Raw genomic sequence first — 57,671 nt, forward strand, 5'->3', positions numbered from 1 at the left:
GGCGGCGGCGACTGATCCGAGCCAGAGGACGGGTCCGGTCTGTCGGCAGTAGAGCCAGCACATGCCCGAGACCCAAACCCGGCCGTCGCAGCGATTTCGCGTACCGATCGCGACCTGGCTCACGGCGAGGGCCGGCTGTGCGGTTCTGGGCTCTTCGATGTGATGTCCAGTTCGGCCCAGACGCGTTTGCCGGTGATGAGGCGCTCGGCTCCCCAGCGGGAGGTGAGGGCTGCGACCAGGAGGAGTCCCCGCCCGTGCACTTCGCCTTCGCCCGCCGTCGCCGGGGATGACGGGGGAAGCTCCCGTGACGTGTCGGTGACCGTGAGGCGCACCGTGGAGTCCCCCACGCGGCTGAGGGAGACGCCGACCTGTGCTGTCTCGGTGTGGGCCACCGAATTGGTGACGAGCTCCGTCGCGACGAGGGCCAAGTCATCGATTCCGTGGCCGAGTCCCCAGGCGTTGAGGCATGAGGCGATGTCGGCGCGGGCGAGTCGTGGGGCTTGGAGTGTCGAGGGGTACGTCCGGCGGTGGCGCTCGGGGTCCACGGGGGAAGTAGGCATCACGAGCATCGCTTCCGCCTCGTCCCTGCACGGGTGTGCCGTATGGCGTCAGGGGTGCTGAAGAGCTCGACGTACAGCTTGAACGTCTCCGGCGTCCGCCACGCATCGGTGGTGCCGTGCCGGCGGACGAAGTCGCTGCCGGGGCTGTTCGGTGAAGGGCGGGGGGTACTGCTCTGGCTCGTTGTCATGTCGGCCTCGGCGGATGTCGAAGGGGAGTTCCGTCCGCGAGTCGCGCGGAGGCGGGACCAACTGTCGGGCAGGGGGATCCCCGGCGGTCCAATTCAGCAAATACCAAGAGTGGCGCGGGATTTGGGAATGCTGTGCAGCCGAAACCCGCGTACAGGCAGAATGCACGTATGGGCGGGTGAGTGCAAGCTTGGGGCATAAATAGTCAAGATTGGTATTTGTGTTCGTATGAGGCGGGTACCCGAGTGCCGAGGGAGCGTACCCGTGAGTCGGACCTCGATACCCAACTAGGCTGATAGCACTCCCGCATTCCGGGCCGCCGCACCCGGGAGGAGGCGTGCTTCACCCGGCCCACCGAAGGCTCCACTCGACTGCGAGAGAAGAGGTTTGAGATGCCGACGATCCCCTTGGTTCCCACCGTCCGTAGGCGACGGCTGGGCGACATGGTCCGGGCCTTCCGTACTGAGGCCGGCATGAGCGCGGAAGCAGCGGCCAGGGCCATGGGGTGGGACCCGGGCAAGCTGTCGCGCATCGAGCACGCCAAGGCCCAGCTCCAGCCCAAGGACGTGCCTCTGCTGCTGGCTCGCTACGGCGTCACCGACCTGGCCACTGTCAACGCCCTGGTCGCGCTGGCGAAAGATGCGGGGAAAACCGGTTGGTGGCAGACGTACAGCGGGGTTGTCGCACCGTCGTACGTGGACCTCATCGCGCTGGAAAGCGACGCGGAGGCAATCCGCGAGTGGTCGCCGCTCCTGGTGCCCGGGTTGCTCCAGACGGCGGCGTACGCGCGGGAGACCATTGCGGCGCATGCGCTCACACGCACGCCGGAGGAGGTTCACGCCCTCGCCGAGGTTCGGATTGCGCGGCAGTCGGTCCTGACCACCCGGCCCGGGGCTTCGCCCCTGCGGTACACGGCGATCATCAGCGAGGCTGTACTTCATCAGAGGTTCGCGTCTCGCCCCGAGACGATGCGAGACCAGACTCGGCGGCTGATCGAGCAGACGGATGTGCCCGGCATCACCATTCAGGTCATGCCGCTCAATGCCACCCCGCATCCCGGCGGTGCAGGTGGATTCAGCCTCTTCGAGTTTGCTCACCCCATGCCTGACGTCGTGCAGGTGGAGAACTTGAAGGGCACCACATACGCCGAAGGCACTGAAGACATGAGGCTGTTCGATGACGGCTTTGGCCGGATTATTGGAGCGGCCCTGTCAACAGATGACTCTTTGGCGCTGCTTAAGAAAATGGAGAAGAGGAACCGTTCATGAGTCAAGTAAGGCCAGCGCTCCGCGCAGCAGACCTTCCCGGTGCATCGTGGCGTAAGGCCAGTTTCAGCGCGGGCGAGGGAAATTGTGTCGAGGTGGCGGACTGTACAGAATTTGCCTCCCGGGGGATTGCCATCCGAGACTCAAAGGATTCCGAGGGGCCGGTTCTGCTGTTCCAGCGCGCGACGTTTTCGGCGTTCGTCAGTGGGATTGATGTCGTCGATCAATGATTGACGCACCCCGAGCTCAGGCATGAATTCATGAGGCAGAGCCCCTGTCGCCAGAGTGTGGCAGGGGCTCTGCTTTCAGCGTCTCCCTCATGATGTCCTCGATCGGGACGCCGGGAGAGGGGTTCGCCATGCGCTCGTCGATGATCCGGTTGATCTCGCGCTCTTCCCATCCCTGGTACTCGCACGGCGCGAGCTTGTCGAGGTCGAGACTGATCTCGAACGGCAGAGACAGCTTGAGCGTGTGGCGGAGGATTCCCGCCGGTGCGTACGCGCCGGTCGGCTCGTCGAGCTCGTAGACATGGACGACCGGTGCGCCGTCCTCATCCTCGATGCACCAGTAGTGCGGGATGCCGGCCTCGGCGTACTTGCGGAGCTTGACGGTCCGGTCGCGGTGCGCGGACTCCGGCGAGACCACCTCGATGACGAGCCGTACGTCTTCCGGGGCGAACCAGGTGCAGTCCGGGTCGTACGGGGCCGTGGTCACCACGAGGTCCGGCTCGGGGCGGTTGCGGGAGTCGAGGCGGATGGTCATTTCCCGACCGACCTTGAATCCCTCCGGGGCCTGCGCCCGGAGAGCGATCGTGAGGTCGGTGACCATCTCTCCGTGCCACGACTGCTGGGGCGACCACCGGAATACGAGGGCTCCGTGGATCAGCTCGGTGTGACGCGGCGCTTCCGGGAGGCGGTCCAGGTCCTCCGCGAACCAGCCTTCCGCGCGCGGCGGGCGCATCCAGTCGGGCAGTGCGGTCATGGCTTCACGGTAGCGGCCCGCGGGTCGGGACGAAGAGCTTTCGCATCCGGACATGGGCACCTCCTCGGGCCAGTCGTGCGGCACGGATGGTGCGGGGGAGGGGCGTCCACCCTCGCCGAAGAGGAGGCCGTCGCGGCATCCGTGCCCGCCGGTCAAGCCGCGCCCGCGCCCTTGTCCGTCAGGTCGGCGATCACCTCGGCGTGGCATCTCTCCGGGACGCACCAGCAGCCCAGCCGGTGGCCGCGCAGGGCGGGCAGCAGGGCGAGGAGGTCGGGGCGGGAGAGGAGATGGGTGCGGTACTTCTCCAGGATCTCCTCGCGGGTGCCGTCGGGGCCGGGGCGGTACGGGCTCGCCAGCGGGGAGCCGTCGAGGTGCCAGCCGCCCCGGTGCATGGGGCGGCCCACGTAGACGACATCCGCGTACGCCGGGTCGTCGCGGTGGCCCTTCAGGTTGACGACCGTCGTCCTCTCCATGGTGTGGATCCTCCAGGCTCCCGCCCGGAGCCGCCAGCCGGGGGCCTCCGGTTTCGGCGGTGTGGCGTCCTTTGCGGCGGTGTAGCGGCCATGTGGCGTATGTGGCACGCGCGTTACGGCGCTGCCCGCTCCCTTGTGGGATCTCTATGGATCGGACAATCTTTCGCTCAGTAGACAAGTCATGGACATGGCGGCTCCCGCTGCCATTAATTGTCATGCACTTGACATATCTGCCTCAGGAGGCCCCCATGCCACGTACCTCCCGCCGAAGAGTGACCACGATCGGCGCGAGCGCCGCCGCCGCGCTCGCGCTCGGTATGGTCTCCGTCCTGCCGGCCACCGCCACCGCGGCGGACCGGACCGCGGAAGGCGTCATCGAGAACGCGGGCGAGCCCGGCACCGTCGAGGGCAGTTACATCGTCACGCTCCATGAGTCCGCCCCCGACGCCCGTTCCCGGGCGGGCAAGGCCCTCGCCGCCGAGTACGGCGTGAAAATCCGCCGTACCTACACCGCCGCCCTCAACGGTTACTCCGTCCGGGCCTCCGAGGCGCAGGCGAAGAAGTTCGCCGCCGACCCCGCCGTCGCCTCCGTCGTCCAGAACCGCGTCTTCACGACCACGGCCACCCAGGCCAACCCGCCGTCCTGGGGCCTGGACCGGATCGATCAGCGCGCCCTCCCGGCAGACAACAGCTACACCTACCCCGACTCCGCCGGCGAGGGGGTGACCGCGTACATCATCGACACCGGTGTACGGATCTCCCACGGCGACTTCGGCGGCCGGGCGTTCAACGGCTATGACGCCGTCGACAACGACAACGTCGCCCAGGACGGCAACGGCCACGGCACCCATGTCGCGGGCACGGTCGCCGGTTCGGCGTACGGCGTGGCCAAGAAGGCCAGGATCGTCGGCGTACGCGTACTGAACGACGCCGGTTCCGGCACCACCGAGCAGGTCGTCGCGGGCATCGACTGGGTGACGCAGAACGCCGTCAAGCCCGCCGTCGCCAATCTGAGCCTGGGCGGCGGAGCGGACACCGTCCTCGACACCGCCGTACGCAACTCCATAGCCTCCGGCGTCACCTACGCCATCGCCGCGGGTAACTCCAACGCGAACGCCTCCAACTACTCCCCGGCCCGAGTCGGCGAGGCCATCACGGTCGGCTCGACGACCAGCACCGACGCCCGCTCCAGCTTCTCCAACTTCGGCGCGGTCCTCGACGTCTTCGCACCGGGGTCCTCCATCACCTCGGCCTGGAACACCAACGACTCGGCGACCAACACCATCTCCGGCACCTCCATGGCCGCCCCGCATGTCGCGGGCGCCGCGGCCCTGCATCTCGCGGCCAACCAGGGCGACTCCCCGGCGCAGGTCGCCACCGCGCTGACCTCGGCGGCCACGAACGGTGTGGTGACCTCGCCCGGCACGGGCTCGCCCAACCGTCTGCTGTACGTCGGCGGCGGCACCACCAACCCGCCGGGCAAGCGGTTCGAGAACACCGCGGACTACGCCATCGCCGACAACACCACCGTCGAATCCCCGATCACCGTCAGCGGCGTCGGCGGGAACGCGCCCGCCGCGCTGAGCGTGCCGGTCGACATCAAGCACACCTACATCGGTGATCTGCGCGTCGACCTCGTGGCCCCCGACGGGACCGTGTACAACCTCAAGGCGTACGGGGCGGGCGGCAGCGCGGACAACATCAACACCACCTACACGGTGAACGCGTCGTCCGAGGCCGCGGACGGGGTCTGGAAGCTGCGCGTCGGCGACAACGCGGCGCAGGACACCGGCCGGATCGACTCCTGGGCTCTCCAGTTCTGAGCGTCCGGGACAACAGCCGCCGGTCCGACGCGCTGAAGGCTTCGTGCTGAAGGCTTCGTGCTGAAGGTTCCGCGCTGAAGGCTCCGCGTCGGCGGTGAGCGAAGAATCCGGGGGAGGAGGGGCGGTCGCCACCATGGCGACCGCCCCTTCCGGCTGGCCGCCCTCCGCGAAGGGGCCGATGGGGCCCGGCAGATCAGGCCCGGCCATCGGTTTATACGATTCCTCCCTGTGCCGCCCCGGCGCGGCTCCCCGCGCCGGCCCCCGACGCCCTTCCGTACTCCTAGGAGCAACCCACCCGTGGACCCATCGCAGCCGGGCGGACAGCAGCCCCCCGACCAGCCCCAGCAGCAGGGCGGGCCGCAGCCGCAGCCGCACCCGGCGCCGGCGGCACCGCCGCCGTACCCGGGGCCGCATCCGCACCCGGCGGCACCGCATCCGGCGGCACCGCATCAGCATCCGCATCCGGCGTACCAGCCCCATCACCAGTTCCCGGGATACCCCGTACCGCCGCCGCCCCCTCCGGCCCCCTCGGTGAACGGGCTCGCCATCGCCTCCCTGGTGACCGGCATCGTCTGCTGTCTGCCGCCGCTCGGACTGGTTTTCGGAACGATCGCGATCAGGCAGATCAGAAAGAAGGGCCAGCGCGGCCTGGGCATGGCGTTCACGGGGACGATCCTCTCCGCCGTCAGCACCGTGCTGGTCGTCATCATGTTCGCCACCGGCGCGGCGGGCTCGCTCTGGGACGGCTTCGAGAAGGGCATGGACGAGGCGTCCCGTAACCGCAGCGCCATGGATCTGCGCAAGGGCGACTGCCTCGACCTCCCCGGCGGCGGCGGTTTGGAGGACGCGGAGGTCCTGACCGTGCAGACGGTGGACTGCGCCGAGCGGCACGACGCCGAGATCACGGGCATCTTCCAGATCACCGGTTTCGAGGAGTACCCCGGCGAGAGCCGGGTCGAGGCCCTGGCCGAAGAGCGCTGCGAGAAGATCAACCGGAAGTACGCCCTCGACCCCTGGGACATTCCGGCGGAGGCGGAGCTGTACTACTACGTGCCCCTGCGGGAGAGCTGGGCGTTCGGCGACCGGGAGGTCGTCTGCACCCTCGCCGTCTCGGACAAGGATGGGCTCACCGGGTCTCTCCGCACGGACGTCGCGGCGCTCGACCGGCACCAGACGGCCTATCTGACCGCTGAGTCCCAGGCCGACTCGGCCTCCAACGACGTACCCGTCGAGGAGTACTCCGACGACAGGGCCGCCTACCGGGCCTGGGCACGGGAGGCGTCCGCCGTGTTCGCGGCGCAGGCGCGTGCCCTGCGGGACCACGACTGGCCGGCGAAGGCCGAGAAGACGATGGCCAAGCGGGCGAAGGAGTTCGACGCGGTCGCTCTCGACTGGGACAAGGCGGCGGACGCCAAGGGCGAGGACGCCTTCTGGACTCATGTCGCAGCCGCCGACGGCCCGCTGGAGAACGACGGCACGGAGGTCGAGGTGCGCAAGGCGCTGGGGCTGCGGTCGACGCCTCCGCCGGAGGGTGACAGCCAGGTCTGACCTGCCGGTACGGAGGGGAAGAGGCCGGCGCCCCGCGGCCGGGTCTGACCCGCCGCCCGTACGGAACGGAAACGGAAGAGGCCGGTGCCCGGGGCCACCGACAGCCCACAGAGCACCGGCCTCGCTCCGGTCGCGTCCCGGTCCCCGCCAGGAACGCGTTCGCGTCCGAGCCTCCGCCAGGAACGCGGTCGCGTCCCGGCCTCAGCCCGGAACGCGCGATCCGCCGCCGTACGCACCCGAACCGCGTACGGCGGCGGAGACGGTCAGCGCCGCTTCAGCCCGCGATCGACGGCCTTCACCAGCTCGCCGTCCTCGGTGTCCCCGTCCAGGGACCAGAACATCGCGCCGCCCAGCTTCCGGTCACGGATGTACGACGTCTTGGCGTTCAGCACCTTCGCGTCGTCGTACGTCCACAGGGTGTTGCCGTCGAACAGCCATGCCTGGCCGTACTTCCGGTGCACCGTGTACTTCCCCGAATCGGCCAGCTTCTTCAGGACCTTGTAGTCCTCGAAGCCCGGCTGGTGGATCGCCGGCGCGGGCTTCTGGGCCGGCTGTCCCATGCCGTCGCCGCCGCCGGTGACCCCGGTCCAGCCCTGGCCGTAGAGCGGCATGCCGACCACCAGCTTGTGCGCGGGAGCGCCGCGCTTGAGCCAGTCGCTCACCGTCTGGTGGACGCTGAAGTCGTTCCTCGCGTAGAGGGCGGACTGCTGGGCGGTGGTCTTCTCGCCCGAGACATGGAAGTCGTACCCCTGGAGGTTGACCCAGTCGAAGTCCCGCATGATCTTCGGGATCTCGAAGCCCGCGTCGATCTTGGCGGGGGCCGTGGGCACGAAGGCGGAGAGGTCGTAGCGCTTGGCCTTCTCGCCCGTTCTGCGCGCCTCGCTCCTGGAGTGCGCGTCGAGCTGGGTCCGGAACTCCTTCACCAGCGCGGTGAAGTTCTGCTTGTCCTCCGGGCGGTACGGGGTGTCGTCCTCGCCCGCCGAGCCCGGCCACTCCCAGTCGATGTCGACGCCGTCGAAGAGTCCGGCCGCCGCGCCCTCGCCGCCGCGCGCGCCGTCCACGGGCAGATTGCCCTTGATGTAGATGTCGATGCAGGAGGAGACCAGCGACTTGCGCTTGGCCGGGGTGAGCACCGCGTCGGAGAAGTGGGTGGACCAGGTCCAGCCGCCCAGCGAGATCAGCACCCGGAGGTCCGGGTTCTTGGCCTTGAGCTCGCGCAGCTGGTTGAAGTTGCCCGCGAGCCGCTGGTCGGCCGTGTCGCCGACGCCGTCCACCGAGCCCGCCGCGTCCACCGGGCGCACATAGTCGGCCCAGGGGTCCGCCTGGCCGACCGGGCCGGTGATGAAGCACTTGCCCTCGGGGCTCACATTGGCGAAGGCGTAGTTGATATGGGTCAGCTTGGCGGCCTGGCCGCTGGTGTCGAGATTCTTGACGTGGTAATCCCGGCCGTAGATGCCCCACTGGTTGAAGTAACCGATGCGCTTGTACGAGCGCTTGCGGTCGCCGTCACCGTCGTCGTCATCGTCCTGGGCCGATGTGACCGACGTGTCGGTCCTCGGTGCGGAGAGGGCGGCCAGGGCGGCGGAATCGGCCGAGGCGGACGGTGCGATCGTCGCGAGAAGGGAGAGCGAGCTGACCGCGACGGCCGTACGTACAAGGGTTCTTCGACGCATGGGACTCATTCCTGTGCGTGCTCCGGGCTCCGGCCAACGCGGACCGCGGGGCATTTCCGTGAACGGGCGTCGTGCAGTCAGGACCGTATTGGTCTGGACCATTGAGGTCAATGGTCTGACGGCGAATGGTCCGCCGTACCCGCTGTAAATACGACTGAGGCCAGGGAAGCGTCGCAGGTGGCGGCCTATGGAGGCCCCAACTCATCACATCGGGTGAAACTTTGGCCCATGGTTGCGGCCAACAACCCACGGTTGCGAGTCTGTTGCTGTCTGTCAAGGTGATGGGAGTGGTCAGTGGCATTCGGTGAGCAGCCCGCCTATCTGCGCATTGCGAGCGATCTCCGCCGGCAGATCGCCAATGGCTCGCTGCCGCCGCACGCCCGGCTTCCCTCGCAGGCCCGCATCAGCGAGGAGTACGGAGTCTCCGACACGGTCGCCCTGGAGGCGCGCAGGGTTCTGATGGCGGAGGGGCTGGTGGAGGGCCGCTCCGGCTCCGGGACATATGTACGAGAGCGTCCGGTTCCGCGCCGTATCTCCCGCTCCGGCTACCGCCCCGCGGCCGGCGCCTCTCCTTTCCGTCAGGAGCAGACGGCCGGTGGTGCGCGCGGCACCTGGGAGTCCAGCAGCGAACAGGCGGAGGCGGGCCCGGACGTCGCCGCCCGGCTCGGCGTCGAGACCGGCGCGCGGGTGATGCGCACGCGCTATGTCTTCCGCGAGGGCGGGGAGGCGATGATGCTCTCCACCTCCTGGGAGCCGCTCGCGGTCACCGGCCGCACCCCGGTGATGCTGCCGGAGGAGGGGCCGCTCGGCGGCTGCGGCGTCGTGGAGCGGATGGCCGCCATCGATGTCATCGTGGACAACGTCTCGGAGGAGGTCGGCGCGCGCCCGGGTTTCGCCGACGAGTTGCTGGCGCTGGGCGGAGTGCCCGGGCATACGGTGCTGGTGGTGGCGCGTACGTACTACGCGTCGGGCCGCGCGGTCGAGACGGCGGACATCGTCGTTCCGGCGGACCGTTTCCGGATCGCGTACCACCTGCCGGTGAAGTGACGGCTGAGGCGGGAGTGCCTTCGCCGGTCCGGGGTGGCCTCAGAGGGGGGCGCGTTCGAACGAGTGCGCCCCTTGTTTCCTGTCTCTTTGTATAAATCCGTATCCGGTGAGTGAGGGTCAGGCGTAGGCTCCGGCATATGCGCAGTGAGGTTTCCGGGTCATCTCCCCGGGTCATCGCCGACGGTTCGAGGATCACCGAGGGAGGGGCGCGATGAACGACAGCAGTCCTGTGCTCCCCTGGCTCGTCATACGCCAGGACGACAACGGCAACTGCTATCGCGTCGGACGGTACGCGACCGAGGGCGAGGCGCAGCAGATAGCCGACACCCTCGATGTCAGGGGGCACAAGCAGCTCTACTGGGTGGAGCGCATCGGAGGGACGACGGTCTACTGACCCGCACCGGGGTGGGGTGCGGGACCGCCCGTCGCGCCATGCGCAGTACGCTCCGGCGCATGACAGATCGTGTCGTGGTCGCCGGAGCCGTATACAGCGGGGGAAGACTGCTGGCCGCGCGCCGCAGCGCCCCCGAGGAACTCGCGGGCCGCTGGGAGCTGCCCGGCGGCAAGCTGGAACCGGGGGAGCGGCCCGAGCAGGCCCTCGTCCGTGAGCTGCGCGAGGAGCTGGGCGTCGAGACGGAACCGGTGGCGCGCATTCCCGGTGAATGGCCGCTGGGGCCCGGTTATGTGCTCCAGGTGTGGACGGCCCGGCTGCTCTCCGGCGATCCCCGGCCGCTGGAGGACCATGACGAGCTGCGCTGGCTGGGGCCCGATGAGACCGACGCCGTCGACTGGCTCGACCAGGACCGCCCGGCCGTGGCGGAGGCCGCCCGGCTGCTGCGGGACGGCGGCTGGGACGCCCGGGGCTGAGCGGCGGACCGGAGTGCGGGACTGGGCCCGGGGTCCGGGGCCCGGAGCGCAGGGTCAGACCGGCGGCGCGGGGATGGGTGCGCGCGCCCGTCCGGAGGGCGCGTAAGGCCGCTCCGTACGCCGTTCGCGTCAACGATGCGCCTCTGACCGACCGAGCGGGATACCTCGACCTGAATATCGGGTATGTCCTGATTAGCCCTCCGAAATGGGACGTGGTCTGCTGCTGGGTTCGGGAAGTGAGCGGCGTGATCGACACTGATGGCGTGTGCGCCGAATGGAGCTTCCCCGCCGAGCCCGGCGCCGTGCGCACCGCTCGCCACGCCGTCCGCGACACCCTGCGCACCTGGGGCCTGGACCCGCTGATCGGCGACATCACGGTGCTGCTGGTCAGCGAGCTGGTCACCAACTCGCTCCGCTATGCGTCGGGCCCCATCGGGGTCCGGCTGATCCGGCACAAAGCCGGCGAGAGCATCCCCCTGCTCCTGGTGGAAGTCTCCGATCCGCTTCCGGATCCGCCCACCGAGCGGGTCGCCGCCCCCGATGACGAGGGCGGACGGGGGCTCCAGCTCGTCGCCGGGACCGCGCGGCGCTGGGGGACCCGCCGGGGCAGCACGGGGAAGACCGTGTGGTTCGAGCTGGCTCTTACGGGTTAAGAGTGTGAAGAGATAACGATCACCGCAGTGACGGCGCAAAATGAACGAGACCGTGCTGTGATCGTGAACGCCGTGTGCGTCAGAGCCGTAGTGCTGAATACTGCGGTCATGGCCGGTCCGGTGCGGTGAGCTGGAGGGGACGGTCGCGTGAGCGAGATATCCGGGACGACGAACGGTGTCGTGTGGCAGAGCAGTCCGCCTGGCTCGATCTATGACTACATCAGGGTCGCCGCGTTCTCGATAGGCCCCGATGGGCTGGTCGACCAGTGGAGCCGGCGTGCCGCCGAGCTCTTCGGCGTCACCGCCGATGAGGTCAGGGGCAAGGACCCGGTCGAGGTCTTTCTGGCGGGTGAGCTGCGGCCCCGGGGCCGGCGTCAGGTGGCGGAGATCCTCGACGGCAAGGAGTGGACCGGTCTGGTCCCCTTCCGGCTGCCGGGGACGCGGACCACGCACGGTGTCGCCGAGGTCTATGTGATGCCGAGCGAGACCGGGACCGGCGAACGGGCCGCGCTCTGTATCGTCGTCGATGTCCGCGCACTACGGCGGATTGAGACCGATCTTGCCGCTTCGCAGGCGATATTCGGCCAATCCCCCTTCGGGTTTCTGCTCTTCGGCACCGATCTGCGGGTGCAGCGCGCCAACCAGCGGTTCGCCACCGTCTTCGGCGGCACCGTCGAGGAACACCGCGGGCGCACCGTCCACGACTATCTCTCCCGGGCCGAGGCCGACCGGATGGACGCCTCGCTCCGCCGGGTCCTCGCGACCGGGGAGGCCGCGATCGACCTCCAGCTGATCGGGACCACCCCGGACAGCAAGGACCGCAGACACTGGTCCATCAACCTCTACCGGGTCCACAGCGGGACCGGCCGGCCCATCGGAGTGGCCGGTGTGGGCACCGATGTGACCCGCCGCCATGTCGCCGCCCGCGAGGCCGCCAGCGCCCGCCGGAACCTCGCGCTCCTCAACGAGGCCAGCGCCCGCATAGGCAATTCCCTCGATCTGGAGACCACTGCCAGGGAGCTCCTCGACGTCGCGGTCCCCGGCTTCTGCGACCTCGCCTCCGTCGACCTCTACCAGGCCCTGCTGACCGGTGACGAGGCCCCGCCCGGCCGCTGGGACGGCGCCCACGCCGGCGGTTACGGCGGAGGCAGCGCCGAACTGCGCCGGGTCGCCTTCGCCAGCGCCGTGTCCGACGCCCCGCTGATCACCACCCCGGGCTGCGGCTCCAAGGGCGACACCCCCACCGCGGTCGGCGAACTCCACCGCTTCCCCGTCAGCTCCCCCTGCGCCAACGCCCTGCGCACCGCCCGGGTGCAGTCCATCCCCGGCCAGGACGGCAGCCTGGTGCAGTCCACGCTCGCCGTGCCGATGGTGGCGCACGACACCGTCGTGGGCCTGGTCCAGTTCTCCCGTACCAAGGGCAGCGAGCCGTTCGGGGAGCGGGACCGGGCGCTCGCCGTCGAGCTCGCCGCCCGCGCCGCCGTCTGCATGGACAATGCCCGGCTCTACCGCAGAGAGCACGAACGCGCCCTCATCCTCCAGCGCAGTCTGCTCCCGCCGGGCGACCCGGAGGCCGCGGGCCTCGACATCGCCTGCCGCTATCTGCCGGGCAATACGGCCACCGAGGTCGGCGGGGACTGGTTCGACGTCATCGAACTGCCCGGCCACCGCACCGCCCTGGTCGTCGGCGATGTGATGGGCCGCGGGCTGCGCGCCGCCGTCGCCATGGGCGAACTGCGCACCGCCGTGCGCACCCTGGCGCTGCTCGACATGGAACCGGCCGAGGTGCTCTCCGCGCTCGACGAGGTGGCCCGTGGCCTGGGCAGCCCCAGCGGAGCGCAGCAGGCGTCGCGGGCGGCCCATAAGTCCCGGGAGGCCGATCTCTCGGAGGTGTACCTCGCGACCTGTGTGTACGCGGTCTACGATCCGGTCACCCGCCGCTGCACCTTCGCCAACGCCGGTCATCTGCCGCCGGTGCTGGTCGAGCCGGGGCAGGAGGCGCTGCTGCTCGATGTGCCGCCCGGCATGCCGCTCGGGGTGGGGGGCGAGCCCTTCGAGGAGGTCGAGGTCGAACTCCCCGAGGGGGCGCTGCTCGCGCTCTACACCGATGGCCTGGTGGAGTCCCGGGACCATCCGCTGGACGAGGGGCTGCGGGCGTTCCGTACGGCGCTCACCGAGCCCTCGCGCATCCGACGCTCCGAGCCCTCGCGTACCGCGCTCCCCGGCCCTTCCCGGTCGGTGCCGGGCCACCGCTCCCCGGCGACGGCGACAGCGCCACATCAGCATCAGCACCCGCAACCCCAGCCACATCAGCATCAGCATCAGCATCAGCATCAGCATCAGCATCAGCATCAGCACCCGCACCCGCATCCGGAACGGTCGCTGGAGGACGTCTGCGACCATGTGCTGAGCACGCTGGACACCCGTCACCGCGAGGACGACATCGCCCTGCTGATGGCCCGGGTGCAGGGTCTGCCCCTGGAAGCGGTCGGGGACTGGGTGCTGCCGCGCGAGCCGCGCTCGGTGGGCCGGGCCCGTGAACTGGCCCGCGCGCTGCTGGTCTCCTGGGATCTGGAGGCCCTGGTCGACACGGTCGAGCTGCTGGTCAGCGAGCTGGTGACCAACGCGCTGCGCTACGGCGAGGGCGAGATCCGGCTGCGGCTGCTGCGGGATCGCACCCTGGTCTGCGAAGTCTGGGACGCCGGACTGGTCCAGCCGCGCCGCCGCCGGGCGCGCGACACCGACGAGGGCGGCCGAGGGCTCCAGCTCGTCGGACTGCTCAGCGCGGCCTGGGGCTCGCGGCGGACCCCGCGCGGAAAGACGGTCTGGTTCGAACTGGCCCTGCCCGACGGGGGGCCGGGCGCCGAGCCCACGGTGGAGCAGCTGCTGAGCATGTTCTGAGCCGGTACGGCGGTACGGCGACGGGCCGGGCGCCGCGGTCGGGGTGCCGGGCGCCACGGTCAGGCCGCCGGGCGCCGCGGTCAGGGCGCGGGGCGCCGCGGTCGGGCCGTGGGAGGCCATGGTCAGGGCGCGGCCTTCAGCGCGGCCAGCCGGGCCTCCACCTCCGCCGAGTCGCCCAGGCCGTCCAGCCGCTCGAACTGCGCGTCCAGCGATGACGCGGCCAGCTCCTGTCTGCCCTGCGCCCTCGCCTCCTCCCGGCGCACCTTGTCCTCGAAGCGGTGCAGCTCGCTCGTGGGATCGAGGACGTCGACGCTCTTCACCGCGTCCATCATCCGGTTCTGCGCCTGCGCGGTACGGGAGCGGGCCACCAGCTCGTCCCGCTTGGACTGCAACTGGGCGAGCTTCTCCTTCATCTGGTCGAGCCCGGTTCTGAGCCGGTCCACGACATCGGTCTGGGAGGCGATCGCCGGCTCCGCCGTCTTCGCCTCCCGCTCGGACTGGAGCTGCCGCTGGAGCGCGACCTTCGCCAGATTGTCGAAGGTGTCCGCCTCGGCGCCCTGCCCGGCCGCTCGCAGCTCGTCCGCCTTTCCGCTGGCCGCCAGCGCCTTGGCGCCCCACTCCGCCGCCGCCTCCACATCCTCCTGGTGGTCCTGCTCCAGCAGCCGGAGATGGCCGATGACGCGCGCCACCGCCTGCTCCGCGTCGGCGATGTTGTTGACGTAGTCCCTGATCAGCTGGTCGATCATCTTCTGTGGATCCTCGGCCTGGTCGAGCAGGGCGTTGACATTGGCCTTCGCCAGCTGGGTGACCCGGCCGAGGACGGTCTGCTTGGTCATGGCGCTTCTCCTTGCGAACCGGATGCGAACCGGATGAGAACCGGATGAGGGGTGTCGCCGGGTGGGACGCGCCGTCGCGTGCACCCGGACCCGTGTCAGAACCGGCCACCTCCCATCCGGCCACGGGTGCCCCCGCCGCCGAAACTGCCCGGGCCGCCGCCGAAACCGCCGCCCCCGAAGCCGCCACGAGCTCCATACCCCCCGCCCCGTCCCCCGCCGAGGACTCCGCCGAGCAGGATTCCGCCGAGGACCGCGCCGCCGAGCCCGCCGCCCATGCCCGGCCCGCCGCCCGGACCGGACCGGCCGCCGAACCCGCGTACGTCGTCCTCGGCCAGGCTCTGCGCCCGCCGCGCCAGCGCGTCGGCCTGCTGCGCCTCGGCGATCGCGCCCGGCAGATCACCCGGGGCCCGGTCCCGCTGGTGCCAGGTCTCCCCACCGCCCCTGGGACCCGCCGCCTCCGGACCCGCCGCCTCCGGACCCGCTGCCTCCGGACCCGCTGCCTCCGGGCCGGCGCCGTCCGGAGCCGCGCCCGCCGGACCCCCGCCCGCCAGCTCCGCCGATCTCCGCAGCCTGCGCTCCGCCTCCGCCAGCCGGGTCCTCGCCTCGCTGCCGACCGCGCCGCGGTGGGTGGTGATGTAGTCGGCCGCCGCGCCGATCGCGGAGCGGGCGCCGAGGGTCGCCTGATCGAGCAGCTCCCTGGCCCGCCGGGCCCCCTGCTCGCTCTCCCGCGCCCCGGCCAGCGCCTGATCGAGCGCCGCGTCGGCCTCCTCGACCCGCCGCAGCGCGTCGATCGGGTCGTACGGGCCCGCCGCCATCTCCCCGCGCACCTCGGCGGCGACCGCACGGGCGCGGGCGATCCGCCCCTGGAGCGCCGCGGTCGGCACACCCGCCGCCGTGCCCTCCAGCACCCCGCCCGCCTCGGCCAGATCGCCGTCGGTCTCGGTGAGCGCGCCCGGCAGCCGGTCCACCGCCTCCGCGAGCTCCCGGGCACGCCGGTCCACGGCCGCCATCAGCCGCTCCGCCTGGTCGAGAGCGCCCTCCGCCGCCCGCACCCCCACGGCCGCAGCCCCGCTGTCGGACCGCGCCACCGCCGCGTTCGCCCGCTCCAGAGCGGTACGCGCGAAGGCGAGCCGCTCCCCGGCCTGTGCGGGGTTGTCCGCGACGGGCGCGGCGGCGGAGGGGGCGTACCGCTCGCGCAGCGTCGACAGCGTCGCCTCGGCGGCGCTCAACCGGGCGTCGAGACCGGTGAAGGCGCTCCGGGCGGCAGCCAGCGCCCCCGGCGCGTTCCGTTCCAGATCGCGCAGCCGGTCGAACGCCGCCGACTCCGCGTCGAGCCGCCGGCCGGCCTCGGCGCAGCGGGAGAGGATCTCGTCCAGCATCCGCCGCCGGGCGCCGTCGTCCTCCGGATGCGCGTCGTCGAGCTGCTGGCGCAGCCGGAAGGCCGCTGTCAGCTGGGTCTTCGCGTAACCGACCGCGTCCTGGAAGGGTCTGGCCGCGTCCTCGCCGAACTGGGCGGTGGCAAAGCCGAGCTCCTCCTGACTGGTGCGCAGGGCGTCATCGGCGTCGACCAGCGCCTGCCCGGCCTGTGCGTCGAGTTCGGCGAGCGGGACCGGGGGAGCGGGGCCGCTGCTCCAGCCCGCCCGGCCGCCCTGCGGAGTGGTACGGGCCGCGGTGCGCCTTCTGCGCCGGGCGTAGGCGTACGCGGCGACGGCGGCGGCCCCGCCGGCGACCAGGACCGGCACCACCAGGTCGCCCGCGCCCGTGCCGGATCCGGCGCCGGACCGGCCGGGGTCGGGATCGCCCGGGGTGATGGCGGGGGTGGGCACGGGCCGCCCGCTCAGGACGGCGCGGTAGCCGTCCGCCGCGCCGATGGCGGCGCCCGCCCAGTCGTTGCGCCGCAGCGCCGGTTCGACGGCGGTGCTCGCCACGTCCGCGAGCTGGGCGTTGGTCAGCGGGGAGGAGGCGTCGACCCAGTACGCGTACTGGCGGGCATGGGTGGCGATCGCCAGCAGGACATCGCTCTGGCCGAGGCCGTTCCGCCGTGCGGTGGCGTCGGTCCAGTCCTGGGCGGAGCGGCCGGAGAACTCGCGTACCCAGACGACGAAGAGCTGGATCCGCTCGTCGTCGTAGAGCCGGTCGAGCGCCTGCTCCACCTCCGGCCGGCGATCGCCGACCGCGTCCACCCGATCGGTGATCTGGCCGTCGCGGGAGAGCGTGACGGGGTCCTCGGCGGGCGGGCCCCCGCGCACCGGGCCGGTGCTCGCCGCCGGGGCCGCCCGCCCGCCGTCCGTGCCGGTGTCGGCGGGGAGGACGGTGGCGGCGAGTGCGGCCGGAGCGGCGGGCACGGTCAGCCACCACGCCGCCACCAGCGCCACAGGCAGTACCCGGGTGGCCATTCGCGTCACATTGGGAGGCTATGTCCGCACCGATGGCCGCGCGACCCGGCACCCTGCGACCCGGCACCCTGCGGCGCGGCGGGCGCCAGTCGAGCGGCCCCGGCCCCCGGGTCACGGCCCCCGGCCACGTACACCTGCGGCCCCGGGCTCCCGCGTCAGGCCGCCGGGCGCGGGAGGACGAAGAGGTCCTGCGCGTTGTTGGTGTCGCCCGGCACCAGATTGGCGGCCTCCGACTGGAACACGACGTACTGGCCGCTGACGCTGATCTCCGGCTGGTTGGAGAGCTTGTCGCCCTGGACTCCGCTGCCGTTGACGCTGGCCCGCACGGTGGTCCCGGCCTGTCGGTCCCGGACGAAGACGTCCTCGACGGCGTTGGTGTCGTACGGCACCAGGGTCTCGGCATCGGAGCTGAAGGCCACATAGCGGCCGTCGCCGCTAATGCTCGGGGCGTACGAGCTCAGCAGTCCCTGGCCGCCGCCGCTGCTCAGGCTGACCCGTTCGGTGGCGCCGCTCTGCCGGTCGCGGACGAAGACGTCCAAGGCGTTGTTGGTGTCGCCGGCGACCAGATTGGCCGCGGAGGACTCAAAGGCGACATAGCGGCCGTCCGCGCTGATCGACGAGTCGTAGGAGGTCTTGTCGCCCTGGCCGCCGCCGCTGGAGACGCTGACGCGTTCGGTGGTTCCGGTCTGCCGGTCGCGGACGAAGACGTCGGAGGACCGGTTGGTGTCACCGGCCACCAGATCGGTCGCGCCGGAGGTGAAGCTGACATGCCACCCATCGGCGCTGACCCGGGGGGCCCAGGCGCTGGAGTCGCCCTGGCCGCCGGCGGCGGTGAGGTTCACCCGCTCGACAGTGCCCGTCTGGCGGTCGCGCAGAAAGACGTCGGTCGAGGCGTTGGTGTCGCCCGGCACCAGATTGTCGGCGTTGGAGAGGAAGACGACATGGCGGCCGTTTGGGCTGATCGACGGCCACTCCGACATCCCGTTGCCCGGCTGACCGGTGGCGGACCGGCTGATCAGCTCGTTGGCTCCGGTGTGGCGGTCGCGTAGGTAGACGTCCTGCCCGGCGTTGGTGTCGGCGGCCACCAGTGCGGCGTCGGAGAGGAAGACGACATAGCGGCCGTCCTGGGTGATGCCGGGGCCGCCGCCGTAGTAGGAGCGGCTGCGGCGGGCGGGGGCCGCGGTGAGGCCGAGGGGTTCGGTGGTGCCCGCCGCGAGGTCCCGTACGGCGATGTCCGCACCGGATTCGAAGACCAGATAGCGGCCGGTGGCGCTGACGCTGCTGACATCCACGTACCGCCAGAAGCCCGCCGTCTGCGCGCCGGTGGAGGTGACGTTCGCCCGGACGACTCCGCCCGGCTCGGCGGCCGGGTCGTTGCCCGCCCCCGGGACGCGCTGGTGGAAGGCGGTCCCGGACTGTCCGGAGCACTCCGCGAGCCGGACCGCCGCGCCCGGGGCGTGGGAGCCGGCCGCGACCTCCAGACATCTCGCCGGAGAGGCGGACAGCGGCTGGAGCCAGACATGGGTGGTCCGGTCGACGATCCGGAAGCTGACCGAGGGCGCTCCGCCGCAGACGCCCTGCCGGGCCGGCGTGCCCACGGCGGAGCTCGGCGCCTCCAGGCACCAGCCGCTGTTCGCATTGACCAGATTGACCGTGCCGCCGCCCGCCGGGGAGTCCTGGAGCCGCCAGGCGGCGCCCGCCTGCCCGGTGCAGTCCTCCTGCACCACCGCGGCGCCGGAGACCACGGAGGAGCTCTCCGCCTCCACACAGCGTCCGCTGTGCCGCGCGATGATGTTGATCTCCCCGGCCCGGACCTCCCCGGCCGCCGCCGAAGCGTCCGGGGTCAGCTGCGGAACCAGGGGAACCGCCAGGGAGACGAGCGCGGTCAGGGCCGCCACGGCGCCGCCCCGGCGGCGTATGCGGGTCAGTGGCATGAGAATTCCCCCCACGGGACGGACAGCCGTACCGGACGGGCCAGCCTTGCGCCGGGCGCTGACACCGGGCTGACGGGTACGGGACCCGGGCACGCGGCCGGATCAGCCGCATGAGGGGAGCGCGGCGGCCCGCACGGTTGTGACGGGCCGCCCGGGAGTCCGGCCCGGTGTCAGGCCCTTCTCCGCCCGATCCTGCTCCCCAGCCAGACCAGCGGATCGTACTTACGGTCCACCGCCCGCTCCTTCAGCGGGATCAGCGCATTGTCCGTGATCTTGATCCCCTCCGGGCACACCTCCGTACAGCATTTGGTGATGTTGCAGTAGCCGAGCCCGTGCTCGTCCTGCGCGGTCTTCTTACGGTCGAGACCCGACTCGGCGGCGGCGTCCAGAGGGTGCATGTCCAGCTCCGCCACCCGCATCAGGAAGCGCGGCCCGGCGAACGCCGTCTTGTTCTCCTCGTGGTCGCGCACCACATGACAGGTGTCCTGGCAGAGGAAGCACTCGATGCACTTGCGGAACTCCTGGGAGCGGTCCACGTCCATCTGCTGCATGCGGTAGTCGCCCGCCGCCACCCCGGGCGGCGGGACGAAGGAGGGCACCTCCCGGGCCTTGGCGTAGTTGAAGGACACATCCGTCACCAGATCGCGCACCACGGGAAACGCCCGCAGCGGGGTCACCGTGATCGTCTCCTCGCGGGAGAAGACCGACATCCGCGTCATGCACATCAGCCGGGGCCTGCCGTTGATCTCCGCGCTGCACGACCCGCACTTGCCCGCCTTGCAGTTCCAGCGCACGGCGAGATCGGAGGTCTGGGTGGCCTGGAGGCGGTGGATGATGTCGAGGACGACCTCGCCCTCGTTGACCTCCACGGTGAAATCCTCAAGATCTCCGCCGGTCTGGTCGCCGCGCCACACCCGGAAGGCGGCCTGATACGAACTCACTCGTAGAGCTCCTCTTCGGCGAGGTACTTGACCAGCTCTTCCTTCTCGAAGAGAGCCAGCAGGTCATGACGGATGGGGTCGGTGACGACACGCTCCAGCGCGATCTGGGCGCGTACCGGATCGGTCTCCTGCGGATCGGCGGACGGGTTCGCCAGCCGGCAGAGCAGATTGACCGGCCGCCAGGTGCGCTCCATCGCGGGGAAGTCCTCACGGGTGTGCCCGCCGCGGCTCTCGGTGCGCTCCAGCGCCGCCCGTGCGACGCACTCGCTGACCAGCAGCATGTTCCGCAGATCGAGCGAGAGGTGCCAGCCGGGGTTGAACTGCCGGTGGCCCTCGACCCCGGCACGCCGGGCCCGGGCGCGCAGCTCGCCCAGTTTCTTCAGCGCCCGCGCCATCTCGCCCTCCCGGCGGATGATGCCGACCAGGTCGTTCATGGTCTGCTGGAGCTCCTGGTGCAGGGTGTACGGATTCTCCGGCGCGGCGCCGTCCGCCGCGGTGTCCGCGCTGAAGGGGCGCAGCGCCTCGGCGGCGGCTGCCGCGACCCGGTCGTCGTCCACGATGGGCCGGTCGGTGAGGCCCGCGGCGTACTCGGCCGCGTGCAGACCGGCGCGGCGTCCGAAGACCAGCAGATCGGAGAGGGAGTTGCCGCCGAGCCGGTTGGAGCCGTGCATGCCGCCCGCGACCTCGCCCGCCGCGAAGAGCCCGGGGACGCCGGTCGCGGCGGCGGTGTCGGAGTCGACCGAGATCCCGCCCATGACGTAGTGGCAGGTGGGGCCGACCTCCATGGCCTCGGCCGTGATGTCGACGTCCGCCAGCTCCTTGAACTGGTGGTACATCGACGGCAGCCGGCGGCGGATGACCTCGGCGGGCATCCGGGTCGACACATCGAGGAAGACCCCGCCGTGGGGGGAGCCGCGGCCCGCCTTCACCTCGGAGTTGATGGCGCGGGCCACCTCGTCGCGGGGGAGCAGCTCGGGGGGACGCCGGTTGTGGTCCGGGTCCTCGTACCAGCGGTCGCCCTCCTCCTCGGTCTGCGCGTACTTCTCCTTGAACACCTCGGGGATGTAGTCGAACATGAACCGCTTGCCCTCGGAGTTGCGCAGCACTCCGCCGTCGCCGCGTACCGACTCGGTGACGAGGATGCCCTTCACCGACGGCGGCCAGACCATCCCGGTGGGGTGGAACTGGACGAACTCCATGTTGCGCAGCGGCGCTCCCGCGAGCAGGGCCAGGGCGTGGCCGTCGCCGGTGTACTCCCAGGAGTTGGACGTCACCTTGAAGGACTTGCCGATGCCGCCGGTGGCCAGGACGACCGAGGGGGCCTCCAGGACGAAGAAGCGGCCGGACTCCCGCTCGTAGCAGAAGGCCCCCGAGACCCGTTCGCCGCCGGCGTCGGCGTCGGCGTCGTTGTCGGACCCGTGGTCCTTGAGGACGCGGGTCACGGTGCATTCCTGGAAGACCTTCAGCCGCGCCTCGTAGTCGCCGTACTCCTCCTTGTCCTGCTGCTGGAGCGAGACGATCTTCTGCTGGAGGGTGCGGATCAGCTCCAGGCCGGTCCGGTCGCCGACATGCGCGAGCCTCGGGTACTCATGGCCGCCGAAGTTGCGCTGGGAGATCTTTCCGTCCGCGGTGCGGTCGAAGAGCGCTCCCCAGGTCTCCAGTTCCCAGACGCGGTCGGGGGCCTCCTGGGCGTGCAGTTCGGCCATCCGCCACTGGTTGAGGAACTTGCCGCCGCGCATGGTGTCGCGGAAGTGGACCTGCCAGTTGTCGCCGGAGTTCACATTGCCCATGGAGGCGGCGATGCCGCCCTCGGCCATCACCGTATGGGCCTTGCCGAAGAGGGATTTGCAGATCACCGCCGTACGGGCGCCCTGCTCGCGGGCCGCGATCGCGGCCCGCAGTCCCGCTCCGCCCGCGCCCACCACGACGACGTCCCACTGCTGCCGTTCGAGCTGCGTCATCAGAAGAACCTCGGATCGTCGAAGGCGCCGGACGCGACGAGATAGACGTAGAAGTCGGCGAGCGCGACGCTGATCAAGGACGACCAGGCGAGCAGCATATGGCGTTCGTTGAGCTTGCCGACCCAGCCCCAGAGCCGGTAGCGCACCGGGTGCCGGGAGAAGTGCTTGAGCCGGCCGCCGATGATGTGCCGGCAGGAGTGGCAGGAGAGGGTGTAGGCCCAGATCAGCACGATGTTCACCAGGAAGACGACCGTGCCGAGGCCCATATGGCCCCACGCGTACTGCTCGTCGCGGAAGGCGAGCACGGTGTCGTAGGTGAGGATTCCGGCGACCGGGATCGCCGCGTAGAAGAAGTACCGGTGGATGTTCTGGAGGATCAGCGGGAAGCGGGTCTCACCGGTGTACTTCTTGTGCGGTTCGGCGACCGCGCACGCCGGGGGCGAGGCCCAGAAGCCCCGGTAGTAGGCCTTGCGGTAGTAGTAGCAGGTCAGCCGGAAGCCCAGGGGGAAGATCAGGATCAGCAGCGCGGGGGAGAGCCCCCACCAGCTGCCGAAGACCTCCCAGTTGGGGCCGCCCTTCATCGGCGCGCAGTTCTCCGCGAGACAGGGCGAGTAGAACGGCGAGACATACGGTGCGGCGTAGTAGTCCGCGTTGGCGAACGCCCGCCATGTCGAGTAGACGATGAAGGCGAGCAGTCCGCCCGCGGTCAGTGCCGGAGCCAGCCACCAGCGGTCCGTCCGCAGATGGCGGGGGCCGATGGCGGCGCGGGCCGCGCCGTGCACGCCGGTATGGATTTGTGGTGGTTCGGTACCAGTGGCCAACGAGAGTCTCCTAGGGCCTGCCCTCAGGGGGAGGCCGTATCAGGGAGCGCGCCGGTCCCGGACGCCCAGACCCTCGTCGTCCGAGTCCGTCCAGAGCGCGTTGTCGTAGGGAACGTCGGGGATGGTGACCAGTTCGCGGTTCTCCGCCGGTTTCCGTTCGGCCCGGCTGCCACGGGGCTGGTCACCGGCGCCACGCAGCTGATCGACAGTCCTCTCCAGCTGTCCGACACGCTGGACCAGCTCGTCGAGGCGGTGCTGGATGGTGGCCAGATCGTCCTGCTGGGACATGTGTGCCCTCACTTCCGCAGGGTGCGGGTGGCGTCGCTCATGCGCCTGCGAGTGTTGCGCGTCACATCCGCCTTGGGAAGAGGAAGCGCCGGATTCTCATCGGCTCACATCGCTTGTGCCGGGCTCGCACCTGGTGGTTTCTGTCTTGCTACACCTATTTTGGCGATTTTTGACAGAGAATGTACGGCTCCTTTTTGCGCCGTACGGGTGGCTTTGCGAGGTGGAAGCGTCGTGTCTGCGTTGACGGCGGCCATCCGTCCACTTCAGTGACCTGGAATCAGTGTGATCATCCCAAATTCCGTGAAACAGGATGAATGAGGTAAAGCTCATGTCCCAGGTCGACGAGCCGAGCGGGAGGGCCAGCTCCCCGACATCCCGGGCCGCTGACGACACCCTGGCCTCCCGGGACACCCGGATCTCTCCCTCCCGGGGGATCCGGGCCCACCCGGAGCACGGCGGTGCCCACACCCACCCGGAGCCCCGCACCCACCCGGAGCAGGGCGGCGCCCCGATCCCCCCGGAGCGCGGCCGGGCCCCGGTCCCCCCGGAGCGCCGCCCTGCCCGCTCCCCGCGGGCCCTGCGCTCCGTGGCGCTGATCGCCGGAGGAGTGCTGGCGCTGCCCACCCTGTCGGGCTGCGCCTCCGACGACGCCGGCGGCCCGGCCGCGCCCCAGGACATCGCCGAGGCCAAGCGGGACGAGGTCCGCGACGGAGGCAGCCTGCGCTGGGCGATCGACGCGGTGCCGACCACCCTCAACACCTTCCAGGCCGACGCCGACGCCGCCACCAGCCGGGTCGCCGGGGCCGTGCTGCCCGCCCTCTTCACCCTCGACGAACGGGGCAGACCCCAGCGCAACCCCGACTACGTCGAGTCGGCGGAGATCGTCGAGCGGGAGCCCAAACAGGTCGTGCTCTACAAGCTCAACCAGAAGGCGGTCTGGAGCGACGGCCGGGAGATCGGCGCGCCCGACTTCGCCGCCCAGTGGCGCGCTCTCAGCGGCCGGGACAGCGCCTACTGGACCGCGCGCAACGCCGGATACGACCGGATCGAGGAGATCCAGAAGGGCGCGAACGACCTGGAGGTCAAGGTCACCTTCAAGAAGCCCTACGCCGACTGGCAGTCCCTCTTCACCCCGCTCTACCCCAAGAGCGTCACCGGAACCCCCAACGCCTTCAACGACGGCGCGCGCACCCGGCTCAAGGCCACCGCCGGCCCCTTCCAGCTGGAGAAGCTCGACCGCAAGGCGGGCGCCGTGACCCTGGTGCGCAACCCCCGCTGGTGGGGCGAGCAGGCCAAACTGAACAGCCTGGTGCTCACCGCCGTGCCCCGGGAGAAGCGGGCCGCCGCCCTCGCCGGGGGGCGGGTCGACCTCGCCGAGATCGACCGGAACACCGCCGACCGCATCGCCCTCGCGGTGAAGAACAAGGGAGCCGCCGCCCCGCCGCCCGCGCGGGGCCCCGACGGCGCCCGGCTCCGGTACCGGCCCTCCCACGGCCCCGCCGCGGCCCTCACCCCGTCCTCGGTGCTGCGCTCCTGGGCGCTGGCCAACGGCTCCGACGAGGAGGAGGCCGAGGAGGCGCAGGCGTCCCGCGCGCGCACCGTCAAGGCGATCGACGTCTACGGCGACGAGCAGAGCGGGCTGCGCACCCTGGTGGTCCGCAGATCCCTGGAGCCCGCCTTCACCCAGCTCGCGCTGAACGGCGAGTCCGGTCCCCTCTCCGACGACCGGGTCCGCCGGGCCGTGGCCCGCGCCCTCGACCGCGAGGAGCTCGCCGCGACCGTGCTGGGTCCGCTCGGGCTTCCCGCGGAGCCGCCCGGCAGCCATCTGGCGCTCGCGGGCCAGCGTACGTACACGGACAACAGCGGAGCGCTCGGCGAGCAGAACACCCAGGAGGCGCAGGCGCTGCTCGCGGACGCGGGATGGGTGCCCGGCGGGGCGCTCAAGAAGTCCGAGCCGGCCAAGGCGGGCGGTGAGGCCAAGCAGGGCGCCGAAGCCGATGAGTCCGACGAGTCCGCTGACGAGTCCACCGACGACAAGTCCGGCTCCGACTCCAAGAACCCCGCGGGGAAGACCTCCCGCAAGGCGGCGGGGGAGTCCCCGGACCATCCGTCCGAGGACGGGCTCTACATCGTCGGCGACGAGCCCGCCGGCGAACCCGGCTCCGGCGGCGCCCATGTCCTCGCCCCCGCCCCGGTGACCTTCCAGGAGCTGGCCTTCCAGCCCCGGATCCAGCCCCGGCTCCCGGCCGCGGGCAGCCGCGCCGATACCGGTGCCCAGGAGGCCCGCCGCGACGCCCGGGGCGGTGCCGCGGGGGCCTACGCGCCGGCCGGCACCGCGGCCCCCGTCGCCGCGGGCGGACAGCTCGGCAAGAACGGCGAGGCCCTCTCCCTCCGCTTCGTCCTGACCTCCGGCCCCGGCTCGGAGTCGCTGCGCGCCGTCGGCGGGAAGATCGCGCGGATGCTGGACCGGATCGGTATCCGGACCCAGACCGTCAAGGTCCCGGACGAGAGCTACTTCAAGGACCACGTCGCCTCGGGCCAGTACGATCTGGCGCTCTACTCCTGGCCCGCCACCGCCTACCCCGCGACCGACGCCCGCCCCGTCTACGCCAAGCCCCAGCCCGCCAGCGACGGCTCCCTGCTGGTGGAGCAGAACTACACCCGGGTCGGCACCGACTACATCGACCAGCTCTTCGACCAGGCGGTCGCCGAGCTCGACGAGGACGAGGCCCGCGATCTGGTGCGCCGGGCCGACGCCCGGATCTGGGCGGCGGCCGGGTCCATCCCGCTCTACCAGCGCCCCGAGCTGGTCGCGGCCAGACCCCTGGTCCGCAACGCGGGAGCCTTCGGCTTCGCCACCCCCCGCTACCAGGACATCGGCTTCGTCAAGCCGGCGGCGAAGCAGGGTAAGGGGGCAAGGGAGCCAAGGGAGACTAAGGGAGGCAAGGGAGCCAAGGCCGCCGGGCCCGCTCAGGCCGCCCACCTTCCCGAGAAGGACCGTCCCGCCCGCGCACAGGCCGCCGGATCATGACGCGTACAGGCCACCGGATCGCGGCCCGTACAGGCCACCGGATCACGGCCCGTACAGGCCACCGGATCACGGTCCGGACAGGCCGCCGGATCACGGCGTAGTTACGCAACCAGGTTTCACAAACCCGGCTGCGCAAGCTCAGAACCAGCTCAACTCTCTTGCCCGCCGGCGCCCCCGGCGGGCAAGATCGTGTCCACCTGTTGACCAATGTTCAGCCGCTTCGGCCGCGCCCCCACCCCACTCTCCCCACCGCGTGGATCTCCCCCTCCGGCGGCCGGGAGGCCCCTCGCGCGACGGCCCCGTACCATGGGAAGAGCCGCGGCGCGTCCGCCCCGGCAGGGCGTACGAGCAGCACGCCGCGTCCGACGCCGCATCCCACGATCGAGAGAAGCGCCAGCCAGCATGCCCACGCGCCACGATATTCGTAACGTCGCCATCGTCGCCCACGTCGACCACGGCAAGACCACCCTGGTCGACGCCATGCTGAAGCAGGCCGGAGCCTTCGCAGCGCACCAGCAGGTCGATGACCGGGTCATGGACTCGAACGACCTGGAGCGTGAGAAGGGCATCACGATCCTCGCCAAGAACACGGCGGTGAAGTACCACCCCAAGGCGGGCGGGTCGCCCATCACCATCAACATCATCGACACCCCCGGCCACGCCGACTTCGGTGGCGAGGTCGAGCGCGGTCTGTCGATGGTCGACGCGGTCGTCCTTCTCGTGGACGCCTCCGAGGGCCCGCTCCCGCAGACCCGCTTCGTGCTGCGCAAGGCCCTCCAGGCCCGGATGCCGGTCATCCTGTGCATCAACAAGACGGACCGTCCCGACTCCCGTATCGACGAGGTCGTCAACGAGACCTACGACCTCTTCCTGGACCTCGACGCCGACGAGGACCAGATCGAGTTCCCGATCGTCTACGCCTGCGCCCGTGACGGCGTCGCCTCGCTGACCAAGCCGGCCGACGGCACGGTCCCGACCGACAGCGACAGCCTGGAGCCGTTCTTCTCCACCATCCTGGAGACGGTCCCGGCCCCCGAGTTCGACGAGTCCGCGCCGCTCCAGGCCCATGTCACCAACCTGGACGCCGACAACTTCCTCGGCCGTATCGCGCTGCTCCGCGTCGAGCAGGGCGAGCTGCGCAAGGGCCAGAACGTCGCCTGGATCAAGCGGGACGGCTCCATCGCCAATGTCCGCATCTCCGAGCTGATGATGACCGAGGCGCTCACCCGCAAGCCCGCCGAGGTGGCCGGCCCCGGCGACATCTGCGCCGTCGCGGGCATCCCCGACATCATGATCGGCGAGACCCTGGCCGACCCGGAGAACCCGATCGCGCTGCCGCTGATCACGGTGGACGAGCCCGCGATCTCCATGACCGTCGGCACCAACACCTCGCCTCTGGTCGGCCGGGGCGGCACCGGCAAGGGCGCCGACAACAAGGCGGCCGTCAAGGACCGCAAGGTCACCGCCCGCCAGGTCAAGGACCGTCTGGAGCGCGAGCTGGTCGGCAACGTCTCGCTCCGCGTCCTGGAGACCGAGCGTCCGGACGCCTGGGAGGTGCAGGGCCGCGGTGAGCTGGCGCTGGCCATCCTGGTCGAGCAGATGCGCCGTGAGGGCTTCGAGCTGACCATCGGCAAGCCCCAGGTGGTCACCAAGCTGGTCGACGGCAAGGTCCACGAGCCGGTCGAGCGCCTCACGGTGGACGTCCCCGAGGAGCACATGGGCGCGGTCACCCAGCTCATGGGCACCCGCAAGGGCCGGATGGACAACATGTCCAACCACGGCTCCGGCTGGGTCCGCATGGAGTTCGTCGTCCCGTCGCGCGGCCTCATCGGCTTCCGTACGGAGTTCCTGACCAACACCCGCGGCACCGGTATCGCCCACTCCATCCACGAGGGCCACGAGGCGTGGTTCGGCGAGCTCAAGACCCGTAACAACGGTTCGCTGGTCGCCGACCGCTCCGGCGCCGTCACCGCCTTCGCGATGACCAACCTCCAGGAGCGCGGCGTGCTCTTCACGGAGCCGGGCACCGAGGTCTACGAGGGCATGATCGTCGGTGAGAACTCCCGCTCCGACGACATGGACGTCAACATCACCAAGGAGAAGAAGCTCACCAACATGCGCTCCTCCTCGGCCGACTCCTTCGAGGCGATCGTCCCGCCGCGGAAGCTCTCCCTGGAGCAGTCGCTGGAGTTCTGCCGCGACGACGAGTGCGTCGAGGTGACCCCCGAGGCGGTCCGCATCCGCAAGGTGAACCTGGACGGGCGCGAGCGCGCCCGCGCCGCCTCCCGCGCCAAGCACGGCTGACATAGCGCCACGCGCGCCCCCGGCGCGCTCCGGCGGACCGGGAAACCTCCGCCACCCGCCTTTGGCTGAAAACGGCCCGGGCGGCCCCTGAGACAGGGGCCGCCCGGGCCGTTTGCGTACCCCCGCCGGGTGGGAAACTGATGGATTGGACCACGGCCCCCCGGCCGTCCGTCAACCGGTTTTCCTACCCTCTCTGTCCGACTATCGGGCGTAGCTCACCGGAAACCTGTATTAACAGTCCGTTTCGGGGGTGTCTGTCTGCGATCCCTTTGTCCGAATTTTGGTCATGAGGGCCGTACTGATGTTGCCAAAACGAGATGCTTTAAGTGTGGTTTACAGCCCGAACTTACCCAATAGTTGGCTTCACTGAGCTCGGGTCAACGGGTCATGCGCTGTGGGGAGCGCCGACTCACGAGCACACGGGGTACAGCTCTTCGCCGTCAGGGGTGTCGGTGGGTGTCTTGTGCCCAGCCTTGCAGTGAACACGTGGACTCATGAGGAGGAACCCATGCGCGGTGCCACGAGCGCCAGTGGGGTCGGGTCGTCGCAGATGGCTTGTACGGCCGGTTTCCAGCGCATTCCATCCGGCCGGGCCGCCGACGTCGGCCGCCGATCCTGAGCCCCGGTCAACCGCTCGGCTCGCGCTCCTGAGGGTGGGATCAATCCCTATTGACGCGCTTTCCAGCCATTTTGCCCGTGGGTGACTGACCCGCTGGCGGAACGGCAGTACGGCCACACCCGTTCCCGGGTCCCGTGGCCGACAGGGGGATCGTCATACGGCGGCATCGGCGGCACGAGTGCATCCACTCGGCCGTCACCACTGCCGTGCGCAGGAACGCGGGTCACCCGACACCCGTGAATGGACACATCATGACCAGTCCAATCGAGACCGAGGCCACCGACGCCTCTGTCGCCTTGGACAAAGAGACCGCGACCAAGAACGACGCCGCGGAAGGCACATCGCACACCGGCCGCTCGCCCGGCCAGCTGATGTGGGCGCGCTTCAAGCGCGACCGCGTCGGCATGATCTCCGCCGGCATCGTGATCTTCTACTTCGCGGTCTCCGCGCTGGCTCCGGTGATCTCGAAGCTGTACGGCAAGGACCCGTACACGCTCTACCCGAGCGAGCCGGGCCACGAGTACATCCTCGACGACTTCGCCATGCCGGTCGGCACCTTCGGCGGCGTCTCCGGCGAGTTCTGGTTCGGCGTCGAGCCGAACCTGGGCCGCGATGTGTTCACCATGCTGCTCTACGGCATGCGCACCTCGCTCTACATGGCGCTGGTCATCACCACGCTGATGGTGATCACGGGTGTGCTCATCGGCATGGTCGGCGGCTACTTCGGCGGCAGGGCCGACTACTGGCTCGGCCGGATCACCGACTTCTTCCTCGCCTTCCCGAGCCAGCTGTTCTTCATCGCCTTCATGCCCGTCGTGACCGCGCTCTTCGTCTCCCCCCGGGATGAGACCCCCACCTACCTGCGCGCCGTCGCGATCATCCTGGTGATGTGGTTCCTCGGCTGGATGGGCATGGCCCGTCTGGTGCGCAGCTCCGTGCTCTCCCTGCGCGAGCGGGAGTTCGTGGAGGCGGCCAAGGTGTCGGGCGCCTCGCGCTGGCGGATCGTCCGCAAGGAGATCCTGCCGAACATCGTCACGCCGATCCTGGTGCAGGGCACCTATATGCTGCCCGGCTCGATCCTGACCATCGCCTTCCTCTCCTATGTCGGCGTCGGCTTCGTGGAGCCGACCCCGGACTGGGGCCGGATGTTCGCGATCGGCAGTGACATCTACGAGCAGAACCCGGCGTTCATGTTCTTCCCGGGCGTCGCCATGGTGGTGTTCGTGCTCGCCTTCAACCTTCTCGGCGACTCCGTCCGGGACGCGTTCGACCCCAAGACCGGACGGTGACGTCCATGGGCGGGGGTGGCTGCCGCCCTCGCGCCGGGCAACCGGACGGTCAGGCAGCTCTTGATGGATATCAACTGACAGGTAGGTGCACGAGCATCATGAAGCCCCTTCGCTCACGCACGGTGCGGGCCATAGTCGTCGCTGCCGCGGCCGGCTCCCTGGCGCTCACCGGTTGCTCCAGCAACGACGGCGAGACCAAGAACGAGTCCAAGACGAAGAAGGACGCGGCGGCTCAGTCCAAGCCGGTCGTCTACGGCGACGCCGCCGCTTCGAAGGGCCCCGCGGCACAGGTTCAGGGCGCCAAGGACGGCGGAACCATCAATGTGTTCATGCAGTCCGACCTCACGCACATGGACCCGGGGCAGATCTACGTCAGTGACGCGGGTCAGTTCGCCAACCTGATCCACCGCGGTCTGACCAACTTCCAGGAGGACGACAAGGGCAACCTGACCGTCGTCGGCGACATCGCCACCGACGCCGGCCAGGCCTCCGAGGGCAACAAGGTCTGGACGTACAAGCTCAAGGACGGCATCAAGGACGAGAACGGCAACGAGATCACGTCGGCCGACGTCCGGCACACCATCGAGCGCATGTACTCGAAGGTGATCTTCGACGGCCCGATGTACGTCCAGCGCTGGCTCTCCGGCGACGACTACCGCAAGGCGCTGCCGGACGGCCCCTACAAGGGCAAGAGCCTGCCGGACAGCGTCCTGGAGACCCCGGACAAGAGCACGGTCGTCTTCAAGTTCAAGGAGCCGCAGCCCGACCTGCCGCAGGCCCTTGCCATGGCCGGCTACTCCATCGTGCCCAAGAAGGCGGACACGAAGGAGAAGTACGACAAGGCCCCGGTCTCGCTCGGTCCCTACAAGATCGAGGACTACAAGCCGGGCAAGTCCATCAAGCTGGTCAAGAACGAGAACTGGGACGCCAACACGGACTCCGTGCGTCACCAGTACGTCGACGGCTACGACTTCCAGCTGACGATCGACCAGGCGAGCCAGACCAAGCGTCTGATCGCCGACCAGGGTGAGTCCAAGAACGCCATCCAGTTCACGGACGCTGCTGACCCGACCCAGATCAAGGAAATCATCAGCAAGCCCGAGGTCAACAAGCGCAGCGTCAAGGGCTACCAGCCCTACGTCTGGCAGATGACCTACAACATGGACAGGATGAAGGACAAGCGGATCCGCGACGCCATCGGCTACGCGATCCCGGGTCAGCGCATGATCGCCCAGGACGGCGGCAAGTACGGCGGCGAGCTCGCCGGCGGTCTGCTCTCCCCGACCCTGCCGGGCTACGACCCGAAGTACGACCCGATGGGCAAGGTGAAGAACCCGCAGGGCGACATGGCCAAGGCCAAGGAGCTGCTGAAGGAGGCGGGCTTCAAGAAGGGCACCAAGCTCACCTACGCCTACGCCAGCGCGCCGCGCAGCCAGAAGCAGGCCGTGGTGATCAAGGACACGCTGACCGAACTCGGCTTCGACCTCCAGTCCAAGGAGATCGAGCGCTCGGCCTTCTACCAGCAGGTCGGCAAGCTGGACAACCCGTACGACCTGTACATGACCGCGTGGGGCCAGGACTGGCCGTCCCCGTCCACGGTGCTCCCCCCGGTCTACGACGGTGACCAGATCGCCGATGGCGCGCAGAACTACTCGCACGTCGACGACAAGCAGGTCAACGACACCATGGACGAGGCGTCGAAGCTGACGCCCGAGGCCGCGGCCACGAAGTGGGAAGAGGCCCACCACCGTCTGGTGGAGGAGGTCAACCCGGCGACCCCGGTCTACTACGCCAAGCAGATCCAGCTGTCCGGCTCGAACGTGGGCGGCGTCCGGTACAGCGTCGAGTCGAGCTACATCGACATCAACGACCTGTTCCTGAAGACCCCGTAAGACCGGCCCACAAGGCACAGGTCCACGGCTGACCCGTGGGGGCGCGCGCCAGGCGGAGCGCGCCCCCACGGGCCCCTGTCTCACAACCCCCGCCGCCTTCGAAGAGAGCAGCCTCCCGCGATGCTTCAGTTCCTCATCCGCAGGTTGACCGGCGCCGTAGTGATCATGTTTCTGATCGGCGCGTTCACGTTCTTCCTGTTCTACACAATCCCCCAGGACTTCGCCGAACTCGCCTGCGGCAAGAACTGCACGCCGGAGAACATTGCGGTGATCCGCGAGAACCTCGGCCTCGACAAGCCCATCACCGCCCAGTTCTGGGAGTTCATGGGCGGCATCCTGACCGGCCGGGACTTCGCCACCGGGCACTGCGCCGCGCCGTGTCTGGGCCAGTCCTTCGACACCCGTGAGTTTGTCTGGGACTCGATCATCGACCGTTTCCCGCTCACCCTCTCGCTGACCGTCGGCGGTCTGGTCATCTTCCTGATCCTGGGCCTGGGCTCGGGTCTGCTCGCGGCCTGGAAGCGCGGAACCGTCATCGACAAGGCCGTCAGCGGCGCTTCGATGGTGCTGAGCTCGTTCCAGATCTACTTCCTCGGACCCATCGTCCTCGGCATCTTCGTCTACAGCACCGGCTGGATGGAGAACCCCAAGTACTACCCGATCACCGAGGACCCGGCGGCCTGGGTCGTGGGGCTGCTGATTCCCTGGGCCGTCATGGCGACGATCTTCACCGCCCAGTACACGCGTATGGCCCGCTCGACCATGATCGAGCAGCTCCAGGAGGAGCACGTCCGCACCGCCCGGGCCAAGGGCATGAAGAAGAGTTACGTATTCTTCCGTTATGCCTGGCGCGGTTCCCTCACCCCCATCGTCACCATCCTCGGCATGGACCTCAGCGGTCTGCTCGCCGGCGCCGTGGTCACCGAGTTCACCTTCGATCTCCCGGGCATCGGCCGTCTCGCGGTGGACTCCTCGCTCACCAAGGACCTGCCGCTGACGATGGGCGTGATGTTGTTCGGAGCCTTCTTCATCCTGATTCTGAACATCATCGTGGACCTCGCCTACGCCTACATCGACCCGCGCGTGCGCCTCGCCTAGGAGAACGACCGTGACCACTCAGACCAAGACCGAAGACACACCGGCCCCGACCGGGCCGGAGGCCTTCCTCTCGGTTCGCGACCTGCGGGTGCGGTTCTCCACCGAGGACGGCGTCGTCAACGCGGTCGACGGCCTCTCCTTCGACGTCGAGCGCGGTAAGACGCTCGGCATCGTGGGCGAGTCGGGCTCCGGCAAGTCCGTCACCAACCTGACCATCCTCGGACTGCACAACCCCCAGACCGCCTCGGTCGAGGGCGAGATCGTCCTGGACGGCCAGGAACTGGTCTCGGCCCCCGAGAGGGAACTGGAGAAGCTCCGCGGCAACAAGGTCGCGATGATCTTCCAGGACCCGCTGACGGCGCTCTCGCCGTACTACACCGTGGGCCGCCAGATCGCCGAGCCGTATATGAAGCACACCGGCGCCTCCAAGAAGGAGGCGAAGGCCCGCGCCATCGAGATGCTCGACAAGGTCGGCATCCCGCAGCCCGCGACCCGCTTCAACGACTACCCGCACCAGTTCTCCGGCGGTATGCGCCAGCGCGCGATGATCGCCATGGCGCTGATCTGCGACCCCGATCTGCTGATCGCCGACGAGCCGACCACCGCGCTCGATGTGACCGTGCAGGCCCAGATCCTCGATCTGCTGAAGGACCTCCAGCAGGAGTTCGGATCGGCGATCATCTTCATCACCCATGACCTGGGCGTCATCGCCAATATGGCCGACGACCTGCTGGTGATGTACGCGGGCCGGGCGGTGGAGCGCGGCAGCGTCCGCGAGGTGCTCCAGACCCCCAAGCACCCCTACACCTGGGGACTGCTCAGCTCGATGCCGCGCCTCGGGGGCGACCTCGACGAGCCGCTGGTGCCGATCCCCGGCTCTCCGCCGAGCCTGCTCAACCCGCCTTCGGGTTGCGCCTTCCACCCGCGCTGTACCTTTAAGGACCAGGTGGACGCCGGCCTCTGCTCGGGTGAGAAGCCGCTGCTTGCCGCGGGACGGGCTGCCGCCTGTCACCTCACGCCGGACCAGAAGCAGTCCATCTTCATCGATCAGATCAAGCCCCGGCTGGGTTAGGGAGACGCAGAGACATGAGCGAGAACGTCACTCTGCCTAAGCAGCAGGATTCCAGCGGCCCCGGCAACGGCGGTGAGCCGCTGCTCACCGTCGAGGGCCTTCAGAAGCATTTCCCGATCTACGGCGGCTTCCCCTTCAAGCGACAGGTCGGCGCCGTGAAGGCGGTCGACGGAGTCGATCTGACGGTGTACCCCGGCGAGGCCCTCGGCCTGGTCGGCGAGTCCGGCTGTGGCAAGTCCACCACCGGCCGGCTGGTCACCCGGCTCCTGGAGCCGACCGGCGGAAAGATCACCTACGCGGGCCAGGACATCACCCACGCCAGCCGCAAGCAGCTGGCGCCGATCCGGTCCGAGATCCAGATGATCTTCCAGGACCCCTTCTCGTCGCTGAACCCGCGGCAAACCGTCGGCACCATCATCAAGAGCCCGATGGAGGTCAACGGCATCAACCCGCCCGGTGGGCGGGAGAAGCGGGTACGGGAGCTGCTGGAGACCGTCGGTCTCAACCCGGAGCACTACAACCGCTTCCCGCACGAGTTCTCCGGCGGTCAGCGCCAGCGCATCGGCGTGGCCCGGGCCCTCGCGCTCGAACCCAAGCTGATCGTCGCCGACGAGCCGGTCTCCGCGCTGGACGTGTCCATCCAGGCGCAGGTCGTCAATCTGCTCCAGAAGGTGCAGGACGAGCTGGGCATCGCCTTCCTCTTCATCGCCCACGACCTGGCGGTGGTCCGGCACTTCTCGCAGCGCGTGGCCGTGATGTACCTGGGCAAGGTGATGGAGGTCGCCGACCGCGACTCCCTCTACACCCGGCCCCGCCACCCGTACACGCACGCGCTGCTCTCGGCCGTGCCCGAGGCGGATGTGGACTCGGCGAAGAAGGAGCGCATCCGCCTCTCCGGCGATGTGCCCTCGCCGATCATGCCGCCGTCCGGCTGCCCCTTCCGCACCCGCTGCTGGAAGGCGCAGGACAAGTGCGCGACGGACGTGCCGCCGCTGGTGCAGATCTCCGGGAACCGTGAGGGCCACCTGACGGCCTGCCACTTCCCCGAGGAGCCGACGATCGCGGCGCGCGCCGAGGACGTCGTGCTGGACCCGGCGCTCGCGGCGCTGGAGGCCGAGCGGCCCGCGAAGGACTGACCCGGATATCCGCGACGGGCCCCGGGACGCCAGCTGGCGTCCCGGGGCCTTCGCCATGCCGGTCGCCGGTCGTGGGGCGTGGGTCGCGGTCACCGGGGGCGTCCGCTGTCTCTGGCGCCGCCCGCCGCCGGGAAAAGGCGTTGCGCCGCCCCCGCCCCGCCCCCGACAGTGAGGCGATGACCGACCTCGCCATCAGGGCCGCCACCCCCGCCGACGCCGACGACGTCTGCCGACTGCTCAACGCCGTGGACATGATCGAGATAGGCCGGGCGGAGACCGATCTGCACACGGTGGAAGCCGATCTCTCCCACCCCGACGCCAGGCTCCCGGACAACTCCTGGCTCGCCTTCCGGGACGGGGAACTGGTCGGCTACGGCCTGATGTGGGACGACTCCGGCGCCGAGCGCATCGACATGGACCAGTACGTCCTCCCCGGGCAGCAGGAGGCGGCCGAGCGGCTGACCGGGCTGATGGAGGAGCAGGCGGTGCGGCGGGCCGCGGCCAACGGCGCCGACCGGGCCGTGGTCCATCTGCATCTCAACACCCGCCCCACGCTGGACACCGCGCTGCTCACCGGCCGCGGCTGGACGACCGTACGCCGCTATCACGTCCTGACCCGCCCGCTCAGCCCCGCCGCCGACCCGCTGCCCGCCCCGCCCGACGGCGTCACCCTGCGCGACTGCCGGGACGAGGCCGACCGGAGACTCGCTCATACGCTGGTCCAGGAGAGCTTCGCCGGGCACTTCGACCATCAGCCGCGCACCTACCAGCAGTGGCTGGACGATCTGGGCCCGGACTTCGACTGGTCCCTGGTGTGGATCGCCGCCCTCGCCGGAGCCGGTGACGCGGCCGTTCTGGTCAGCCGGAACGACCGGGAGGTCCACGGCTGGATCAACAACATCGGGGTGCGCGAGCGGTACCGGGGCCGGGGGATCGCGGGCCATCTGCTGCGCCATGCCTTCGGCGTCTACGCGGAGCTGGGCCGGGACGCCATCGGCCTCGGCGTCGACACCGGCAATGAGACGGGAGCCCTGCGGCTGTACGAGGCGCACGGCATGGCCGTCCACTTCGCCGTGGACACCTGGGAGGTCGCCCTCCCGGTCGCCGTCCCCTCCCGGTCCTCCTGAACCGACGGGCCTCTCCGGGCTGGTCCATTTAGTCGCATATATCGGGCAGATTGCCGTACTTTGAGGTGATATTCGGTCCTAGGCAGCGTCCAGACGGCGTTCTGGAACGTCCAGGCGGCGTCCTGGAAGACGCAGAGGACCGGGAGGCAATCCATGCGTGGAGCCATGCGCGCGGGGTGGACCGTCTGCGCGGTGGCCGTCGCCCTCACGGCGGCGGCCTGCGGAGGGGGCGGCAGCAGCGGCGGCAGCGGTGCGAGCGGAGTGGTCAGCGCCTCCTGGGGGGACCCGGCGAACCCGCTGGAGCCCGCGAACACCAATGAGGTCCAGGGCGGCAAGGTCCTCGACATGATCTTCCGCGGTCTCAAGCGCTACGACCCGAAGACCGCCGAAGCCAAGGACATGCTCGCCGAGAAGATCGAGACCTCCGACTCGGTCGACTTCGCCGTCACCGTCAAAGACGGCTGGACCTTCAGCAACGGAGAGCCGGTCACCGCCGCCTCCTTCGTCGACGCCTGGAACTACGGCGCCGCCCTCCGCAACAACCAGCGCAACGCCTACTTCTTCGGCTATATCGAGGGCTACGCCGACGTCCACCCCGACACCGGCGAGCCCAAGGCCACCACCATGTCCGGCCTCAAGGTCACCGGAGCCCGCACCTTCACCGTCAGACTCACCCAGAAGTTCTCCACCTGGCCCGAGACCCTCGGCTACGCCGCCTTCGCGCCCCTGCCCCGGGCCTTCTTCGACGACCACTCCGGCTGGCTCGCCAAGCCCATCGGCAACGGCCCTTATCTCGTCGACTCCTACGCCCGGGGCTCCCAGATGTCGCTGCGCGCCTGGTCCGGCTACCCCGGCCCCGACAAGGCGCGGAACGGGGGCGTCGACCTCAGGGTCTACACCGACAACAACAGCGCCTACACCGATCTGACCGCGGGCAATCTCGACCTCGTCGACGATGTGCCCGCGGCGCAGCTCAGAAACGTACGGGCGGACCTCGGCGACCGGTACATCAACACCCCCGCCGGAATCATCCAGACCCTCGCCTTCCCGTACTACGACACGGCGTGGAACACCCCCGGCGGCGCCAGGCTCCGCACCGGAATCTCCCGCGCGATCAACCGCGAGCAGATCACCGACACCATCTTCCAGCGGACCCGCACCCCCGCGAAGGACTGGACCTCGCCCGTGCTCGGCGCCGAGGGCGGCTTCGACGACACCCTCTGCGGCGACGCCTGCGACTACGACCCCGCCGAGGCGAAGAAGCTGATCGCGGAGGGCGGCGGCCTCCCCGGCGGCGGACTGAAGATCACGTACAACTCGGACACCGGCTCCCACAAGGACTGGGTCGACGCCGTCTGCAACAGCATCAACAACGCGCTCGGCGACGACCGGGCCTGCGCCGGCAACTCCATCGGCACCTTCGCCGACTTCCGCAGCCAGATCACCCAGTCCAAGATGTCCGGCCCCTTCCGGGCCGGCTGGCAGATGGACTACCCGCTGATCCAGAACTTCCTCCAGCCGCTCTACTACACCAACGCCTCGTCCAACGACGGCAAGTGGAGCAACCAGGAGTTCGACAAGCTGGTGGACCAGGCCAACGCCGAGAGCGACCCCGCCAAGGCCGTGGACACCTTCCAGCAGGCCGAGAGGGTCGTACGGGACCAGATGGCGGCCATCCCGCTCTGGTACCAGAACGGCAGCGCGGGCTACTCCCCGCGGATCTCCGATGTCGCGCTGAACCCGTTCAGCCTCCCGGTCTACAACGAGATCAAGGTCAGCTGACGGCGGACCGCCGCCCCGGCACGCCCTCCGCGCCGGGCCGCACCCCCGCCCCCCACCCCGGGAGCCCGCCATGGGACGTTATGTGATCCGGCGTCTGCTACAGATGATCCCCGTCTTCTTCGGCGCCACCCTGCTGATCTTCCTCATGGTCAATGTGATGGGCGACCCCATCCAGGGCCTCTGCGGCCAGCGCCAGTGCGACCCCGCCACCGCGGCCCGGCTGCGCCAGGAGTTCGGCCTCGACAAACCGGTCTGGCAGCAATACCTCACCTATATGGGCAATGTCTTCACCGGGGACTTCGGCACCGCCTTCAACGGACAGCCGGTCACCGAGCTGATGGCCAGTGCCTTCCCGGTCACCATCCGGCTCACCCTGGTCGCGATCTTCTTCGAGATCGTCATCGGCATCACTTTCGGAGTGATCACCGGGCTGCGCCGAGGCCGGCCCGTCGACACCTCCGTACTGCTGCTGACCCTGATCGTCATCTCCGTCCCCACCTTCGTCACCGGGCTGCTGCTGCAACTGCTGCTCGGCGTCGAATGGGGCGTCATCAAACCCGCCGTGTCACCGGAGGCGCCCCTCGACGAGCTGATCGTCCCCGGGCTGGTGCTGGCCTCCGTCTCCCTGGCCTATGTCACCCGGCTCACCCGGACCTCGATCGCCGAGAACGCCCGGTCCGACTATGTCCGCACCGCCAAGGCCAAGGGGCTGCCCTGCCACCGGGTGATCACCCGCCATCTGCTGCGCAACTCCCTCATCCCGGTCGTCACCTTCATCGGCACCGACATCGGCGCGCTGATGGGCGGCGCCATCGTCACCGAGCGCATCTTCAACATCCATGGCGTGGGCTACCAGCTCTACCAGGGCATCGTCCGCCAGAGCACCCAGACCGTCGTCGGCTTCGTCACCGTGCTGGTGCTGGTCTTCCTGGTGGCGAATCTGCTCGTGGACCTGCTGTACGCCGTTCTCGACCCGAGGATCCGCTATGCCTGAGCCGCAGTACGACGACCGGGGCGCCATCGCCCCCACCGGCGCGGGCGGCGCGACCGATCTGGCGCTGAGCGAGGCCGAGACCCTGGAACGGCCGCCACCGGGCTCCCCCCTCGGCACCGGCCCCTCGGGCAAGCCCCGCAGCCTCTGGTCCGACGCCTGGCACGATCTCCGCCGCGACCCCGTCTTCATCGTCTCCGCGCTGGTCATCCTCTTTCTGGTGATCATCTCGATCTGGCCGTCCCTGATCGCCTCCGGCAACCCCCTCCAGTGCGATCTCGCCAAGGCCCAGGAGGGCTCCCAGCCCGGCCACCCCTTCGGCTTCAACGGCCAGGGCTGCGACGTCTACACCCGTACCGTCTACGGAGCCAGGACCTCCGTCACCGTCGGCGTCTGCGCCACCCTCGGCGTCGCCCTCCTCGGCTCCGTGCTCGGCTCGCTCGCGGGATTCTTCGGCGGCGGCTGGGACGCGACCCTCTCCCGGCTCACCGATGTGTTCTTCGGAATCCCCGTCGTCCTCGGCGGACTGGTCCTGCTCTCCGTCGTCACCAGTGACACCGTCTGGCCCGTCATCGGATTCATGGTGCTGCTGGGCTGGCCCCAGCTCTCCCGTATCGCCCGCGGCTCGGTCATCACCGCCAAACAGAACGACTACGTCCAGGCGGCCCGCGCGCTCGGCGCGTCCCACACCCGGCTGCTGCTGCGCCATATCGCGCCCAACGCCGTCGCCCCGGTCATCGTCGTCGCGACCATCGCGCTCGGCACCTATATCTCCCTGGAGGCGACCCTCTCCTACCTCGGCGTCGGGCTGAAGCCGCCCACCGTCTCCTGGGGCATCGACATCTCGTCCGCCTCGCCCTACATCCGCAACGCCCCGCACATGCTGCTCTGGCCGGCCGGGGCGCTGGCGGTCACCGTGCTCGCGTTCATCATGCTCGGCGACTCCGTGCGCGACGCCCTCGACCCCAAACTGCGCTGAGGAGCCCGCCATGACGACCGCCGCCGAAGCCCGCGGACACCACGCCCTGCTGGAGGTGCGCAACCTCGAAGTGGAATTCCGCACCCGGGACGGGGTCGCCCGCGCCGTCAACGGCGTCGACTACTCCGTCGAGCAGGGCAGCACCCTCGCCGTGCTCGGCGAGTCCGGCTCCGGGAAATCCGTCACCGCCCAGGCCGTCATGGGCATTCTCGACACACCCCCCGGAAAGATCACCGGCGGGGAGATCTTCTTCCGGGGCCGGAATCTGCTCACCCTCACCGAGAAGGAGCGCAGAAAGATCCGCGGGTCCGAGATGGCCATGATCTTCCAGGACGCGCTCTCCGCCCTCAACCCGGTGCTCAGCGTGGGCGACCAGCTCGGCGAGATGTTCACCGTCCACCGGGGCCTGTCGCGGAAGGACGCCCGCGACCGCGCGATCGAGCTGATGGAGAGGGTCGGCATCCCCGCCGCGAAGGAACGCGTACGGCAGTACCCCCACCAGTTCTCCGGCGGTATGCGCCAGCGCGTCATGATCGCCATGGCGCTGGCGCTGGAACCGGCCCTGATCATCGCCGATGAGCCCACCACCGCCCTGGACGTCACCGTCCAGGCGCAGGTGATGGAGCTGCTCGCCGAGCTCCGGAGCGAGCTGGACATGGGACTGATCCTGATCACCCACGATCTGGGCGTGGTCGCCGACGTCGCCGACCGGATCGCGGTGATGTACGCGGGCCGGATCGTCGAGACGGCCCCCGTCCACGACATCTACCGGGCCCCCGCCCACCCCTACACCCGCGGACTGCTGGAGTCGATCCCGCGCCTGGACCGCAAGGGGCGGGAGCTGTACGCGATCAAGGGCCTGCCGCCCAATCCCACGGCCGTCCCGCCCGGCTGCGCCTTCCATCCGCGCTGCCCGCTCGCCCAGGACGTGTGCCGCACGGACGAACCGCCGCTGTACGAGGTGTCGCCGGAGCGCCGGAGTGCCTGCCACTTCTGGCGCGAGACCCTCGGGGAGCCGCCGGGGCCGGGACCTTCAGAGCCGCCGGGACCTTCTGCGCGGGCGAACGACGGACGGCGGGCCGGGGACCGGGAACACAGCGGAGAGCAGGAGCACGGGACGCACGGGACGCACAGGACGCACGGGGAGCACGGGGAGCACGGGGAGCACGGGGAGCACGGGGAGCGCCGATGAGCGAGCCGATCCTCGAAGTACGCGAACTGCACAAGCACTACCCCCTCACCCGGGGCATCGTCTTCCGGAGGCAGATCGGCGCGGTCAGAGCCGTCGACGGCGTCGACCTCGCCCTCCACACCGGCGAGACGCTCGGCATCGTGGGGGAGTCGGGGTGCGGAAAGTCCACCCTCGCCAAGATGATGGTCCATCTGGAACAGCCCACCGCCGGAGTGATCCGCTACAAGGGCGAGGACATCACCCGGCTCTCCGGCCGCGCCCTCAAACGCGTACGCCGGAACATCCAGATGGTCTTCCAGGACCCGTACACCTCGCTCAACCCCCGGATGACCGTGGGCGACATCGTCGGCGAGCCGTTCGCGATCCATCCCGACGCCGCCCCCAAGGGAGACCGGCGGCGCCGGGTGCGGGAGCTGCTCGAAGTGGTCGGCCTCGACCCCGACTACATCAACCGCTATCCGCACCAGTTCAGCGGCGGCCAGCGCCAGCGCATCGGCATCGCGCGCGGACTGGCGCTCCGGCCGGAGATCATCGTCGCCGACGAACCCGTCTCCGCCCTCGATGTCTCCGTCCAGGCCCAGGTCGTCAATCTGCTCGCCTCGCTCCAGCGCGAACTCGGCCTCAGCCTCGTCTTCATCTCCCACGATCTGTCGATCGTGCGGCATATCTCCGACCGGGTCGGCGTGATGTATCTGGGCCGGGTGGTGGAGCTGGGCCGGGACGAGGAGATCTACGACCACCCCACCCACCCCTATACCCAGGCGCTGCTCTCGGCCGTCCCGGTGCCGGACCCCGCCGCGCGCGAGCACCGCGAACGGATTCTGCTGGGCGGCGATGTGCCGTCGCCCGCCCACATCCCCTCCGGCTGCCGCTTCCGCACCCGTTGCTGGAAGGCCCAGGAGCGGTGTGCGCTGGAGGTGCCGCTGCTGGAGGTGCCGGCGGAGTTCCGGATCTGGGAGGGCCCTGCGAAACACCCCTCCGCCTGCCACTTCGCCGAGGAGAGGCATGTGGTCCCGCCATCCGGGTGAGCCCGCCCTCTGCCCGCCCTCTGTTACCTCCGGGCAATGTGTCCGTCGCGATTCCGATATACGGACGCGACAGGCTGCGGGGCGTACGGCCGTGCGGGTGCCGTAGACCGGCCGGGGGCTCATCGACGTGACCCCGGCCGGTCGCCCGGCCCCCGCACACCGGTCGCCCGGCCCCCGCACACCGGTCGCCCGGCCCCCGGCCCCCGGCCTCCGCACACACCGGGCGTACGCCGGAGCGCGCCCGTACTGGCGGAAGTGCCCCTTGTTCAGCCGTACGGGTGGATGCACGATCGCAGCGTGACACTGACGCGGGGCGCTCGGATCACGGTGGTCGTCCTGTCCGCCGTGCTCACGCTGATCGTGGCCGGCTGGATCGCCCGCGATCTCGCCACCCCGCTCACCCCGCTGGAACTGTGGCGGCTGTGGAGCTCCGCCGCCCCCGCGCCGATCCCCACCCCGGCCCAGACCACCGGCTTCGAACAGCTGCTGCTCCTCACCGTGTACGGCGCCCTCCTCGCCGCGGCCCTGCGCCCCGGACTGACCGCCGCCGCGCCCGCGGCCGTCGGAGCGATCACCCTCGCGCTCTGGCTCCCGGGACTCTGGGTGCTCAGCTCCTCCTGGGCGGGGCTGCGCGTCACCGACGAACTGCGCACCCAGGGCCTCTGCACAAGCCTCGCCGCGCTGGCCCTCGGCGTGGGCCTGCTGCTCACCGCCGCGACGGCCGGCCGGACCCGGCCGGCCGGGCCCGGCCGGCGGATGCCCGTCGCCGCCTCGGTGCTGCTCGGGGCCTCGGCCGGGGTGCTGGCCGGCTGGGAGATCCGCAGCGCGGTGCTGCGGCCCGCCGCCTACCCCGACCGCTTCACCGGCGGCGAACCGCTGCTGCCGCTGCTCGCCGCCCCGTCCGGCTGGCTGACCGCCGTCACCGTGCTGCTCTCGGCGGTCTCCGCACTCGCCGTGCTGCGCCCGCCGGCGCTGATCGCGGCGGTGTTCGTGCTGGGCGCGGGGGTACGGGGAGCCGACACGGCCCTCCGCACGGGGCTGCTGCCCCGGTTCGCCGAACTGCCGCCGGGGGAGCGGCTCTTGATGGGATCCTGGGCGTTCGAGGCGCTGGCGGGCGCGGCCGTCCTGCTGCTGCTGACGCTGGGCCGGGCCCCGGCCCCCGAGCCGCGTCCCGCACCGCCCGTCCCCGGCCCGCCGCCGCCCGCGTCCCGCCCGCCCGGCTGGTGAGCCGGGAGCGGGCGGGTCACACCGCCGGGCCCTCCCCCTGGGCTTCGCCCGGGGGGACCCCCATCCGGGCGGACGACGCTGCTTTGAAGCCACCCCCCAGCGCTCGTGCGCCCCCGTGTGCTGCCGTGCACCGATCAATGCGTTCGTACGGATAGTTATGATCCGTAGCGCGAGGTGGGTAGGAACCATCTGGCACATGCAAGCTGCCCGTCCCGACCGAATATCTGTGGAGGTGAACCGCCGTGGCACTCTCCATTTCGGCGGTGCTGCTGCTGGCGATCATCGTCTTCCTGCTGATCCGGAAGTCCGGGCTCAAGGGAGGGCATGCCGCGGTCTGCGTGTTGCTCGGCTTCTATCTCGCAAGCTCGTCCATCGCCCCGACCATCACCGATCTCACGTCGAACGTGGCGGGGATGATCGGCGACTTCAAGTTCTGACCCCGCACCCCGCACCCCGACGACGACGGGTGCCCGGGCGTTCCGGCGGACGCCCGGGGACCGGGACTTCACGGCCCGTGTGATCACGGGTCGCTCGTTCCAGCGCGGCGGTGCCCCCTTGCCTCGTAGGCTGTCCCCATGAAGGACGTTCCCGCCCATCGGCTCCTCCTCGTGCACGCGCACCCGGACGACGAGTCGATCAACAACGGCGCGACGATGGCTCGCTACGCCGCCGCCGGCGCCCAGGTCACCCTGGTGACCTGCACCCTCGGAGAAGAGGGCGAGGTCATCCCGCCGGATCTCGCCCATCTCGCACCGGACCGCGAGAACCGGCTGGGCCCCCATCGAGTCGGCGAACTGGCCGCGGCGATGAAGGAGCTGGGCGTCACCGACCACCGCTTCCTCGGCGGCCCCGGGCGCTTTCGCGACTCCGGGATGATGGGCGTCGCCGAGAACCGCCGGACGGGCGCCTTCTGGCAGACCCCGGTCGACGACGCCGCCGGACATCTCGTGGAAGTCATCCGTTCGGTGCGTCCTCAGGTGCTGGTGACCTATGACCCCGACGGGGGATACGGACACCCCGACCACATCCAGGCCCACCGGGTGGCCATGCGCGCCGCCGAACTGGCCGCCGAGCCCGCGTACCGCCGAGACCTCGGCGAACCGCATGCCATCGCGAAGATCTACTGGAATCGGGTGCCGCGCACGGTGGTCGAAGAGGGCTTCGGCCGGCTGCGCGCCGAACCGCCGACCGCCTTCCCCGGCGGGATCGCCTCCGTGAACGACGTCCCCGGCGTGGTGGACGACGCGCGGATCACCACGGAGATCGACGGGTCGGCCTACGCGGAACGCAAGGCTGCGGCGATGCGCGCCCACGCCACCCAAGTCGCCGTGAACGGAACCCGCTTCGCCCTCTCCAACCATCTGGTCCAGCCGATCTTCAGCACCGAGTACTACCAGCTGGTGCACGGCGAGCCGGGTGCGCCCGAGGGCGAGCGCGAGCGCGATCTGTTCGCGGGAGTGACCGAGTGAACGAGCGTACGAAGGAACCGCGGGAGCCCGGAGCATGGCTGACCCGCCCCGCGAAGCCCGCCAGGATCGCCGTCTACGCGGTTCTCGTCCTCCTCGGACTGGTCGTCGGCGCGGCGGGATCGCTGATCCAGGCAGCCTGGTTCCCCGGTGGTCTGCTGCTGGCCCTGCTGGGGGCCGCCGGCCTCTTCCACGGCTCCGGGCGGCTGCTGGGCAACCAGCTCGGGGTGCTCGTGTCCGCCGCGGGCTGGCTGGTCGCGATCATGCTGCTGACCACGGGACGGCCGGAGGGCGACGGAGTCTTCTCCGCCGGCATCGGGCCGCTGGTCTTCATCCTCGGCGGCATGGCCATCGCTGTGATCTGTGCCACCATGGCGCGCGGAGTGCAACCGGGTGGCCCCGCCATCCGACTTGACGGATGAGGGGTCCGCGGAGCCCCCTGCCGACAGCCGGTTCCGCCCTTCCGGGGCGGGCCGCCGCGGGGGGCGTCAAGCCCTCGAACTGACCATGCCCGTACGGTCGACGGCATGATGCTTTGCACAGTCGCAGGGTGAGTGTCCGCGGCGGCCAGTATGGTGGTGCGCGCCGCCGAGCCGCCCACCGCAGTCGCTATCCAGTAAGAGACGGGCGGCGAAGCCAACCGGGAGAACCTGCTTTGAGCCGTGAAACTGACAGTTCGTCCTCCGGGCCCCAGGGGCGCGGTGGAGCCGCGTACCCCTCGGGGACACCGCCGTACGGATCGCGCCAGTACCCGTCATCGCATCCGGCGCAGGGCGCCGCTGACGGCCCGGCGGGCGGTGCCGCCGACGGGTCCCCGGAGCCGAAGGCGGACGGGGCCAAGTCCGAGCCCAAGACCGAGACCACGCTGACCACCCGGATCCGGATCAACATCCCCGGGTCGCGGCCGATCCCGCCCGTCGTGATGCGGAAGCCGATGAGCGAGTCCGAGGCTCCGGCGGCTGCGCCCGCCGAGCCGGACCCCGAGCGCACGGCCGCCATGCCGGTGATCGGCGGGCCGCAGGGCGGTGAGCCCGCGCCGGTGGAGCCGCCGACCGGGGAGAAGCCCGGGCCCGGGCAGAACGACTGGTTCGCGCCCCGGCGAGGCTCCTCCGGTACGAACGGGGCGGGTATCCCGTCTCCGGGCTCGAACGGGGTGGGTATCCCGTCTCCGGGCTCGAACGGGGCGGGTATCCCGTCCCCCGGTTCGAACGGCGCGGGCATCCCGTCCCCGGGCATGGGCCCCGATGGCGCGGGCGTCCCCGCTCCCGGCGCTCGGATGCCGGGACCGTTCGACGCGACGGCCCCCGCCGCGAGGGACCAGGGGGCCCCGCAGGCTCCCGCCGCCGGCCTCCAGAGCATGTCCGCCGGTCTTCAGAGCACCGCCGCCGGTCCGCTGGACCAGGCTCCGGCCGCTCCGGCCGCCGGAGCCTACGGCGGCGCCCAGGGCCCCCACCCGCGCAGCGCGCTGAGCGAGCTGAACGGGAACGGCGGCGCACCCGCGTCCGGCGGCGGATTCGCCCCCGGCGGCGGGCCGCACCCGGGAGCGGTGGCCGAGCCGACCGGGGCGACCTCGGGCCCGGTCAAGGGCAGCATGCCGATCCGGCAGCGCAAGGGACCGGGCGCCCCCGCGGCGGGCGGACCCGGCGCGGCGGCTCCGGCGGCCCCCGGCTCCGGCACGCCCGGCGTGCCCGGCATCCCGGGAACCGGCCCCGGCTCCGGCCCGCGGCAGTCCGGCACGCCCCGGATGTCCGATGACACCGCCATACTGACCCCGCAGAAGCCGGCACCGGCGCCCGCCCCCGGCGGTCATGTCTCCGGGGACACGCTCACCAGCGGCATTCCCGTGGTCCCGCAGGAACAGCGTCCCCCCTTCCCGGCCCCGGGCGCTCCGGGCGGACCCGACTTCCCCGCCCGCCCCGGCGGCACGAAGGGCAAGGGCCCCGCGGCCTCCCGGCAGGCCCCCCCGGCCAAGAAGAAGGGCCGCTCCAAGCTGGTCCTCCTCGGCGTCGGCGTGGTCGCCCTGTTCGGCGTCGCCTACGGCGCGGGGCTGCTGCTCAACCACTCCGAGGTGCCCAAGCGCACCACGGTCCTCGGCGTCGACATCGGCGGCGGCACCAAGGAGCAGGCCGTCGTCAAGCTGGAGCAGGCCCTCGGCAAGCGGGCCGCCACCCCGCTCCAGCTCACCGTCGGCGACAGCAAGGAGGAGCTCGCCCCGGACAAGGCCGGTCTGGTGCTGGACAGCCAGGCGACCGTGCGCAAGGCCGCGGGCAGCGACTACAACCCCGTCTCGGTGATCGGCTCCCTCTTCGGCGGTGAGCGGATCGTGCAGCCCGAGATCCCCGTGGACGAGGAGAAGCTGAGCGTCGCGCTCACCGATCTCGCGGGTGAGGCGGGCTCGGCGGTCGAGGGCACCATCACCTTCGAGCCCGGCCGGGCGGTCGCCGTACCGGGGAAGGCCGGGCAGACGCTGGACGTCGAGCGCTCCATGCTCTCGGTCAAGGACGCCTTCCGCGCCCAGGTCGAGACGGGCCGGCCCAACGCGGTCCAGCTGCCCGTCGGCAAGAGCGAGCCCGCCGTCAGCAACGCCGAGATCGACCGGGCGATGAAGGAGTTCGCCGAGCCCGCGATGTCGGGGGTGATCACGATCAGCGCCGGGGGCAGGTCGATCCCGTTCGGCCCGACCAAGTCGCTGCCGCAGATCCTCTCCATGAAGGCGATCGACGGCAAGCTGGTCGAGGTCTACGACAAGAAGGCGATCGAGGAGCTGCTCGGTGGGTTCTTCGACGGAGTCCTGATCACCAAGGGCGACGGCAAGCAGCACCAGCTGAGCGCGGACGACGTCGCCCAGGCGATGGGGCCCGCGCTGCGCGGCACGACACCGGAGGAGCGTACGGCGGTCATCGAGCTGAACCCCAGCTGACCGCCCCGCCCGCCTGCCGACGAGCGAGCCCCCGCACCCGAGAAGGTGCGGGGGCTCGCCGTCTTCTGGAGGTGCGGGGGCGCGGGGTCTGCTGAGGGCCGCCCGGCGGGGGTGCGAGGTCCACTCAAGGCCGCCCGGCGGCGGGGGAGGGCGCCGGGCGCTCAGAACGCCTGGTCGGCAGGGCGCACGGTCAGTTCAGCATCGCCCGGGCCGCCCGGGCCCGCCCCCGGACCGCCTCCGCCGTCGCCGGCTCCACCGCCGACACCGCCTCCGCGTAGGCGTCCAGCTCCGCCGCCCCCGCCAGGAAGTCGCCGCGCTGGATCAGCAGTTCGGCCCGCTCGAAGCGGAGCCGCACCGGATGGGAGGGCAGCAGCAGCGACAGCTCCACCGCCCACAGGGCGACCGCGGACTGCTCCGGCCGGGCCGTCGCCCAGCCCTGGATGTTGTTCAGGATCCGCTGCACCACATCGAGCGTGGCGGCTGGGCGGAGCGCCGAGGGATCCAGCGGCGCCCCCGTCGCGCTCACCGCCAGCAGCTCGGCCTCGGCGCCGCTGAGCGGCCGGCCCCCGGCGAAGGGATCCGCGAGCACCCGCTCGCCGGAGCCCTCCGGGTCGCCGAAGCCGACCACGAAATGACCCGGCAGCGCCACCCCGTACACCGGGGCGCCCGCCCGCCGCGCCACCTCGGTCCAGACGGCCGAGAGCAGGATCGGCAGCCCCCGGCGGCGGCGGAGCACCTCATGCAGCAGAGAGGACTCCAGACGCCGGTAGTCGGCGGCGGAGCCCCGGAAGCCGCAGCGGTCGCCGAGCAGACCGGCGAGCGCCGCCGCCCAGGCGGCCGGGGTCTTCGGCCCGTACGGCAGCATCCCGGCGAGACGGTCCAGCTCGACCTGGGCGGCGTCCATCCCCGCCTCGTCCAGCGAGGGGTCGGCCACCGCGCCGATCAGCAGGCAGAGCAGGGTGAGATCGGGCCGTTCCGAGCGAGCCTCCTCGGCGAACCGGCTCCGACTGTCGGCGGAATCATCGTGCATATGCCACTCGTACCTGTCTGTCCGTATCTCATCCAGATCTCATCCAGATCTCGTCCAGCCCGATCCGAACGGCAGGCCCTACCTGTCCGCGGCCCTGAAGTGGTGGTAGCTGTGATGGGTCGCGAAACCCATGCCCTCGTACAGCGCCCGTGCCCCTTCATTGTCCGCCTCCGCCTGGAGCCAGGCAGCCGACGCCCCCTCCTCCAGCGCCCGTCGGGCGAGTGCGGTCATCACCGCGGTGGCGAGCCCCTGCCGCCGGTACGCCGGGTCCACCTCCACCGCCATGAACCCCGCCCACCGTCCGTCGACCACACACCGTCCGATCGCCGCGGGCACGTCCCCCGACCCCGGCACCGAGACGAACCAGACCGAGGGGCCGCTGCCGAGCACCTTCGCCACATGCGCCCCCGCCGCACCGGAGCGCTGGTAGCGCCGTAGCCACGGCTCGTCGAAGGAGCGGGCGAGGGCGACCCGGGCCACCTCGGCGTCCCGGTCGGCGAGGGGGGCGAGCGCCGCGATCCGTACGTCCGCCGAGACCTCGCGCCGCCAGCCGCGCGCCTCCAGGGCGGCGCAGAGGGTCTCCTGCGTCCTGGCCGCGCCGGTCGCCGCCTGGACGTACGCGGGCAGATCGCGCTCCCCGTACCACTGGCGGACCCGGTCCAGCGCCTCGTCGAGCGGGAGGCCCGGGTCGCCGAGGGGGAGCGCCGAGTTCGCGCGCCGGGTGAACCCGGACGCGGCCCGCAGCCGCCACTCGCCGAGCGGCTCGCTCTCGACCGGCTGCCAGGCCCGTGAGGTGACCCTGGTGAGCTCCTCGAAGTCGGTGGCCGGGCCGCGCCGGCGGGCCGGGGCCGCCGGGACGACCTTGCCCGCGACCAGCGACGACTCCGGGATCCGTACGCTCTCTCCGTCCCGTCTTGTGATCAGCAGCACACCGTTGTCCCATGATGTGAGAACGCCGATCGTGTCGGTGAACTTCGCGCCCCCGGCGCCCGAGTCCGCAAGACGCCGGATTGATACTCGTTTGCCCACGTCAAGGTGTGTAATACGGACTTCGAGCCGTCCCGCGCCAGTGAATTCCACAGCTCTGCGTGCCCCTCCTGTTCGGATCGTCCTCAGGAACGGAGATACTAGAGGCGGGCATCGACGACGCCGCGCTCCCGCGCAATGCCAGCCCTACCGAGGAGGAACGACAGCGTGACCTACGTCATCGCGCAGCCTTGTGTCGACGTCAAGGACAAGGCGTGCATCGAGGAGTGCCCCGTCGACTGCATCTACGAGGGCTCCCGGTCCTTGTACATCCACCCGGACGAATGCGTCGACTGCGGGGCCTGTGAACCGGTCTGCCCCGTGGAGGCGATCTTCTATGAGGACGACACCCCGGAGGAGTGGAAGGACTACTACAAGGCGAATGTCGAGTTCTTCGACGAGCTCGGTTCGCCCGGTGGCGCCTCCAAGCTCGGTCTGATCGAGCGCGACCACCCCTTCGTCGCCTCGCTCCCGCCGCAGAACCAGTAAAACGGAGATCCCCCGGGCGCGGTCCGGGGGAGAGCCGATCTCCCCGGTCCCGTACGGTCGTCGTCCGTACGGGACCGAGCCGTCTCCGCCGCGCACTGGGCGCAGGCCGGAGCCCGGTCACCAGAACGAGAGAGAGAAAGCCTGTGTCCGCAGTCTCTTCGCGCCTTCCCGTCTTTCCCTGGGACAAGCTGGAGCCGTACAAGGCGACGGCGGCGGCGCACGCCGACGGCATCGTGGACCTCTCCGTCGGCACCCCGGTGGACCCGGTGCCGGAGCTGATCCAAAAGGCTCTGGCAGCCGCCGCCGACTCGCCGGGCTATCCCACGGTCTGGGGGACGCCCGCGCTGCGGAACGCGCTCACCGGCTGGGTGGAGGGCAGGCTCGGCGCGGTCGGCGTCACGCACGCCAATGTGCTGCCCGTGGTCGGCTCCAAGGAACTGGTGGCCTGGCTGCCCACCCAGCTGGGCCTGGGCCCGGGGGACCGGGTCGGCTATCCGCGGCTGGCCTACCCGACCTATGAGGTCGGCGCGCGGCTGTGCGGGGCGACGCCCGTCGAGTACGACGACCCGACCGAGCTCGACCCGGCCGGTCTGAAGCTGCTCTGGCTCAACTCGCCCTCCAACCCCACCGGTCGGGTCACCCCGAAGGAAGAGCTGGCCCGTACCGTCGCCTGGGCGCGTGAGCACGGTGTGCTGGTCTTCAGCGACGAGTGCTATCTGGAGCTGGGCTGGGAGGGGGCCGAGCCGGTATCGGTGCTCCATCCCGATGTCTGCGGCGGTGCGTACGACGGGATCGTCGCGGTCCACTCGCTCTCCAAGCGCTCGAACCTGGCCGGATACCGGGCCGCTTTCATCGCGGGCGATGAGCGCGTGCTGGGTGCGCTGCTCCTGATCCGCAAGCACGGCGGGATGATGGTCCCCGCGCCGGTGCAGGCGGCGACGGCGGTCGCGCTGGGCGACGACGGCCATGTCGCGGAGCAGCGGGAGCGGTACGCGGCCCGGCGCGCGGCACTGCGGGCGGCCCTGGAGGGGCACGGCTTCCGGATCGAGCACAGCGAGGCCAGCCTCTATCTGTGGGCGACCCGTGACGAGCCCTGCTGGGAGACGGTGGCGTACCTGGCTGAGCTGGGCATTCTGGTCGCGCCCGGCGATTTCTACGGGTCCGCGGGGGAGCGTTTCGTACGGGTGGCGTTCACGGCGACCGATGAGCGGGTCCAGGCCGCGGTGAAGCGCCTCGGCGGCTGACCGGACGGGCCTGCGGTACGGGGACGGGTACGGGGCCGGGGCCGGCCTGCCGTACGGTCCCGGGCCCGGGGGACGGCCCCGGAGACGGACAGGGCGAGGGGCCCTGGAGTGCGCACTCCAGGGCCCCTCGCCCTATCGCCGTTCGATGCGGGTCAGCCCAGCGGCAGACCCTTCAGCGGCAGGGTGTCGGCGGGCAGGGCGCCGGTGACGTTCCCGGCGCCCCCGCCGAGGATGCCGGTCGCGCCGTCGGAGACCTCACCGGCGGTCTTCTGGAGTACGGGGGCGGCGGTGCCGCCCACCTTGCCGACGGACTTGCCCGCCGTGGGAACGGCCTGCGCGACGGTGTTGCCTCCGGTGCTCCCGGCCAGCTCGGTGGCCTGGGCAGCGGTGCCGTCGAGGGTGCCGCCGAGGCTCTCGGCGTCGACGGAGGAGAGCCCGCCGAGCGGGGTGGCCTGCTGGAGGTCCACCGCGCTCGCGGAGCCGGCCGCACCGACCACGGGAGCCGCGCCCGCCGCGATGAGCAGCGCGGCACGGGCGATCCGACGGGTCAGAGGGAGGGACATGGTGCTCCTTGAGACGAGAAGAACAAGGGGGATGACGTCTGTCGTCCGATCGCCGGTGACGGCCTCCGGACGACGCCGGTCCGTGCGATCGGACGCAGTGACAACCGTTCGGAGGGCGGGGGAAGTTGCGGTGAGCCAAGGTAAAGAGTTGGTAATGCATCGCATTATCAGTCACCGGCGAATGCGGGTGAAAGGGGTATTTCGCCAGGGCTCCGAACGGGCTCGGCGAACCGTCACTTCCCAGTGCTCACAACGGATCCTGACCATCGGGACGGCACCGCGGGGAAAGGGCCGTCAGGCCATTGGAGTGACGCCCCTGAAGTCCTTCTCGCGGGCGAACGCCCGAATCAGCGTGCGATGAGCAGCCGGACGTCGCCGTCCGTACGCTCGGAACCCTCGCCGCCGGGTCCGCCGCCCGCCGCGCCGCGCCAGCCCTCGTCGGACCGCTCGGCGCTCCACACCCGGTTCCCGTACGCGACCTCGCCGATCCCCAGCCCCGCCGCGCGGGCCACCGCCCAGTGCGCCAGCTCCCAGCCGCGCCGGGCCGCCCCGCCGCTCACCGCACCGCTCCGCGCGCCGCTCTCCGCCGCGAACGACGACGGCACCGGGACCGTGATCTCCCGCGCGCCCGGCACGCCGCCGCTGCCGGGGCCCTGGGCCACCTTCGGCAGCACCCCGGGACCGAAGTCCCGCACCAGCTCCGCCCGTACCCGCTCCGGATCGCCCGCCCCGGCCGGGCCGGCGCCCGTCGTGCAGTTCAACGACCCGCCCGTCCGCCCGGTCAGCGCGGCGGCCAGCAGCGAGGCGTCCGGCTCGTGCTTCGCGTACGCCTGCGGGAAACCGCTGCGCTGCACCCGCTGCGCGGCCACCGTCAGCGGCAGCCGCGAGTAGCCGGGGACCTCGGCGAGCTGCTCGTAGAACTTCCCCGCCGAGTAGACCGGGTCCAGGATCTGCTCCGGGGTGCCCCAGCCCTTGGACGGCCGCTGCTGGAACAGCCCCAGCGAGTCCCGGTCGCCGTACTCGATATTGCGCAGCGCCGACTCCTGGAGCGCGGTCGCCAGCGCGATGGTCACCGCGCGCTCCGGCAGGCCCCGGGCGGTGCCCACGGCGGCGACGGTCGCGGCGTTCGCGGCCATCTCGGTGCTCAGCTCGTACGACGGGCCGCCCGCGCCCGGGGCGGCGTGGACCACACAGCGCGGAGCACCCGAGTCCGACAGATGCTGCACCGCGAGATAGCCGGTCACCGCCAGCAGCGCGGCGGACGCGGCCGTCAGGCGCTTCAGCCGGCCGCGCCGGGCAGGAGGGGCGATCTTGGACACAGCCCCACCGTACAAGGCCGCGCGCTAAGGTCGGGCTCATGCCCGACACAGCGCTTGATCTGACCCTCGACGCCCCCGCGCTCACCGCCGCCCTGGTGGACTTCCCCTCCGTCAGCGGGCAGGAGAAGCCCCTCGCGGACGCCATCGAACAGGCTCTGCGCGCCCTGCCGCATCTCACCGTCGACCGGCTCGGCAACAACGTGGTCGCCCGCACCCGCCTCGGGCGTGCCGAGCGGGTGATCCTCGCGGGACACATCGACACCGTGCCCATCGCCGACAATGTGCCCTCCCGGCTGGACGACGACGGAGTGCTGTGGGGCTGCGGCACCAGCGATATGAAGTCCGGCGTCGCCCTCCAGCTGCGCATCGCCGCCACCGTGCCCGCGCCCAACCGCGACCTCACCTTCGTGTTCTACGACAACGAGGAGGTCGCGGCCCATCTCAACGGCCTCGGCCAGGTCGCCGACGCGCACCCCGACTGGCTGACGGGCGACTTCGCCGTACTCCTCGAACCCCCCGACGCCGAGGTCGAGGGCGGCTGCCAGGGCACCCTGCGGGTCCAGCTGCGCACCAAGGGCGAGCGAGCGCACTCCGCACGCAGCTGGATGGGGGCCAACGCCATCCACGCGGCGGCCCCGATCCTGGCCCGCCTCTCCTCCTACGAGCCCAGGCGCCCGCTGATCGACGGCCTCGAATACCGCGAGGGGCTCAACGCCGTACGGATAGAGGGCGGGGTCGCGGGCAACGTCATCCCGGACGCGTGCACGGTCACGGTCAACTACCGCTACGCCCCGGACCGCGACGCGCAGCAGGCCATCGCCCATGTCCGCGAGGTCTTCGCCGACTGCGGCGTGGCCGAGTTCGTGGTGGACGACCACTCCGGCGGCGCGCTGCCGGGACTGTCGCACCCCGCGGCGGCGGCGTTCATGAAGGCGGTCGGGGGCAGCGCCCGGCCGAAGTTCGGCTGGACCGACGTCTCCCGCTTCAGCGCCCTCGGGGTGCCCGCGGTGAACTACGGCCCCGGGGACGCGCTCTTCGCCCACAAGCGGGACGAGCATGTCGCCGTGGAGAAGATCATCCACTGCGAGACCCGGCTGAGGGAGTGGCTGACCTCCTGAGTTTCCCCTTTGGTCGCCTTGCCGACCTACCCTTGGGCCAGCAAAGTGTTCGGCGGAGGGAGCAGGTCATGGGCAACCCGGAGAACGCGCGGGAGTTCGAGGAGCGGAGGCAGGGACCGGTGCTGCGCCGCAGAGAGCAGGTACAGCCCGGGACCACCGACCAGCGGCTGCTGGATACCGAGGGCGACTCCGAGTGGGTGCACACCGACCCCTGGCGGGTCATGCGCATCCAGTCGGAGTTCGTGGAGGGCTTCGGCGCGCTCGCCGAACTGCCCAGCGCGATCAGCGTCTTCGGCTCCGCCCGGACCGCGCCCGGGACGCCCGAGTACGAAGCGGGCATCCGTATCGGCAAGGCGCTGGTCGACGCCGGATTCGCGGTGATCACGGGTGGCGGCCCGGGCGCCATGGAGGCGGCGAACAAGGGCGCGCGGGAGGCCGGCGGCATCTCGGTGGGGCTCGGGATCGAGCTGCCCTTCGAGCAGGGATTGAACCCGCATGTCGACATCGGGGTGAACTTCCGCTACTTCTTCGTCCGCAAGACGATGTTCGTGAAGTACGCGTCGGGCTTCGTGGTCCTGCCGGGCGGCCTGGGCACGCTCGACGAGCTCTTCGAGGCGCTGACCCTGGTCCAGACGGGCAAGGTGACGCGGTTCCCCATCGTGCTCTTCGGCACGGAGTACTGGAGCGGTCTGGTGGACTGGCTGCGGGACACCGTGGTGGCGCAGGGGAAGGCGTCCGAGCGCGATCTGCTGCTCTTCCATGTCACGGACGACGTGGAGGAGGCGGTCTCCCTCGTGACGAAGGAGACCGGCCTGTAGGACCGACTCCAGGGCGTGTGGAGCCCGGTCTCCCGGATGTGGCGCAGCCGGGTCTCCCGGACGCGGTGGAGGCCCTGGGCGGCGCCCTTCGGGGAGGGCCGGCCGGGGCTCCGCCTCACGCCGGGCTCGGGCGGTCCGCGCCTCAGGCCGGGCTCCGGTGGCCCGGCCTGAGGCCGGGCTCCGGGGCTCCGCGCCTCACCGCCGGGCTTTCGCCGCCCAGCCTTACGCCAGGCCCCGGCGGGCCACCGAGGGCTCGCGGTGGCCCGCGATGGCGGCGACCATGTCCAGCACCTGGCGGGTCTCCGCCACCTCGTGCACCCGGTACACCTGCGCCCCCAGCCAGGCGGAGACGGCGGTCGTCGCCAGCGTCCCGATCACCCGCTCCTTCACGGGGCGGTCCAGCGTCTCCCCGACGAAGTCCTTGTTCGACAGCGAGACCAGCACCGGCCACCCCGTCTCCACCAGCTCCCCGAGGCGGCGCGTGGCCTCCAGCGAATGGCGGGTGTTCTTCCCGAAGTCATGACCGGGGTCGATCATGATCCCGTCCCGGCGCACCCCCAGCTCCACCGCCCGCTCGGCCAGACCCAGCGTCACCCGCAGGATGTCCGCCACCACGTCCTCGTACACGACCCGGTGCGGCCGGGTCCGCGGCTCCGCGCCCCCGGCGTGGGTGCACACCAGCCCCGCGCCGTAGCGCGCGGCGACCTCGGCCAGCTTCGGGTCCACCCCGCCCCACGCGTCGTTCAGCAGATCCGCGCCCGCCTCGCAGACCGCCTCGCCCACCTCATGACGCCAGGTGTCCACACTGATCACCACATCGGGGAAGCGTCTGCGCACCTCGGCCACGAAACCGACCGTCCGCCGGGCCTCCTCCGCGGCCGTGACCTCCTCCCCGGGCCCGGCCTTCACCCCGCCGACATCGATGATGGCGGCCCCCTCCGACACCGCCTGCTCGACCCGGGCGAGCGCGGGCTCGTCCTGGAACGTCGCACCCTGGTCGTAGAAGGAGTCGGGCGTACGGTTGACGATGGCCATGATCACCGGCTCATGCGCATCGAATTCACGCTGTCCCAGCCGCAGCATCAGCGGTTTTCCTCCTCAGGTCGTCCGGCTGCGACCCTAACTGTCACACCGGCGTGGCACGATCAGCCGGGAACAGTTTCCGTCCGGCCGATCGCCGGAAGCCGGGGAGAGGGTCGTTCGTGTTCTTGTTCTTGCTGATCACGATGGTGGTGGTCGTCGGAGCCGTGACGCTCGCGGTGGTCGCCGGCGGAGACAGCGCCGCCCTGCCCGAGACCGCGCCCGAACAGCCGGTGGACCCGCTGCCGCAGACCCGGCCCGTGAACCGCTCCGACATCGAGGCGCTGCGGCTGCCGGTGACCCTGCGGGGCTACCGGATGGCGGATGTGGACGACGCGCTGGACCGCCTCGCGGCGGAGCTGGCCGAGCGGGACGCCCGTATCGCCGAGCTGGAGTCCGCCCTCGCCGGAGCGCAGGCCACCGCCGTGAGCGGGCCCGGACTCTTCGCCAAGCCGGGCGAGGAGCAGGACCAGTGAGCGACGGCGGCCCGGTTCCCGGGCCCGACGGCAGGCCGCGCTGCCCCTGGGGTCTCTCCACGGACGACTACCTCGCCTATCACGACACGGAATGGGGCCGCCCGGTCCACGGGGACGATGCCCTCTTCGAGCGGCTCTGTCTGGAGGCATTCCAGTCGGGGCTGTCCTGGATCACCATCCTGCGGCGGCGCGAGGGCTTCC

General features: G+C 70.7%; 48 protein-coding genes and 1 pseudogene (1 of these 49 running past the window's edge). 33 read left to right on the forward strand and 16 right to left on the reverse strand.

Annotated elements, in window-relative coordinates:
* Positions 1-119 precede the first annotated feature (119 nt).
* The gene (locus FF041_RS30985) at positions 120-560 is read right to left on the reverse strand and encodes an ATP-binding protein (RefSeq protein ID WP_228388754.1); all 441 of its coding nucleotides are present in this window, start codon (positions 558-560) and stop codon (positions 120-122) included.
* A 629-nt stretch (positions 561-1,189) separates the two neighbouring features.
* Between FF041_RS30985 and FF041_RS30990 the strand changes: the two genes are divergently transcribed.
* Positions 1,190-2,014: a helix-turn-helix domain-containing protein gene (locus tag FF041_RS30990; protein WP_323393336.1), complete on the forward strand. Its 825-nt coding sequence runs from the start codon at positions 1,190-1,192 to the stop codon at positions 2,012-2,014.
* Positions 2,011-2,241 (forward strand): DUF397 domain-containing protein, encoded by a 231-nt coding sequence (locus FF041_RS30995; protein ID WP_153525861.1) that lies wholly within the window; start codon positions 2,011-2,013, stop codon positions 2,239-2,241. The genes FF041_RS30990 and FF041_RS30995 overlap by 4 nt, the downstream gene beginning before the upstream one ends.
* A gap of 184 nt (positions 2,242-2,425) precedes the next feature.
* Here the strand turns inward: FF041_RS30995 and FF041_RS31000 are convergent.
* Positions 2,426-2,992 (reverse strand): annotated as a pseudogene (locus FF041_RS31000) (Uma2 family endonuclease); the annotation flags it as partial.
* A gap of 152 nt (positions 2,993-3,144) precedes the next feature.
* A complete protein-coding gene (locus FF041_RS31005; protein ID WP_153525863.1) occupies positions 3,145-3,465 on the reverse strand; it encodes a DUF4326 domain-containing protein in 321 nt (106 codons plus the stop codon).
* A 248-nt stretch (positions 3,466-3,713) separates the two neighbouring features.
* Here FF041_RS31005 and FF041_RS31010 point away from each other — a divergent pair, with 248 nt between their 5' ends.
* A complete protein-coding gene (locus tag FF041_RS31010) occupies positions 3,714-5,288 on the forward strand; it encodes a S8 family peptidase (RefSeq protein WP_153525864.1) in 1,575 nt (524 codons plus the stop codon).
* A 297-nt stretch (positions 5,289-5,585) separates the two neighbouring features.
* A complete protein-coding gene (locus FF041_RS31015) occupies positions 5,586-6,836 on the forward strand; it encodes a DUF4190 domain-containing protein (protein WP_153525865.1) in 1,251 nt (416 codons plus the stop codon).
* 263 nt (positions 6,837-7,099) lie between these two features.
* On the opposite strand, the gene FF041_RS31020 is transcribed toward FF041_RS31015, so the two are convergent.
* Positions 7,100-8,509: a glycoside hydrolase family 18 protein gene (locus FF041_RS31020; protein ID WP_153525866.1), complete on the reverse strand. Its 1,410-nt coding sequence runs from the start codon at positions 8,507-8,509 to the stop codon at positions 7,100-7,102.
* Between the two features lie 294 nt (positions 8,510-8,803).
* Between FF041_RS31020 and FF041_RS31025 the strand changes: the two genes are divergently transcribed.
* The 5 genes from FF041_RS31025 (at position 8,804) to FF041_RS31045 (ending at position 13,977) form a co-directional block, all read left to right on the forward strand.
* A complete protein-coding gene (locus FF041_RS31025; protein WP_323393209.1) occupies positions 8,804-9,556 on the forward strand; it encodes a GntR family transcriptional regulator in 753 nt (250 codons plus the stop codon).
* 211 nt (positions 9,557-9,767) lie between these two features.
* Positions 9,768-9,950, forward strand: coding sequence for an SPOR domain-containing protein (locus FF041_RS31030; RefSeq protein WP_153525867.1), 183 nt, complete (start codon positions 9,768-9,770; stop codon positions 9,948-9,950).
* Between the two features lie 59 nt (positions 9,951-10,009).
* Positions 10,010-10,423, forward strand: a complete 414-nt coding sequence (locus FF041_RS31035; RefSeq protein ID WP_153525868.1) for a (deoxy)nucleoside triphosphate pyrophosphohydrolase — start codon at positions 10,010-10,012, stop codon at positions 10,421-10,423.
* Positions 10,424-10,659: 236 nt separating this feature from the next.
* Positions 10,660-11,076, forward strand: a complete 417-nt coding sequence (locus FF041_RS31040; RefSeq protein WP_323393211.1) for an ATP-binding protein — start codon at positions 10,660-10,662, stop codon at positions 11,074-11,076.
* A 147-nt stretch (positions 11,077-11,223) separates the two neighbouring features.
* Positions 11,224-13,977: a SpoIIE family protein phosphatase gene (locus FF041_RS31045; protein ID WP_323393213.1), complete on the forward strand. Its 2,754-nt coding sequence runs from the start codon at positions 11,224-11,226 to the stop codon at positions 13,975-13,977.
* A 122-nt stretch (positions 13,978-14,099) separates the two neighbouring features.
* On the opposite strand, the gene FF041_RS31050 is transcribed toward FF041_RS31045, so the two are convergent.
* The 7 genes from FF041_RS31050 to FF041_RS31080 form a co-directional block, all read right to left on the reverse strand.
* The gene (locus FF041_RS31050) at positions 14,100-14,813 is read right to left on the reverse strand and encodes a PspA/IM30 family protein (RefSeq protein WP_153525869.1); all 714 of its coding nucleotides are present in this window, start codon (positions 14,811-14,813) and stop codon (positions 14,100-14,102) included.
* A gap of 95 nt (positions 14,814-14,908) precedes the next feature.
* Entirely contained in the window at positions 14,909-17,209 is a 2,301-nt protein-coding gene (locus tag FF041_RS31055; RefSeq protein WP_153526031.1) for a TPM domain-containing protein, read from the reverse strand.
* 155 nt (positions 17,210-17,364) lie between these two features.
* Positions 17,365-19,143 (reverse strand): RICIN domain-containing protein, encoded by a 1,779-nt coding sequence (locus FF041_RS31060; protein WP_153525870.1) that lies wholly within the window; start codon positions 19,141-19,143, stop codon positions 17,365-17,367.
* 170 nt (positions 19,144-19,313) lie between these two features.
* A complete protein-coding gene (locus FF041_RS31065) occupies positions 19,314-20,084 on the reverse strand; it encodes a succinate dehydrogenase/fumarate reductase iron-sulfur subunit (RefSeq protein ID WP_323393215.1) in 771 nt (256 codons plus the stop codon).
* Positions 20,081-22,045, reverse strand: coding sequence for a fumarate reductase/succinate dehydrogenase flavoprotein subunit (locus FF041_RS31070; protein WP_153525871.1), 1,965 nt, complete (start codon positions 22,043-22,045; stop codon positions 20,081-20,083). The genes FF041_RS31065 and FF041_RS31070 overlap by 4 nt, the downstream gene beginning before the upstream one ends.
* Complete coding sequence (locus FF041_RS31075) at positions 22,045-22,866, reverse strand: hypothetical protein (protein WP_153525872.1); 822 nt, start codon at positions 22,864-22,866, stop codon at positions 22,045-22,047. The genes FF041_RS31070 and FF041_RS31075 overlap by 1 nt, the downstream gene beginning before the upstream one ends.
* A 39-nt stretch (positions 22,867-22,905) precedes the next feature.
* On the reverse strand, positions 22,906-23,154 hold the full coding sequence (locus FF041_RS31080) for a hypothetical protein (RefSeq protein ID WP_153487005.1): 249 nt from the start codon (positions 23,152-23,154) through the stop codon (positions 22,906-22,908).
* Positions 23,155-23,482: 328 nt separating this feature from the next.
* Between FF041_RS31080 and FF041_RS31085 the strand changes: the two genes are divergently transcribed.
* The 18 genes from FF041_RS31085 to FF041_RS31170 all read left to right on the forward strand — a co-directional run bounded on the left by FF041_RS31085 (position 23,483) and on the right by FF041_RS31170 (position 48,307).
* On the forward strand, positions 23,483-26,185 hold the full coding sequence (locus FF041_RS31085) for an ABC transporter family substrate-binding protein (protein ID WP_153525873.1): 2,703 nt from the start codon (positions 23,483-23,485) through the stop codon (positions 26,183-26,185).
* Positions 26,186-26,587: 402 nt separating this feature from the next.
* The gene (gene typA / locus FF041_RS31090; protein WP_153487002.1) at positions 26,588-28,489 is read left to right on the forward strand and encodes a translational GTPase TypA; all 1,902 of its coding nucleotides are present in this window, start codon (positions 26,588-26,590) and stop codon (positions 28,487-28,489) included.
* 870 nt (positions 28,490-29,359) lie between these two features.
* Positions 29,360-30,397, forward strand: coding sequence for an ABC transporter permease (locus tag FF041_RS31095; protein WP_153525874.1), 1,038 nt, complete (start codon positions 29,360-29,362; stop codon positions 30,395-30,397).
* A gap of 98 nt (positions 30,398-30,495) precedes the next feature.
* Positions 30,496-32,289: an ABC transporter substrate-binding protein gene (locus FF041_RS31100; RefSeq protein WP_153525875.1), complete on the forward strand. Its 1,794-nt coding sequence runs from the start codon at positions 30,496-30,498 to the stop codon at positions 32,287-32,289.
* Positions 32,290-32,409: 120 nt separating this feature from the next.
* Entirely contained in the window at positions 32,410-33,387 is a 978-nt protein-coding gene (locus FF041_RS31105) for an ABC transporter permease (RefSeq protein ID WP_153525876.1), read from the forward strand.
* A 10-nt stretch (positions 33,388-33,397) separates the two neighbouring features.
* The gene (locus tag FF041_RS31110) at positions 33,398-34,459 is read left to right on the forward strand and encodes an ABC transporter ATP-binding protein (protein WP_323372394.1); all 1,062 of its coding nucleotides are present in this window, start codon (positions 33,398-33,400) and stop codon (positions 34,457-34,459) included.
* 14 nt (positions 34,460-34,473) lie between these two features.
* Positions 34,474-35,595, forward strand: coding sequence for an ABC transporter ATP-binding protein (locus tag FF041_RS31115; RefSeq protein ID WP_153486997.1), 1,122 nt, complete (start codon positions 34,474-34,476; stop codon positions 35,593-35,595).
* 176 nt (positions 35,596-35,771) lie between these two features.
* Positions 35,772-36,722, forward strand: coding sequence for a GNAT family N-acetyltransferase (locus FF041_RS31120; protein ID WP_153525877.1), 951 nt, complete (start codon positions 35,772-35,774; stop codon positions 36,720-36,722).
* 153 nt (positions 36,723-36,875) lie between these two features.
* Positions 36,876-38,504: a peptide ABC transporter substrate-binding protein gene (locus tag FF041_RS31125; RefSeq protein ID WP_153525878.1), complete on the forward strand. Its 1,629-nt coding sequence runs from the start codon at positions 36,876-36,878 to the stop codon at positions 38,502-38,504.
* Positions 38,505-38,574: 70 nt separating this feature from the next.
* Positions 38,575-39,498 (forward strand): ABC transporter permease, encoded by a 924-nt coding sequence (locus FF041_RS31130; RefSeq protein WP_153525879.1) that lies wholly within the window; start codon positions 38,575-38,577, stop codon positions 39,496-39,498.
* On the forward strand, positions 39,491-40,474 hold the full coding sequence (locus FF041_RS31135) for an ABC transporter permease (RefSeq protein ID WP_153525880.1): 984 nt from the start codon (positions 39,491-39,493) through the stop codon (positions 40,472-40,474). Before FF041_RS31130 ends, FF041_RS31135 begins: the two co-directional genes overlap by 8 nt.
* Before the next feature lie 10 nt (positions 40,475-40,484).
* Entirely contained in the window at positions 40,485-41,666 is a 1,182-nt protein-coding gene (locus FF041_RS31140; protein ID WP_194292246.1) for an ABC transporter ATP-binding protein, read from the forward strand.
* The gene (locus tag FF041_RS31145) at positions 41,663-42,694 is read left to right on the forward strand and encodes an ABC transporter ATP-binding protein (protein ID WP_153525881.1); all 1,032 of its coding nucleotides are present in this window, start codon (positions 41,663-41,665) and stop codon (positions 42,692-42,694) included. Before FF041_RS31140 ends, FF041_RS31145 begins: the two co-directional genes overlap by 4 nt.
* 297 nt (positions 42,695-42,991) lie before the next feature.
* Entirely contained in the window at positions 42,992-43,921 is a 930-nt protein-coding gene (locus tag FF041_RS31150) for a hypothetical protein (protein WP_153525882.1), read from the forward strand.
* Positions 43,922-44,163: 242 nt separating this feature from the next.
* Positions 44,164-44,358, forward strand: a complete 195-nt coding sequence (locus FF041_RS31155) for a hypothetical protein (RefSeq protein ID WP_194292266.1) — start codon at positions 44,164-44,166, stop codon at positions 44,356-44,358.
* Between the two features lie 138 nt (positions 44,359-44,496).
* Positions 44,497-45,390, forward strand: a complete 894-nt coding sequence (gene mshB / locus FF041_RS31160; protein WP_153525883.1) for an N-acetyl-1-D-myo-inositol-2-amino-2-deoxy-alpha-D-glucopyranoside deacetylase — start codon at positions 44,497-44,499, stop codon at positions 45,388-45,390.
* Positions 45,387-45,809, forward strand: coding sequence for a DUF6113 family protein (locus FF041_RS31165; RefSeq protein WP_323393219.1), 423 nt, complete (start codon positions 45,387-45,389; stop codon positions 45,807-45,809). Before mshB ends, FF041_RS31165 begins: the two co-directional genes overlap by 4 nt.
* A 233-nt stretch (positions 45,810-46,042) precedes the next feature.
* Positions 46,043-48,307 (forward strand): hypothetical protein, encoded by a 2,265-nt coding sequence (locus FF041_RS31170; RefSeq protein ID WP_228388755.1) that lies wholly within the window; start codon positions 46,043-46,045, stop codon positions 48,305-48,307.
* Positions 48,308-48,497: 190 nt separating this feature from the next.
* Here the strand turns inward: FF041_RS31170 and FF041_RS31175 are convergent, their stop codons facing one another.
* Both FF041_RS31175 and FF041_RS31180 read right to left on the reverse strand, forming a co-directional pair.
* Entirely contained in the window at positions 48,498-49,337 is an 840-nt protein-coding gene (locus FF041_RS31175; RefSeq protein WP_153525884.1) for a transglutaminase-like domain-containing protein, read from the reverse strand.
* 78 nt (positions 49,338-49,415) lie between these two features.
* Positions 49,416-50,417, reverse strand: coding sequence for a GNAT family N-acetyltransferase (locus FF041_RS31180; protein ID WP_323393221.1), 1,002 nt, complete (start codon positions 50,415-50,417; stop codon positions 49,416-49,418).
* Positions 50,418-50,531: 114 nt separating this feature from the next.
* On the opposite strand from FF041_RS31180, the gene fdxA reads away from it, so the two are divergent.
* Positions 50,532-50,852, forward strand: a complete 321-nt coding sequence (gene fdxA, locus FF041_RS31185) for a ferredoxin (protein ID WP_323371283.1) — start codon at positions 50,532-50,534, stop codon at positions 50,850-50,852.
* A gap of 143 nt (positions 50,853-50,995) precedes the next feature.
* Entirely contained in the window at positions 50,996-52,096 is a 1,101-nt protein-coding gene (gene dapC, locus FF041_RS31190; protein WP_323393223.1) for a succinyldiaminopimelate transaminase, read from the forward strand.
* A 152-nt stretch (positions 52,097-52,248) separates the two neighbouring features.
* Here dapC and FF041_RS31195 read toward each other — a convergent pair whose 3' ends face one another.
* Together FF041_RS31195 and FF041_RS31200 are read right to left on the reverse strand one after the other, a co-directional pair.
* On the reverse strand, positions 52,249-52,659 hold the full coding sequence (locus tag FF041_RS31195) for an ATP-binding protein (RefSeq protein ID WP_153525886.1): 411 nt from the start codon (positions 52,657-52,659) through the stop codon (positions 52,249-52,251).
* 347 nt (positions 52,660-53,006) lie between these two features.
* Positions 53,007-53,978, reverse strand: coding sequence for a hypothetical protein (locus tag FF041_RS31200; RefSeq protein WP_323393226.1), 972 nt, complete (start codon positions 53,976-53,978; stop codon positions 53,007-53,009).
* Positions 53,979-54,016: 38 nt separating this feature from the next.
* On the opposite strand from FF041_RS31200, the gene dapE reads away from it, so the two are divergent.
* Both dapE and FF041_RS31210 read left to right on the forward strand, forming a co-directional pair.
* On the forward strand, positions 54,017-55,096 hold the full coding sequence (gene dapE / locus FF041_RS31205; protein ID WP_153525888.1) for a succinyl-diaminopimelate desuccinylase: 1,080 nt from the start codon (positions 54,017-54,019) through the stop codon (positions 55,094-55,096).
* Between the two features lie 68 nt (positions 55,097-55,164).
* Positions 55,165-55,914 (forward strand): LOG family protein, encoded by a 750-nt coding sequence (locus tag FF041_RS31210; RefSeq protein ID WP_153481973.1) that lies wholly within the window; start codon positions 55,165-55,167, stop codon positions 55,912-55,914.
* Between the two features lie 222 nt (positions 55,915-56,136).
* Here FF041_RS31210 and folP read toward each other — a convergent pair whose 3' ends face one another.
* Positions 56,137-56,997 carry a dihydropteroate synthase gene (gene folP / locus FF041_RS31215; protein ID WP_153525889.1) on the reverse strand — a complete coding sequence of 287 codons (861 nt, stop codon included), beginning with the start codon at positions 56,995-56,997 and terminating at the stop codon, positions 56,137-56,139.
* A 119-nt stretch (positions 56,998-57,116) separates the two neighbouring features.
* Between folP and FF041_RS31220 the strand changes: the two genes are divergently transcribed.
* Positions 57,117-57,470 carry a DivIVA domain-containing protein gene (locus FF041_RS31220; RefSeq protein WP_323393228.1) on the forward strand — a complete coding sequence of 118 codons (354 nt, stop codon included), beginning with the start codon at positions 57,117-57,119 and terminating at the stop codon, positions 57,468-57,470.
* A protein-coding gene (locus FF041_RS31225) for a DNA-3-methyladenine glycosylase I (protein WP_323393230.1) crosses the window boundary here: on the forward strand, positions 57,467-57,671 show its 5' end (the start). The gene runs 413 nt beyond the window's last position; the window shows 205 of its 618 coding nt (coding positions 1-205); the start codon lies at positions 57,467-57,469; the stop codon falls past the right edge of the window. Before FF041_RS31220 ends, FF041_RS31225 begins: the two co-directional genes overlap by 4 nt.

It is taken from the genome of Streptomyces jumonjinensis (assembly GCF_009600885.1).
In the GTDB taxonomy this organism is placed as follows: Bacteria; Actinomycetota; Actinomycetes; order Streptomycetales; family Streptomycetaceae; genus Streptomyces; species Streptomyces jumonjinensis.

Excerpts from the sequence above, each read along its gene's own strand:
- FF041_RS30985 (WP_228388754.1), bottom strand. The coding sequence starts at position 560 with ATGCCTACTTCCCCCGTGGACCCCGAGCGCCACCGCCGGACGTACCCC.
- FF041_RS30990 (WP_323393336.1), top strand. The coding sequence starts at position 1,190 with ATGGTCCGGGCCTTCCGTACTGAGGCCGGCATGAGCGCGGAAGCAGCG.
- FF041_RS30995 (WP_153525861.1), top strand. The coding sequence starts at position 2,011 with ATGAGTCAAGTAAGGCCAGCGCTCCGCGCAGCAGACCTTCCCGGTGCA.
- FF041_RS31005 (WP_153525863.1), bottom strand. The coding sequence starts at position 3,465 with ATGGAGAGGACGACGGTCGTCAACCTGAAGGGCCACCGCGACGACCCG.
- FF041_RS31010 (WP_153525864.1), top strand. The coding sequence starts at position 3,714 with ATGCCACGTACCTCCCGCCGAAGAGTGACCACGATCGGCGCGAGCGCC.
- FF041_RS31020 (WP_153525866.1), bottom strand. The coding sequence starts at position 8,509 with ATGCGTCGAAGAACCCTTGTACGTACGGCCGTCGCGGTCAGCTCGCTC.
- FF041_RS31030 (WP_153525867.1), top strand. The coding sequence starts at position 9,768 with ATGAACGACAGCAGTCCTGTGCTCCCCTGGCTCGTCATACGCCAGGAC.
- FF041_RS31035 (WP_153525868.1), top strand. The coding sequence starts at position 10,010 with ATGACAGATCGTGTCGTGGTCGCCGGAGCCGTATACAGCGGGGGAAGA.
- FF041_RS31050 (WP_153525869.1), bottom strand. The coding sequence starts at position 14,813 with ATGACCAAGCAGACCGTCCTCGGCCGGGTCACCCAGCTGGCGAAGGCC.
- FF041_RS31055 (WP_153526031.1), bottom strand. The coding sequence starts at position 17,209 with ATGGCCACCCGGGTACTGCCTGTGGCGCTGGTGGCGGCGTGGTGGCTG.
- FF041_RS31060 (WP_153525870.1), bottom strand. The coding sequence starts at position 19,143 with ATGCCACTGACCCGCATACGCCGCCGGGGCGGCGCCGTGGCGGCCCTG.
- FF041_RS31070 (WP_153525871.1), bottom strand. The coding sequence starts at position 22,045 with ATGACGCAGCTCGAACGGCAGCAGTGGGACGTCGTCGTGGTGGGCGCG.
- FF041_RS31080 (WP_153487005.1), bottom strand. The coding sequence starts at position 23,154 with ATGTCCCAGCAGGACGATCTGGCCACCATCCAGCACCGCCTCGACGAG.
- FF041_RS31085 (WP_153525873.1), top strand. The coding sequence starts at position 23,483 with ATGTCCCAGGTCGACGAGCCGAGCGGGAGGGCCAGCTCCCCGACATCC.
- typA (WP_153487002.1), top strand. The coding sequence starts at position 26,588 with ATGCCCACGCGCCACGATATTCGTAACGTCGCCATCGTCGCCCACGTC.
- FF041_RS31095 (WP_153525874.1), top strand. The coding sequence starts at position 29,360 with ATGACCAGTCCAATCGAGACCGAGGCCACCGACGCCTCTGTCGCCTTG.
- FF041_RS31100 (WP_153525875.1), top strand. The coding sequence starts at position 30,496 with ATGAAGCCCCTTCGCTCACGCACGGTGCGGGCCATAGTCGTCGCTGCC.
- FF041_RS31105 (WP_153525876.1), top strand. The coding sequence starts at position 32,410 with ATGCTTCAGTTCCTCATCCGCAGGTTGACCGGCGCCGTAGTGATCATG.
- FF041_RS31115 (WP_153486997.1), top strand. The coding sequence starts at position 34,474 with ATGAGCGAGAACGTCACTCTGCCTAAGCAGCAGGATTCCAGCGGCCCC.
- FF041_RS31120 (WP_153525877.1), top strand. The coding sequence starts at position 35,772 with ATGACCGACCTCGCCATCAGGGCCGCCACCCCCGCCGACGCCGACGAC.
- FF041_RS31125 (WP_153525878.1), top strand. The coding sequence starts at position 36,876 with ATGCGTGGAGCCATGCGCGCGGGGTGGACCGTCTGCGCGGTGGCCGTC.
- FF041_RS31130 (WP_153525879.1), top strand. The coding sequence starts at position 38,575 with ATGGGACGTTATGTGATCCGGCGTCTGCTACAGATGATCCCCGTCTTC.
- FF041_RS31135 (WP_153525880.1), top strand. The coding sequence starts at position 39,491 with ATGCCTGAGCCGCAGTACGACGACCGGGGCGCCATCGCCCCCACCGGC.
- FF041_RS31140 (WP_194292246.1), top strand. The coding sequence starts at position 40,485 with ATGACGACCGCCGCCGAAGCCCGCGGACACCACGCCCTGCTGGAGGTG.
- FF041_RS31145 (WP_153525881.1), top strand. The coding sequence starts at position 41,663 with ATGAGCGAGCCGATCCTCGAAGTACGCGAACTGCACAAGCACTACCCC.
- mshB (WP_153525883.1), top strand. The coding sequence starts at position 44,497 with ATGAAGGACGTTCCCGCCCATCGGCTCCTCCTCGTGCACGCGCACCCG.
- FF041_RS31175 (WP_153525884.1), bottom strand. The coding sequence starts at position 49,337 with ATGCACGATGATTCCGCCGACAGTCGGAGCCGGTTCGCCGAGGAGGCT.
- FF041_RS31195 (WP_153525886.1), bottom strand. The coding sequence starts at position 52,659 with ATGTCCCTCCCTCTGACCCGTCGGATCGCCCGTGCCGCGCTGCTCATC.
- dapE (WP_153525888.1), top strand. The coding sequence starts at position 54,017 with ATGCCCGACACAGCGCTTGATCTGACCCTCGACGCCCCCGCGCTCACC.
- FF041_RS31210 (WP_153481973.1), top strand. The coding sequence starts at position 55,165 with ATGGGCAACCCGGAGAACGCGCGGGAGTTCGAGGAGCGGAGGCAGGGA.
- folP (WP_153525889.1), bottom strand. The coding sequence starts at position 56,997 with ATGCTGCGGCTGGGACAGCGTGAATTCGATGCGCATGAGCCGGTGATC.